The following is a 57,197-nucleotide window of genomic DNA, read 5'->3' as shown; positions in this document are numbered from 1 at the left end:
GGCCGAGCTCGAACCACGAGTACCCGGCGGCGGCCAGCTCGTCCAGGAAGCGGGTGTAGGGCACCTGGTGCTCGTCCTCGGGGAACCACACGCCCCACGAGTCGGGCGCCGAGCCGAGGCAGAGGTTGCCCGCGACGACGCGGGGGCTCGCGCCGGGGCCGGCGGAGGTGGACGCCGTAGTCATGGCCCTGGGTCCTTTCACGGTGGGGCTGGGGGTGGCGCGGTCAGGAGGAGGTGGGGAAGTGGAAGGCGGCCTCCACGGAGCGGTGCACATGCGGCCACCGGGTGGTGACGACCTTGGCGCGGGTGTAGAAGCGCACGCCCGCGGGCCCGTGGATGGGGCTGTCCCCGATGAGGGAGTCCTTCCAGCCGCCGAAGGAGTAGTAGGACATCGGCACCGGGATGGGCACGTTGACGCCGATCATGCCGACCCGCACCCCGCGCTGGAACCGCCGGGCCGACTCCCCGTCGGCGGTGAACACCGCGGTGCCGTTGCCGTACGGGTTGGCGTTGATCAGCGCGATCGCGTCGTCCAGGGTGTCCACGCGGACCACGGACAGCACCGGGCCGAAGATCTCCTCCCGGTAGGCGTCCATCGCGGGGGTGACGCGGTCCAGGACGGTGGGACCGACGAAGAAGCCGTCCTCGTGGCCGGCCACCTTCAGGTCCCGGCCGTCCACGACCACCGCGGCGCCCTGCTCGGCGCCCTTGGCGACGGCGCCGGCCACCCGCTTCCGCGCGGCCTCGGTGACGACGGGCCCCATCTCGCTCGCCGGGTCGTCGCCGGGGCCGACCCGCACCTCGCGGGCCTTGCGCTCCAGCACCGGCACCAGCGCGTCCGCGGCGTCCCCGACCGCCACGGCCACGGAGACGGCCATGCACCGCTGCCCGGCCGAGCCGAACGCGGCCGCGGTCAACTGGCTCGCGGCGAACTCCAGGTCGGCGTCGGGCAGCACCACCGCGTGGTTCTTGGCGCCGCCCAGCGCCTGCACCCGCTTGCCGGACTCCGAGGCGCGCCGGTGCACATACCTGGCGATCGGGGTGGAGCCGACGAAGGACACCGCGGCGACGCCGGGGTGGTCGAGGATCGCGTCCACCGCCGCCTTGTCGCCGTGGACCACGTTGAACACGCCGTCGGGCAGCCCCGCGTCGGCGTACAGCGACGCCACGAGGTTCGACACCGAAGGGTCGCGCTCGCTGGGCTTGAGCACGAAGGTGTTGCCGGTGGCGATCGCGATCGGGTGCATCCACAGCGGCACCATGATCGGGAAGTTGAACGGGGTGATGCCCGCGCACACCCCGAGGGGCTGCCGGAAGTCGTGCACGTCCACGTCCCGCGACACCTGGTCGGAGAAGCCGCCCTTGAGCGCGTCGGCGATGCCGCAGGCGTACTCCACGACCTCCCGGCCGCGCACGATCTCGCCGCGGGCGTCGTCGACGACCTTGCCGTGCTCGGCGGAGATCAGCCGCGCCAGCTCGTCCTCGTGCTTCACCAGCAGCTCGCGCAGCGCGAACATCACCCGGGTCCGCCGGCTCAGCGAGGAGTCCTGCCAGGTCTCGAAGGCGTTCGCGGCGGCGGTGACGGCGGCGTCCACCTCGGCGGGGCCGCCGAGCAGCACCCTGGCCCGCTCGGCGCCGGTGGCCGGGTTCCACACCGGCGCGGACCGCGTGGATCCGCCCGCGGTGGCCTGCCCGTTGATCCAGTGCTCGATGGTCCTCACGTCGCCTCCTCGGCGGGTCACAGGTAGTGGCGCTGGGCCTGCTTGGCCGCGCGGTAGTCGGCGTACGCCTTGCGGGTGCTCTCCAGCTCCGCCTCCTGGCCGACGGGCACGTCCCACCAGGCGCTGGAGGGCGGCCCCGGGGCGAGCGGGTCGGTCTCCACATGGATGACGGTGGTGCGGGCGGCCTTCCTGGCCCGCGCGACGGCGTCCCGGAATCCGGCCACGCCGTCCGCCCTGATCACCTCGGCGCCCAGGCTGGCGGCGTTCGCGGCCAGGTCCACCGGCAGCACCTCGCCGTCCAGGTCGCCGCTGGCCGGGTCGCGGAAGCGGTAGCTGGTGCCGAACCGCTGGGAGCCCAGCGACTCCGACAGCGCGCCGATGGAGGCGAAGCCGTGGTTCTGCACCACGATCACCACCACCTTGACGCCCTCGGCGACCATGGTGACCAGCTCCTGCGACATCATCAGGTACGAGCCGTCGCCGACCAGCACGAACACCTCGCGCCCCGGGTCGGCGAGCTTGGCGCCGAGCCCGGCGGCGACCTCGTAGCCCATGCAGGAGTAGGCGTACTCCACGTGGTAGGACTTCGGGTCGCGGGCCCGCCACAGCTTCTGGAGGTCGCCCGGCATGCTCCCGGCCGCGTTGATCACCACATCCCCTTCGCCGGTGAGCTCGTTCAGGGCGCCGAGGATCTCGGTCTGGGCGGGCAGCGGGCCGTGGCCCAGGTGGTAGCAGGCGTCGGTGACGCGCCGCCACTCCCCGGCCAGTCGCCGGGCGCGGGCCGTCCACGGCTCGGGGGCCCGCCAGCCGGCCAGCGCCCCGGTGAGGGCGGTCAGGCCCGAGCGGGCGTCGGCGACCAGCTCCACGGCGGCGTGCTTGGCGGCGTCCAGCCGGGCCACGTTGAGGTTGACGAACACCACCTCCGGGTCGCCGAACACGGTGTGGCTCGCGGTGGTGAAGTCGCTGTAGCGGGTGCCGACGCCCAGCACCACGTCCGCCTCGGCCGCCAGCGCGTTCGCGGCGGCGGTGCCGGTGGAGCCGAGGCCGCCGACCGCGCACGGGTGGTCCCACGGCACCGCGCCCTTGCCCGCGTGGGTGTCGGCGACGGGGATCCCGGTCGCCTCGGCGAACGCCCGCAGCTCGGCCACGGCCCGCGCGTACACGGCGCCGCCGCCCGCGACGACCAGCGGCCTGCGGGCCCCGCGCAGCGCGGCGGCGGCCCGCTCCAGCGCGGCCGGGTCGGCGGCGGGCCGCGGGATGTGCCAGACCCGCTCGCGGAAGAACGCCGCCGGCCAGTCGTACGCCTCCGCCTGGACGTCCTGCGGCATGCACAGCGTCACCGCGCCGGTCTCCGCCGGGTCGGTCAGCACCCGCATCGCGGCCATCGCCGCGGGGACGAGCTGCTCGGGCCTGCTGATCCGGTCGAACCACTTCGAGACCGGCCGGAACGCGTCGTTGACCGTCACATCGCCCGCCCGGGTGTCCTCCAGTTGCTGGAGCACCGGGTCGGGGAAGCGGGTGGCGAACATGTCGCTGGGCAGCAGCAGCACCGGCAGCCGGTTGGTGGTGGCCAGCGCCGCGCCCGTGATCATGTTGGTGGACCCGGGCCCGGTGGAGGCGGTGCAGGCGTACGTGGCCAGCCGGTCCCGCATCCTCGCGAACGCGACGGCGGTGTGCACCATGCCCTGCTCGTTGCGGGCCAGGTGGTACGGCAGGTCGGCCTCGCCGGTGCGGGCGGCCTGGAGCAGCGCCTGCCCGAGCCCGGCCACGTTGCCGTGCCCGAAGATGCCGAACACGCCGGGGATCAGCCGCTGCCGCTCCCCGTCCCGTTCGCTCCACTGGTTCGCGAGGAACCGCACCAGTGCCTGCGCCGTGGTCAGGCGCACCGTCCCGGACGACACCTCAACCACCGTCCTTTCCGCTCGCTGCGGGCCCGCGGCGGGCAGCCTTCCCGAACGGGAGCCGGGGGTCGGCCGGCCGACCGTCCCAGGTCCCGCGCACCCAGGCGTGCGCCGGGTCGTCGCAGATCAGCCAGGCCCGCTCCGGGCCCGGTCCGGCCATCACGTTCAGGTAGTACAGGTCGTAGCCCGGCGCGGCGACGGACGGGCCGTGCCAGCCGTGCGGAATCAGCACCACATCACCCGTGCGGACCTCGGCGAGCAGGTCCACCGGGCGGTCCTCGGTTCCGTACACCCGCTGGTAGCCCAGGCCGGGGCCGTGCGGCCCGTCCGCCACCTCGAAGTAGTAGATCTCCTCCAGCTCGCTCTCGCCCTCCCGCGCCTCGTCGTGCTTGTGCGGCGGGTAGGAGGACCAGTTGCCGCCCGGGGTGAGCACCTCGCACACGATCAGCCGGTCCGCCTCGAAGGTGTCCGGCAGGCAGTAGTTGTTGACCTGCCGCGAGCAGGCGCCCGCGCCGCGCAGCTCCACCGGCACGCCCTCGACCGGCCCGTAGCGGGCGGGCAGGCGGCGGGAGCAGCGCGCGGACGGCAGGGCGAACCGGCCGCCGCGCTCGCTGCGCAGCACCGCCTCGGCGTCCCGCGGCAGGTAGGCGAAGTCGGTGGGGGCGCAGAAGACGCCGTCCCGGCCGGCCAGGGCGAACCGCTCGCCGTCCACCTCGACGGTGCAGTCGCCGGCGAGGGGCAGCACCAGCGTCTCGGCGTCCCCGGTGGCCACGGCGCGGGACTCCCCCGCGGCCAGGTGCAGCACGGACAGGCCCGAGTGGCCCCAGCCGGCGGACTCCGGGGTGATCAGCACGGGGAACGGCCCGTCGGCGGTGCTGCCCGCCGGCAGGTGCAGGTCGCGGTCGAAGGTGGTCACAGCAGGCTCACCGCCCGGTCGACGGCCCCGGCGACGTCGCCGTCGGCGGGGTACAGCAGGGAGCGGCCCACCACCAGGCCGCAGACGGTCGGCAGGGCCAGCGCCCTGCCCCAGGCGGCGAACGCGGCGTCCGCGTCGTGCACCTCGCCGCCGAGCAGCAGCACCGGCAGGGTCGAGGAGGCCAGCACCCGTTCCATGTCCTCCACCACGGGCAGCTTCAGCCAGGTGTAGGCGGAGGTGCGGCCCAGGCCCGAGGCGATGGTGATGGAGCGGATCACCGCGTCCGGGCTGAGGTCGTTGCGCAGCCTGCCGTCCTCCCAGCGGGACAGGAACGGCTCGACCAGCGCGATCAGGCCGCGCTCGGCGAGCTCGTTCACCGCGCGCGCCGAGCTCTCCAGCACCGACGGGGTGGCGGGGTCGTCCAGCACGACGCGGGTGAGCATCTTGCCGCCGTCGAAGCGCATGGCGGCCACGGTCCGGGCGTCGTAGCCGGTGAACCGGTCGTCGGCCTCGAACACCGAACCGGCGATCCCGGCCCGGTTCATCGAGCCGAACACGGCCTTGCCGTCCAGCACGCCGAGCAGCAGCAGGTCCTCCAGGATGTCGGCGGTGGCCAGCACCCCCGTCACCCCCGGCCGCTCCAGCGCCGCGCACAGCCGGTCCAGCAGCTCGCCGCGGTCGGCCATGGCGGTCGGGTCGCCGCCGACGGCGTTGGCGCCGCGGGCCGGGTGGTCCGCGGCGACGATCATGGCCCGGCCGGCCTCGCCGAGCACCGAGGGGGCGGGGCGCCGCCGGGCGGCGGCCTCGGCCACGGCCCCAGGTCGGTGCGCCCGGGTCCGCACTATCCGCGCCACCCGCTCCGCCGCCGCCGGGCCCGTCGTGCGCTCAGGCATCGGCCACCTCGCCTAGCGCCGCGCGGACCTGCGCCTCCGTCGGCATGGCGTCCGAGCAGGCCAGTTGCCCGGCCACACAGGCGCCCGCCGCGTTCGCGAACTCGATCACCCGCCGCAGCTCCCAGCCCGCCAGCAGCCCGTGGCACAGCGCCCCGCCGAACGCGTCGCCCGCGCCGAGCCCGTTGACCACCTCCACCGGCACCGGCGGCACCTGGACCGCCCCGGAGTCGTCCACGGCCAGGACGCCCTTCGGCCCCTGCTTGACCACGGCCAGCGACACCCCGCGCTCCCGCAGCGCCGCCGCGGCCTCGCGCGGCTCGCGCACCCCGACGGCGGTGCGGCACTCGTCCAGGTTGCCCGCCGCGACCGTCGCGTACGGCAGCGCCCGGCCCACCCACTCGCGGGCCTCCTCGCGGGAGCGCCAGAACATCGGCCGGTAGTCCAGGTCGAGCACGGTGATCCCCCGCCCGCCGCGGGCCCGGAGCGCGGCCAGCGTCGCCGAGCGGCTCGGCTCGTCGCACAGGCCGGTGCCGGTCACCCACAGGATCCGCGCGGAGCGCACCGCGTCCAGGTCCAGCTCCTCGGGGCGGATCTCCAGGTCGGGGGCCTTGGGCTGCCGGTAGAAGTAGAGGGGGAAGTGGTCCGGCGGGAAGATCTCGCAGAAGGTGACCGGGGTGGGCAGCCCCTGCGCCACCCCGACGTACCGGTCGCTGACCCCGTACCCGGTGAGCGCCTTGCGCACGAAGCGGCCGAACGGGTCGTCCCCGGTCTTGGTGACGACCGCCGCGGAGCGCCCGTACCGGGCCGCGGCCACCGCCACGTTGGTGGGGCTGCCCCCGAGGTACTTGCCGAAGGAGGTGACGTCCTCCAGGCCGACGCCGGTCTGGAGCGGGTAGACGTCCACGCCCACCCTGCCCATGGCCAGCACGTCCAGCGGGGCGCTCCCCGCCGCCTGCGGGGCGCCGCCCTGGGGCGGCGGCTGCTCGTCACGCACCGGTGGTACCTCCAATGCCCCGGATCGGGGCGGCGGGGCGGCTCGTCGGAGAGCTTGCGCGCTCTACTGTCGCGCTCTAGTCCCGAGTACTATGTTTCCGGTCACAGGCAGTGTCAAGGGGCCCGGAGCAAACGCGGCCCGGATTCGGCGGGCCCGCGGCGGGCGCGGATCCGGCGGGCCCGGATCCGGTGACACCTGGCGGACGGAGAGCAGGTAGCGCCTCGTGCAGGACGACGACCCCCCGGGCCGGCCCGCGGGCGGCCCCCGCCCCGCCCCCGGCCGGCGCCCCACCATGGCCGACGTCGCCGCGAGGGTCGGCGTGTCCCGCGCGCTGGTCTCCCTCGTCTTCCGCAACCAGCCCGGCGCGGGCCGGGAGACCCGCGAACGGGTGCTCCGGGCCGCGGAGGAGCTCGGCTACCGCCCCGACAACGCCGCGCGGCTGCTCGCCCGCGGGCGCAGCCGCACCCTCGGCGTGATGATGAACGTCCACCAGCCCTTCCACGCGGACGTGGTGGAGGTCGTCTACCAGGAGGCGGAACGGCACGGCTACGACGTGCTGCTCTCCGCCAGCGCCCCCGGACGCGACGAGCGCAAGGCCGTGGACGCCCTGCTCGGCCACCGCTGCGAAGCCCTGATCCTGCTCGGCTCCGCCGCCGACTCCGCGCACCTGGACGACCTCGGCCGCCGCAGCGTCGTGGTCGTGGTCGGGCGGCGGGTCCCCGGGGCGCACGTGGACAGCGTGCACAGCGCCGACACCAAGGGCATACGCCAGGCCGTCGACCACCTGGTCGAACTCGGCCACCGCCGCGTCGCCCACATCGACGGCGGCACCGGCCCCGGCTCCGCCGACCGCCGCCGCGCCTACCGCGCGGCCATGCGCCGCCACGGCCTCACCGACCGGATCCACGTCATCCCCGGCGCGCACAGCGAGGAGGCGGGCATGGCGGCCGGGCAGCGGCTGCTGGACGGCGCCGAGCTGCCGACGGCGGTCCTCGCCGCGAACGACCGGTGCGCGCTGGGCCTGATGCACACCCTGGGCCGGGCGGGCGTCGACATCCCCCGCGACCTGTCCGTGGTCGGCTACGACGACAGCCACCTGTCGCACCTGTCCCACATCAACCTGACCACGGTCCGGCAGGACACCGCCCGGATCGCGCAGGCCGCCGTGAACGCGGCCATCACCCGCCTGGAGGACCCCACCACCGCCCCCGGCGAAACGGTGCTTGACCCGGCGCTGGTGATCCGGGGGACGACGGGGAAGCCACGGGACTGAGGACATCCCGGGCGGGCCGGGGCGGGGTGCTTCCGGGAGGGCGCGCCCCCGGGAACCGGCGGCCCGGGGCCGCGGGAGAGCCGTGGAACCGGGGCGGGCGCGTGGGGCGGGGGTCCGTGTCGCGGGTTCGCCGGGGCGGGGACCGGGCTGAGACGGCGGTCAGATCGGGGGCGGGGTGGCGCGGGTCTCGGATGGAGTGCCAGGCCGCCGGGGGCCGGGATTCGTCGGTATGTACAGGGCGGTTGCCCGATGGTCCGGGGTGGAGGGGCGGGGGCTTCCCGGTCGCGCGACGACAGGCGGAAAGGTGCGATCCGTAGGTATATGCCGTGTTTGACACCCCGCTCCGCGCGACACCGCGCCACCTGTAGGGGGTACACGGGGGGTTCGTCTCAGCGGGATCTCAGCGGCTTGGGCGGGCCCGTCCCGGCACCCCGCCCGGTCGGCGGGAGGCGGTGCGGGGAGGGTGCCGGAGCCGGCCGGCGGGGGTGGCCAGGCGCAGGTGGGGGCCGGGGCGGGGCGGTTCGGCGGGAGGGCGCTCCGCACGGGGGACCGTGCGCGCCACGGGGCCCGCCGCGGAGGTTTCCCGCCATCGAAGTCGCCCGCCTCGAGCCGCGAGGGCCTTCTTCCTGTCTTTTCGCTGAACCCGCCGTCGAGGACCCGTCAAGGTCCCCTTGGAACGGTCGCCTGCGCCGCGGGCCGCTCGGACGAGGGGCCGGTCCCGGCTGACCGAACGATGTCCACAAGACGGAGGACGGACGTGCGAATGAATGGGGTCAGCGGATCCGAGCCGTCGCGGCACCGTCAGGTCTGCGTGGTCGGGATGGGGCCGCGCGGGCTGTCGATCCTGGAGCGGATCTGCGCGAACGCGCGTCACGGAAGGCGGGTCACCCCCGTCACCGTGCACGTGGTGGACCCTCACCCCCCGGGAGCGGGTCAGGTGTGGCGGGTGGACCAGTCGCGTCGTCTGCTGATGAACACGGTGGCCGGTCAGGTCTCGGTGTTCACGGACGCGAGCGTCGAGATGGACGGGCCCCTGGAGCCGGGCCCGAGCCTGCACCGGTGGGCCGCAGACGCGGCGCGCGGGGGCGCGGGCCTGGACGAGGAGCTGGCCCGGGAGGCGCGCGGGCTCGGCCCGGACGACTACCCCACCCGGGCGCTGTGCGGCGCCTACTACCGGTGGGCCTTCACCCGCGTGGTGGAGCGGGCCCCGGAGGGCGTCTCCGTCGTCGTGCACCGGCGCCGGGCGACCGCGCTGCGCGACAGCGCCGGGCACGGCACCCGGCAGGTCGTCGAGCTGGACGGCGGCACCGTGCTCGACGGGCTGGACGCGGTGGTGCTCGCCCAGGGCCATCTGCCGCTGCGGCCGTCGCCCGAGGAGGCCCGGTGGTCGGCCTTCGCCGCTGAGCACGGGCTGACGTACGTGCCGCCCGCCAACCCCGCCGACCTGGACCTGTCCGCGCTGCCGCCGGGCGAGCCGGTGGTGCTGCGGGGCCTGGGCCTGAACTTCTTCGACCACATGGCGCTGCTGACCGAGGGCCGCGGCGGCCGGTACACGCGGCGCGGCGGGCGACTGGTGTACGAGCCGTCGTCCCGGGAGCCGGTGCTGTACGCCGGTTCGCGCAGCGGCGTCCCGTACCACGCGCGCGGCGAGAACGAGAAGGGCGCGTACGGGCGGCACGAGCCCGCGCTGCTCACCGCCGAGACGGCCGAAAAGCTGCGGGCCAGGGCGGCGGCCGACGGGGTGGGCCTCGACTTCGGCGAGACGCTGTGGCCGCTGATCGCCACCGAGGTGGAGATCGTGTACTACAGCCGGCTGATGGCCGCGCGGGGCCGGGCCGCGGAGGTCCACCGGTTCGGCGTGGACTACGCGGCGAGCATGCCGGAAAGCGCCGGGCGCGCCGCGCTGCTGCGGCGCCACGGCATCGGCCCGGGCGAGCGCTGGGACTGGTCCGCGGTGTCCCGCCCCTTCCGGGACCTGGAGTTCGGCGGCGCCGAGGAGTTCCGCGACTGGATGCTGGAGTACCTGCGCGGCGACGTCGCCGAGGCCCGCAGGGGCAACCTGACCAGCCCGCTGAAGTCCGCGCTCGACGTGCTGCGCGACCTGCGCAACGAGATCCGGCTGGCCATCGACCACGGCGGCGTGGCGGGCGACTCCCACGAGCGGGACGTGGACGGCTGGTACACGCCGCTGAACGCGCTGCTGTCCATCGGCCCGCCGGCCCGGCGGGTGGAGGAGATGACCGCGCTCATCGAGGCGGGCGTGCTGCACCTGATCGGCCCCGAGCTGCGGGTGACGGCCTGCGCCGAGGACGGGCGGTTCGTGGCGCACTCCCCGCGGGTGCCCGGGTCCGCGGTGCGCACCCGGGCCGTGGTGGAGGCCCGCCTGCCCGCGGTCGATCTGCGCGCCACCGCGGACCCGCTGCTGAGCGGGCTGCTCGCCGCCGGCCAGTGCCGGCCGTTCCGGATCGCCGGTGTGGACGGCGGGTACGAGACGGGGGGCCTGGACGTCACCGAGCGCCCCTACCGCGTGGTGGACGCCCAGGGCCGCCCCCACCCGCGGCGCTTCGCGGTCGGGGTGCCCACCGAGGGGGTGCACTGGGTGACGGCCGCCGGCATCCGGCCCGGCGTCGGCTCGGTGACGCTGACCGACACCGACGCGGTGGCCCGCGCGGTACTCTCCCTGGTCCGGGAGGCGGCGGTCGACGTGCCGCCGCCGGGCGCGCCGGCCCGCGCACCGCACCGGCCGGCGCTCGGAGAGGAGATGAGCGCGTGACCGCGCACGGCACCGAGCCCTTCCCCGAGGGCGCCGCCCCCGGCGCGCCGGACGGCGACATCGGACTGCTCTCCCCCGTGTGGGCGGGCACCCCGGTGGAGTCGCTGGTCGGCGACCGGGCGTGGCTGGCCGCCATGCTGGAGGCCGAGGCTGCGCTGAGCCGGGCGCAGGCCCGCCTGGGCACGGTGCCCGAGGCGGCCGCCCGGGTGATCACCGAGACCGCCGCGGACGGGCGGCTCGACCCGCTGGCCCTGGCCCGCCAGGCGCCCGAGGCGGCCAACCCGGTGGTGGGCCTGGTCAACGCGTTCACCGCCGCCGTGGCCGAGCGCGACCCGGAGGCGGCCGAGTACGTGCACCGGGGCTCCACCAGCCAGGACATCCTGGACACCGCGACGATGCTGGTCGCCCGGCGGGCCCTGGGGGCGGTCGCCGCCGACCTGGACCGCACGGCCGGGGCGCTCGCCGCCCTGGCCGCCGAGCACCGCGACACCCTGATGGCGGGCCGGACGCTGGCGCTGCACGCCGTCCCGACGACGTTCGGCCTGAAGGCGGCGGGCTGGCGGCAGTCGGTCCTGGACGCCGCCGCCCGGGTGGAGCGGGCCCGCTCGGCGCTGCCGGTCCAGCTCGGCGGCGCCGCCGGGACCCTCGCCGGGTACCTGGAGCACTCCGGGGGCGCCGACCCGGCCGCTTACACCGCGGCCCTGACCCGCGCCTTCGCCGACGAGCTGGGGCTGGCCGCCCCGCCGCTGCCCTGGCACGTGCTGCGCACCCCGGTGGTGGACGTCGCCGTCGCGGGCGCCTTCACCACCGGGGCGCTCGGCAAGATCGCGGTCGATGTGCTGGCGCTGACCCGCACCGAGGCCGGCGAGCTGCACGAGCCGGCGCCCGCGGGGCGCGGCGTGTCCTCGGCGATGCCGCAGAAGCGGAACCCGGTGCTGTCCACCGCGATCCGGTCCGCGGCGTTGCAGACCCCGCAGCTCGCGGCGACGGTGCTCGGTTGCCTGCCGAGCGAGGACGAGCGCTCCGCCGGGGCCTGGCACGCCGAGTGGCAGCCGCTGCGCGACATCCTGCGGCTGACGGGCGGCGCGGCCTGCCGCGCGGCGGAGCTGGCCGGCGGTCTCACGGTGTCCGCCGAGCGCATGCGGGCGAACGCGGGCCTCACCGGCGGGCGGATCGCCGCCGAGCGGGTGGCCGCCCGGCTCACCCCGATCGTGGGCAAGGTCGCGGCGAAGGACCTGCTCGCCGCGGCGTCCCGGCTGGCCGCCGAGGCCGGGGAGCCGCTGGGCGCCGCGCTGCGCCGCGACCCCCTGGTGCACAAGGCGCTGACCGAGGAGCAGCTCGACGAGCTGCTGGACCCGGTCGGCTACACGGGGGCGGCGGGCGCGCTGGTGGACCGGGCCCTGGCCCTGCCGGGGGCGGCGGAGGCCGCGGAAGTCGCGGAGGGCTCGTCCGGCAGGGACGGGTAGTCGCTGTACCCCTCGGGGCCGTGGGTGTAGAGGTACGCGTCCCTGACCGGGGCCAGCGGCGCCCCGGTGGCGATACGCCGGGGCAGGTCGGGGTTGGCGATGAAGGCGCGGCCGAAGGAGACCAGGTCGGCGCGGCCGGAGCGCAGCACCTCCGCGGCCTGCTCCGGGGTGGTCGGCTCGCGGTTCTCGCCCACGTTGGCGATCAGGGTGCCCGGCCACAGCGGGCGCAGGTCCGCCAGCGCCGGGTAGTGCGGGCTCCCCTCCGTCAGGTGCAGGTAGGCCAGGCCGAGCGGGGCCAGGGCCCGGAGCAGGGCGCGGTACACCGGGCCCGGGTCCGCCTCGGCCATGCCGGACTGCGGGTTGCCGGGGGACAGCCGCAGCGCGGTCCGCTCCGGGCCGACCGCGTCGGCCACCGCCCGCACCACCTGGAGGGGGAAGCGGATCCGCCCGGCGGTGGAGCCGCCGTACTCGTCGGTGCGGAGGTTGGTGTTGTCGGCGAGGAACTGGTGGATGAGGTAGCTGTTCGCGCCGTGCAGCTCCACCCCGTCGAACCCGGCGCGCACCGCGTTGCGGGCGGCGGTGGTGTAGTCGTCCACGGCGACGGCGATGTCCCGGCGCGTCATGGCCCGCGGCGGCACGGCCTCCCGCTTGCCGTCGCGGGTGTGCACCGGGTACGGCACGGGCACCGCGGACGGGCCGATGGGCTGCCCGCCGTCGATCCTGGCCAGCGGGTGGGTGGCCCGCCCGGCGTGCATGAGCTGGGCGAAGATCCGCCCGCCCGCGGCGTGCACGGCGGCGGTGACGGCCCGCCACCCGGCGACGTGCGCCTCGGTGGCCAGGCCCGGCATGCGCCACCCGCCCTGGCCGCGGTGGCTGGGCCAGATGCCCTCGGTGACGATCAGGCCGGCGCCGGCGCGCTGGGCGTAGTAGTCGGCGACGAACGGCTGCGGCACCCCGTCCTCGTCGGCGCGGAACCGGGTGACCGGCGCCATGACGACGCGGTTGGGCAGGGCGAGCACGGCGGAGGAGTAGGGGCGGAGCAGCGGCTCCGGCCGCTGCCGACTGGGCTTCGTGGGCTCGGTCATGGCGGTTACCGTAGAACCTCACATTGACGTGAAGTTCAAGTGCGGCGGCGTCCTCGCGCGGGCGCGGCCGTGCGGGCGAGCCTTCAGGAGTGCGGCATGCGCATCGGGGAACTCTCGGCCAGGACCGGCGTCAGCGAACGCTCCCTGCGCTACTACGAGGAGCAGGGCCTGCTCGCCTCCGACCGCACCCCCGGCGGCCACCGCCAGTACCCGGCGGAGGCCGTGGACCGGGTGATCTGCATCCAGGAGCTGTTCGCGGCCGGGCTGTGCAGCAGCAAGATCGCCGAGCTGCTGCCGTGCCTGCGCACCCAGGGCGGCAGGTCCACCGCCTCCCCCGACCTGGTCCGCAACCTGGAGGTGGAGCGGGCCCGCATCGACCGCACCATCAGCGACCTGGTGCGCTCCCGCGAGGTGCTGGACGAGGTGATCGAGGAGGCGCACTCGCTGGTGCGGATGGCGCGGGAGCAGCGGCGGGAGGAGCGGGAGGCGGCGGTGGGGGACGGCGGTGCGGGGAGCGGCGGGCCGTGACGCCCGCCCGCCGCGGCGCCGCCCGCGCGTCCGCCGCGGCTGCCGTCAGGTGTCAGGCCCGCGGCCGGTACACGTACGGGGTGGTGGTGCCCAGCGCCGTGAAGCCCAGGCGCAGCAGGATCGGGCGGCTGTCGTCGGAGGCGTCCACCTGGAGGAAGCGGTAGCCGCGCTCCACCGCGATCCGGGCGCGGTGGGCGACCAGCGCCCGGTAGATGCCCCGCCCCCGCCACTCCGCCGCGGTGCCGCCGCCCCACAGGCCGGCGAAGTCCGTGCCGGGGTACAGCTCCATCCGTGCCGCGCTCACCGGTTCGTCGCCCGCCATCGCCACGACCGCCACCACGTCCCGCGGGGCGTGGGTGAGCTGCGCGAGCAGTTGCCGCCCGATGCGGGAGCTGTCGGTGCCGAACGCCAGCTCATGGGCGCGGACCACCAGCTCCACGCCCTGCGGGTCGTCCACCGGGCGCAGCCGGACGCCCTCGGGCAGCTCGTACCCGGGCGCCAGCTCCGCCGCCTCCGCGACCAGCAGCGTCTCCGTCTCCTCCGGCTCGAACCCGGCCGCCGCCAGCCGCTCCCCCAGGTCCCGCGGCCGGTCGTGGCCGTACAGCTTCCACTCGAACTCCCGGCCGACGCCGGTGAAGTACCGGACCTGCTCGGCGATGGCCGCGTCCGCCCCGGCCGCGTCCAGGTCCGACCACAGGACGCCGCTCCACCCGTAGTCCCCCGCCCCGACCTGCCGCACCACGCTCCCGACCCGCTCCACCCGGGAGCCGGGGACGTCCGGGCGGGCGTCCGCCCTGAGCTGGCGGTCGAAGCGGGCCAGTACCGCGTCCGTGTTCATCGGGCCACCTCAGCACCGGGCCCGCGATCCGGCAATCGAATTCCCGGCGGGTGGTCGAGCGCCCGTGCGAGAATCCGCCGTTCCCGCCCCTGCGAAAGGAGCCCGCCATGACCGTCGAGCGCATCGACCCGCCCATGATCGCGGACGAGCGCGAGATGCTGCGCGCCTATCTCGACTACCACCGCGCCACCCTCGCGTGGAAGTGCGAGGGCCTCACCGACGAGCAGTTGCGGCGCCGCTCCATGCCGCCGTCCACGCTGACCCTGCTGGGCCTGGTGCGGCACATGGCGGAGGTGGAGCGGAACTGGTTCCGGCGGGTGATCGGCGGCGAGGACGTGCCGCTGCTGTGGTCGCCCGAGGGCGACTACCAGGCGGCGTACGACGCGAGCGGCGCCACCCGGTCGGAGGCGTTCACGGCGTGGCAGGAGGAGGTGGAGCACGCCCGGCGCATCGAGCGGGCCGCGGAGTCCCTGGACGTGGTCGCCCACAACGCGCGGTGGGGGCGGGACGTGTCGCTGCGGCTGGTGATGCTGCACATGATCCACGAGTACGCCCGGCACAACGGGCACGCGGACTTCCTCCGGGAGGGGATCGACGGAGTGGTCGGGGCCTGAGCCCGCCCGGCCGCCGTCCACCGCTCCGGCGCGCCACCGCCCCGTCACGCCGTCACGCCGTCACGCCGTCTTGACCGCGCCGCCGTCCACCAGGTGGTCGGTGCCGGTGGTGCTGGCCGCGAGGGGGGAGGCCAGGTAGGCGACGAGGCTCGCGACCTCGGCGGGGGCGACGAGGCGGCCGGTCAGCATGCCCGTGGCGGCGGGCAGGCCCGCGAGCAGCCGGTCGTGGGGGACGCCGAGGGTGCGGGCGAGGGCGGCGCCGTAGCCGTCGGGGCTCTCCAACAGGGCGGTGCGGACGGGGCCGGGCGAGACGGTGTTGACGCGCACGCCGCGGGGGCCGAACTCCTCGGCGAGGGCCTTGCCGAGGGCGGTGAGGGCGGCCTTGGCGGTGGTGTAGGTGACGGGGCCGCCGTGGGGCACCCGGGCGGTGATCGAGGAGACGTTGACGATCGCGCCGCGGGCGTCGAGGAGGCGGGGCAGCGCGGCGCGGGTGGTGCGGACCGCGGCCATCAGGTTGAGGTCGAACGCGTGCTGCCACTGCTCGTCGGTGAAGGTGAGGAAGCCGCCGGTCTGGTCCGCCCCGCCGTCGCCGCCGCCGACGTTGTTGACGAGCAGGTCGAGCGCGGCGAAGTCGCCGGGCAGCTCGGCGACGAGGCGGGCGGGGCCTTCGGGGGTGGACAGGTCCACCGGGACGGCGAGGGCGCCGGTGGCCTTCAGCTCGGGGGTGACGGTGCGGGCGGCGGCGGCCACACGCATGCCCTCCGCGACCAGGGCGGTGACGGTGGCCAGGCCGATGCCGCGGCTCGCGCCGGTGACGAGGGCGGTCTTGCCGGAGAGGTGCAGGTCCATGACGGATCCGTTCACTCGGAGAGGTGGGTCTTCGGTGATGCGGTGAGCATAGGAGTTGCAACATTGATGTTGCAACTGTCCGGCGAGCGGTGACCTGCTTGTAGCATTCCGGTGTGATGAGAGAAGGAAGCCCGCAGCGGCCCCTGCGGGCGGACGCGGAGCGGACCGTGCGGGCGATCCTGACGGCGGCCGAGCGGGTGCTCGGCGCCAACCCGGCGGCGACGATGGAGCAGGTCGCGGAGGCGGCCGGGGTGGCGCGGACGACCGTGCACCGCCGGTTCGCCACCCGGGAGGCGCTGGTGGCCGCGCTCACGGAGTGGGCGACCCGGCAGTTCCACGAGGCGGTGGTGAGCGCCGACTCCGACACCGCGCCACCGCTGGTGGTCCTGCACCGGGTGACCGCCAACGTGCTGCGGGTCAAGATCGGCTGGGGCTTCGCGATGAGCCGGACCGCGCCGGAGGACTCGCACGCGGCGCGGGTGCACGCCGATGTGCTCGAACGCTGCGAGCGCATGTTCCTGCGGGCCAGGGACGCCGGGGTGCTGCGGGCGGAGGTGGATCCGCGGTGGGCGCGGCGGGTGTACTACGCGCTGATCCACGAGGTGGCGCAGGAGCGGGCCGAGCGGGGCGACGAGGACGTGGACGCCCTGGCGACGCTCGTGGTGGACACGCTGCTGCGCGGGGTGGGGCGCTGAGGGTCCGCCCGGACACGCGCCGAGGGCTCCGGCCGCCGGAACGCCGAAGTCCGCTCGACCGGGAGTGCCCGCCCGCCGTGAGCCCCGCTCAAGAAACGGAACGGGCCCCGGCGGCCGTCTTGACTGGGCCAATCGGCATCCATTTACCTGACCGCATGAGCGAAAAATACAAATTCTTCCAGGACGCTTACGGCGAGAATTCCGACTTCGGCCGGATGCGCCCGCCGTGGGACATCGACGGACCGCAGCCGGTATTCGTCGAACTGGAACAGGCCGGAGCCATCGGCTCAGAGGTGCTCGACGCCGGATTCGGGCCCGGCGGCGTCAGCCTGTACCTCGCCTCGCGGGGATATGCGGTCACCGGTGTGGACCAGGCGCCGCAGGCCGTGGAAAAGGCGGCCGCCATGGCGGCGGAACGCGGTCTCGACGTCACGTTCGCGCTCGGCGACCTGCTCGACCTGTCCGACTACCGGGGGCGTTTCGACACGGTGGTCGAGTGCGGGGTCTTCCACGGGCTGACGGCCGACGAGCAGGCGCGGTACGCCGCTTCGCTGCACGGGGCGACCCGGCCGCGAGCGGTGGCGCACCTGTTCAACCTCAGCGAGCAGGGGCAGGCCGCCGCCATGGCCAGGTGCGCGGAGTTAGGCGCGCCGCCGCAGGCGCTGAAGGGGTTCCACCCGGTCACCCGCGAGCAACTGCGCACGGCGTTCGGCACGGGCTGGACCGAGGAGTCCATCACCGGCAGGCCCATGCGGCTGCACTTCCCCGGTGACGAGGCACCGGTGGAACTGCACGCCTGGCTGGCGACCTTCCGGCGCGTCTAGGGCGGCGGCGCACCCGATGCGGCGGCGCCGGTCCGGTGGGAGGGCCCCCGGACCGGCGCCGCGTCATGTCGTCGGCGCTACCCGAAGGTTCACCAGGTGACCGGCAGCGCCCGCAGGATCCGCATGATCGTGTTCGGGGTGATCTCCAGCTCGTCCACGGGGACGGTCATCCGCAGCCCGGGGAAGCGCTCCGCGAGCAGGCGCAGTCCCTCCTGGAGCTGGAGCCGCGCCATCGGCGCCCCGGGGCAGAAGTGGATGCCCGCGCCGAACCCCAGGTGGGGGTTGTCGGCGCGAGTGAAGTCGATCGTGTCCGGGTCGTCGAACACGGCGGGGTCGCGGTTCGCCGCGTCCATCGCCGGGATGACGACCTCGCCCGCCCTGACCAGCACGCCGCCCAGCTCCACGTCCTCCTTGACGACCCTGGGGAAGCCGCTGCCGATGTCGGTGCGGCGCACCACCCGCAGCAGTTCCTCCACGGTGGCGGGCACCTCCTCGGGGTGCTCGCCCAGGCGGCGCCACTGCTCCGGCCGCTGCGTCGTCAGGATGACGATGGACCAGCCGAGGACCGTGGTGGTGGCCTCGTGCCCGGCGACGAGCAGCAGCACGCACAGCGCCAGCATCTCCTCGTCGGTGAGCCGGTCGCGTTCGTCCCTGGCCTCGATCAGCGCGCTGACCACGTCGTCCGCGGGGGCCTCGCGCTTCATCGCGATCAGCTCGCCGATGAAGGCGATCAGGCTCCGGTAGCCCGCGGCGGCGGTCTCGGGGGCGCTGCTGCCGGACAGCGCCTGCGTGGACCACTCCACGAACTGCTCCAGGTACCGCTCCGGCACGCCCAGCATCTCGCTGATGACCAGCGCGGGCAGCGGCTGCATGAACCGGGTGACCAGGTCGACCGGGCCCTGCTCCCCCGCCATGGTCTCCCGTTCCATGGCGTCCAGCAGGCTCTGCGCGATCTCGATCACACGGGGCCGCAGGCTCTCCACGCGCCGCGCGGTGAAGGCGTGCGCGGCCAGGGACCGCAGCCGGGTGTGGTCCGGCGGGTCGAGGCCGATCAGGGAGGTGTTGACCACCGTGGCGGGCGTGAGCTTGCGGTTCTCCTGCTCCGCGGCCAGCGCGCGGCTGAAGCGGGGATCGACGAGGACCTTGCGCACCTGTGCGTGTCCGGTGGCGAGCCACGCCTCCTGCCCATGCGGTAATCGCACGCGGCTGACCGGGCACTTGGCGCGCTCCTCGGCGTATTGTGCGGGGAATTCCAGATGGCTCGGCGCGGTGAAGGGAAACGGAATCGCCGGTTCTCGTCCGTCCATGCAGTCCGCCTTCGGTCGATGGGGCAGTGGTTTTCGCGCGGCTCCCGATCGAGGTGCCGTCGAGTCTTTTATTTCAACGAGCGCTAGAGCGGTGATCGCCGACCACTGGACCGCGCCGGAAGCGGTATCCCCGCACCGGCGGGAAGTGCGCGGGGGCAGGGTGCGGAACGGGCGTGCCGCGCTTTCCCGGGCGGCATTTCCCGGGCCCCGGTCCGGCCGAATATCGAATTTGTGTGCGAGGGGTGCGCTCGTCCGGGCGCCGGGTCAGGCCGCCTGGCGGCGCCCCTGGGCCAGGAACCGCCGCAGCCTGTTGTACGGCCAGGCGTTGATCACGTCGTCCGGGGTGAGCCAGCCGCGCTGGGCGGTGCCCACGCCGAAGCGGAGGTGGGCGAGGTGGACCACGGCGTGGGCGTCGCTGTTCACGGCGAACCGCACACCGTGCCGCCTGGCCCGCAGGATGTGCTCGTCGCCGAGGTCGAGGCGGTCGGGGTGGGCGTTGACCTCCAGGGCGGTGCCGGTGCGGGCGCAGGCGGCGAACACCTCGTCCAGGTCGGCGTCCAGGCCGGGACGGCGGCCGATCAGCCGGGTGGTGGGGTGGCCGATGACGTTGACGTACGGGTTCTCGCAGGCCCGCACCAGACGGCGGGTCTGTTCCGCGCGCGGCAGGGTGAAGTGCGAGTGCACCGAGGCGACGCACAGGTCGAAGCCCTCGAGGAACTCGGCGGGCCAGTCCACGCCGCCCTCGGGGTCGATGTTCAGCTCGGTGCCGTGCAGCAGCCGCATTCCCCGTCCGCCCCCGCCGGGGCCGGTGAACGTGCCGTCCAGGCGCCGGACCAGCTCCCGCTGGGCGAGCATCCGCTCGTCGGTCATGCGCTGCATGTACAGGTTCGGGGCGTGGTCGGTGACCGCGTAGTACGCGTAGCCGCGGGCAGCGGCGGCCGCGGCCATCTCCTCCAGCGGGGCGAGGCCGTCGGTGAGGTCGGTGTGGGTGTGCAGGTCGCCGCGGATGTCGGCCTCGGTGACCAGGCGGGGCAGCCCGCCGCGCAGCCCGGCCTCGACCTCGCCGCGGTCCTCGCGCAGCGTCGGCGGGATCCACGGCAGGCCCAGGCGGGCGTAGACGTCCTCCTCGGTCTCGGAGACGATCCGCTCCCCCGTCCCGGCGTCGAACAGCCCGTACTCGGACAGCTTCAGGCCCTGGCGCACGGCCAGCTCGCGGGTGCGGATGTTGTGCGCCTTGGAGCCGGTGAAGTACTGGAGCCCGGCCCCCCAGGAGTCCGGCGGCAGCACCCGCAGGTCGGCGGCCAGGCCCTTGGTGGTGCGGATGGAGGTCTTGGTCTCGCCGCGGGCGACGACCTCCGCGGTGTACGGCAGACCGGTGAAGGCCCGCATCACCGGCTCGGACTCCTCGGCGGCGACGAGGATGTCGATGTCGCCGATGGTCTCGCGCACCCGGCGCAGCGAGCCGGCGTAGGCGCAGCGGGAGCAGCCGGCGAGGCGGGACAGCTCGGCGACGACGTCCTCGGCGAGGTCGGTGGCGACGTCGAGCAGCACCCGGTCGCCCGCGGCCTGCATCAGCTCCACGCCGTGCAGGATCCGCTCCTCGGTCCTCGGGCCGAAGCCCTTCAGGTCGCGCAGCCGCTCGGCGTGGATGGCGTCCACCAGTTCCTCCACGGAGGAGATGCGCAGCTCCTGGTAGAGGACCATGGCCTTCTTCGGGCCGAGGGTGGGGATGGCGGTGAGCTGCCGCACGCCCGCGGGGATGCGCGCCCGCAGCTCCTCCACGGCGGAGACGCCGCCGGTGCGGAAGTACTCCGCGATCTTCTCGGCTATGGACCGGCCCACGTTGGGGATCTCGGTGAGGCCCTGGAGGTCGAGCTCCGCGACCTCGGCGTGGTGGCCGCCGACGGCCCGCGCGGCCTTCTCGTAGGCGCGCGCCTTGAACGCGTCGCCTCCGGTGATCGAGATCAGGTCGGCGTACTCCTGGAGCAGCGCGGCGACCTCGTCGTTGGAACGGGCCACGAGATCCAGGGTGGCACGCTCCGGCGGGTCCGGCGACTCGCGGGAGAGGCGGCTCGGCGCGACCGGGGGGACGGCAGGGGGCGGGCGGGGTGTGCGCGGGCGCACCGGCCGGAACGGGCCTCGGCCGGTGCGCCCGGGTCGGGGGGCGGGCCGCTCAGCAGGTGAGGTTGCCGCCCGGGGTCACCCCGAGGAGCTGGGTGAACCGCTGGTAGGCGCTGACCCGGCTCTGCACCTGGGCCGGGTTGCGGCCGTCGCACTCCATGGCGCCGTTGATGCTGCGGATCGTCTCACCGAAGCCGCGGCCGTTGACCATGGCGTCGTGCGGGGTCATGGTGCCGGGGCCGGTCTGGGTGTTCCAGTACCACAGGGCGGTCTTCCAGGAGACGGCCGCGTCGTTCTGGACCAGCCACGGGTTGTTCAGCAGATCGATGCCCAGGGCGTCGCCCGCGGCCTTGTAGTTGAAGTTCCAACTGAGCTGGATGGGGCCGCGGCCGTAGTAGGCGGCCTGCCCGGCGGGGCAGCCGTAGGGCCGGCCGGAGTCGCAGTAGTGCGGGTAGTTGGCGGTGTTCTGCTCCACGACGTGGACCAGCCCGCCGGTCTCGTGGTTGACGTTGGCCAGGAAGGCGGCGGCCTCCTGCTTCCTGACCGTGTCGCTGCCGGTGCCCGCGAAGCCGGGGTAGGCGCCGAGCGCGGCGACCAGGCCCTGGTACGTGTAGAAGGGGTTCCGGTTCGGGAACATCTGCCGGAACTGCGCCTCGGAGACGGGGAAGGCGCCCGGGCCGGGCGGGGGCGTGGTGCCGCCGTCGCAGGCGTAGGGCTCCCAGTACCAGGTGCTGATCACGGGGTCGTAGCCCGGGTTGTCGTGCTCGGCGAGGTACAGCCTGCCGTCGGTGTACCGGACGACGCTGCCCGCGGCGTACCACTTCCCGGCCACCCAGTTCGGGTGGTCGCAGGACGGGGCGGGGCCGGGGCTGGAGGTGCCGCAGGCGCCCTGGTCCTTCCAGACGGCGGCGGCGCCGGGGGTCTCGTTCTGGGTCCACCACTGGGCGGACCAGTTGCGGCCGCCGTGGGAGACGACCGTGCCGCCGGTGTAGGCCGTGGCGGGGTTCCAGGAGGCGGCGCAGGCGGCGGCCGCCGCCTGAGACATGGGCATGACAATAAGCAGCGCGCATCCGAGCGCGAACGCGGCGAGGAACGCCGTCAGGCGCCGTGCCGCGGTGTGCGGGAGACGAGTCACCAAGGGCTCCTTGGAGGCATGGGGGGCCGCGCGAGAAGGGCTGCCCTTCCGCGGGCGGGTGAACTCCGGATCCACTGAAGCGGATTGGTCTGTACCGCGTCAAGGTATAGACCAATGCGTGTCGGGGGCGGTGGAGGTGAGGGGCGGTCGGGGACCGCGGACGGGACGGGCGCGGGCGCCGGGCGGGCACGGCGGCCGGGGACGGCGCGCGCCGGGCGGACGGGGGGCGGCGGGCAGGCGGGGGCGGCGGGCATGCGGCTTCCGGGCGGGGCGGGGCGCGGCGGGTGGGCGGGCGCGGTGGGTCCGCCTCAGCCGTCGGCGTCCCCCTCGTCGTCGTCCCCGTCCAGCGCCGCCAGGTCCGACAGGGTGACCGGGGCGGCGAACGGGCGGGCCGACAGGGCGCGCAGGTCCTCCGCCGAGGGCGCGCGCCCGCTCAGGGACGCGGTGAGGCACGCCGTGGCGAACCCGCAGATCCGCCCCTGGCACCAGCCCATGCCGGGGCGGGCCAGCAGCTTCATGGTGCGCGGGTCGTCCGCGCCGAGCAGGTCGTGGGCGTCGCGCAGCTCGCCGTGGGTGACCTCCTCGCAGCGGCACACCACCGTGTCCGGGCGCAGCCACCGCGTCCACCCCGCGGGCACCGGGTGGGCCCCGTGCACGGCGGCGGCGAACGCCCGGCCCCGCCGCACCGCCGCCCGCAGTTGCCGCACCCGCGCCGCCCGCACCGGCAGCCCCCGGTCCCCGGCCGCCGCCAGCGCGGCCAGCTTCCCCTCCGCCACGGCGAGCTCCGCCCCGCCGACCCCGGTGGCCTCCCCCGCCACGTACACCCCGGGCACCGAGGCCCGCTGCATCCCGTCCACCGCGACCACCGGCGAGCCGTCCGCGTCCACCCGGGTGGCGGCGCCCGTCATCAACGGCAGCTCGAGCGACGGGGTGAACCCCCAGCCCAGCGCCACCAGGTCGGCCGCCACCTCGGCGGAGGCCCCGGTGGGGCGGCCGTGCCGGTCGAGGGCACCGATCCGCACCGCCCGCACCCGGTCCTCGCCCAGCACCTCGGTGACGGCGGTCCTGGTCCGGTACGGAACCCGGTGCCGGGCCAGCGCCGCCGCGTACCCCGCGGCCTCGGCCGCCTTCCCGGGCAGGCGCGCCACCGCGGGCAGCCGGCGCAGCCAGCCCCGCACCGCGTTGGCCTCGCACACCGCGACCACCCGCGCGCCGGCGGCGGCCAGCCCCGCGGCCACGGGCAGCAGGAACGGGCCGGTGCCCGCGACGACCACGCGCCGGCCCGCCACGGTGCGGTGGCCCTTGAGCAGCGCCTGGGCCCCGCCGGCCGTCATCACCCCGGGCAGCTCCCAGTTGGGCACGGGCAACTGCCGGTCGTGGGCGCCGGGGCAGAGGACCAGGGCGCGGGCCGCCACCCGGTCCTGGGCCTGCACGGGGGCGCCGTCGTGGGGGGCGTTCAGCCGCAGGGTGAACGGCGCCCGCTCGCCGTCCGCCGCGCGGGGCGGGGTGAGCAGCCACACCTGGTGCCCCGGCAGGTAGTGGACGCGGCCCAGGGCGCGCTGCCGGTGCAGGCGGTCGCGCAGCAGGGCGAACGCGGCGGGCACGGCGTCCGGCCGGCCGGGGCCGGTCTCGTCGTAGTGCCGCCAGTACTGGCCGCCGGGCTGCGCGGCGGCGTCCACCAGCACCACGTCGAGCCCGGCCTCGGCCGCGGTGACGGCGGCGGCCAGGCCCGCGGGCCCGGCGCCCACCACGGCGGCGTCATGGACGTGCCGCATCGCTGTCCTCCGGGGCGTCGTCCGGGCCGGTGGTGGTCAGCCGCATGCCGTCGCGCGCGGGCACCAGGCAGGCGCGCTGGCCGGGGCGGCCGTCCACGGTGATCAGGCAGTCGAAGCACACGCCGATGCCGCAGAACAGGCCGCGCGGGCGGCCCAGGCGGCGGGTGGTGCGCCAGGAGGTGATCCCGGCCGCGGCGAGCGCGGCGCCCACGCTCTGCCCCGGCTCGGCCCGGACCTCGGCGCCGTCCAGCGTCATGCGGTACGCGCCGTCGCGCGGGCCGGTCACCGGGCAGCCTCCGCCCCGGCGAACCGCTGCGGGGCGAACGGCGCCAGATCGACCTCCGGGCGGGCCCCCGTCAGGGCCCGCGCCAGCAACTGCCCGGTGCCCGCCGCCAGGCCCACCCCGGCGCCCTCGTGGCCGCAGGCGTGCCACAGCCCGGGCGCCCGCGGGTCGGGGCCGATGACGGGCAGGTGGTCGGGGCAGTACGGCCGGAACCCGGCGTAGGCGCGCATCACCCGCACCCGGGCCAGCGCGGGGAACAGGCCCACCGCCTCCCTGGCCAGGGCGGCGACCGCGGCCGGGGACAGGCGGCGGTCGAAGCCGACCCGCTCCCGGGACGACCCGATGAGCACGGTGCCGCTCGCCGTTCCCTCCACCACGGGCGAGGTCACCAGATCGGCGCCGGAGCCGGCGACGGCGTCCACGTACTCGGCGGCGTACACCTTGTGCCGCACGGTCCCGCGCGGCAGCGGCTCGGTGACCAGCACGAACCCGCGGCGGGGCTGCACCGGCAGGCTCACCCCGGCCAGCGCCGCCACCTGCCCGGCCCAGGTCCCGGCCGCGTTGAGCACCGCGGGCGCGGCGACGGCGCCGCCGGGGGTGCGCACGCCGGTCACCCGGTCCCCGTCCCGCAGCAGGCCGGTGACCGGGGTGCGGGTGCGCACCGCCGCGCCCAGCTCGCGGGCGAGCCGCAGCAGGTGGGCGGTGGCGAGCATCGGCTGCACCTGCGCGTCCTGCGGGTACAGCACGCCGCCGCGCAGGCGCGGGGACAGCAGCGGCTCCACCTCGCGCAGTCGGCCGCGGGGGACCTCCCGCACCCGCACCCCGCGCTCCTCCTGCCGCCCGGCCAGCGCCCCCAGCGCGGCGAGCCCCGCCCCGGTGGCGGCGACGACCAGGCCGCCCTTGGGCTCGTACTCCCACAGCCCCGCGTGGCGGGCGAGCTCCTCCCGCCACACCCGCAGCGAGTGCAGGGCCAGCTCCAGCTCGGGGCCCGGCTCCTTGTCGGAGACCAGCAGGTTGCCCTCCCCCGCGCCCGAGGTGCCGCCCGCGACGGTGCCCCGCTCGACCACCACCACCCGCAGCCCCGCCAGCGCCGCGAAGTACGCGCAGGCCGCGCCGACCACGCCGGCGCCGACGACCACCAGGTCGGCGCCGTCCGGGCGGGCCGGGGGGCCGGGCACCGGGCTACCCCCCGCCGTGCGCCGCCCACAGGCCGCGCACATGCCCTATGTGACGCCGCGTCATCTCCTCGGCGCCCTCGGCGTCCCGGTCCCGCACCAGGTCGAGCAGCAGGTGGTGCTCGGCCGCGGACTCCCGCAGCCGCCCGCTCGCCACCAGCGGGGCGAGCCCCGGCAGCCGGGTCTGGGCGCGCAGCCGGGAGACCACGTCCACCAGGCGCCGGTTGCCCGCGTAGCCGAGCAGGGTGAGGTGGAACACCCGGTCCGCCTCCACGTACCCGATCAGGTCGCCGTCCTCCGCCGCCGCCACGATGTCCTGCGCCAGCTCCCGCAGCCGCGGCAGGTCGGCGTCGGGCACCAGCGGCACCGCGGCGCGCACCGTCGGCGGCTCCAGCAGCAGCCGCACCGCCGCCAGCTCGTCCAGGTCCCGCTCGGAGACCTCCGTGACCCGGAACCCCTTGTTCGGCAGGGAGACCACCAGGCCCTCCCCGACCAGGTCGAGCATGGCCTCGCGCACCGGGGTCGGCGAGACGTCGAACCGGGCGCCGAGCACCGGCGCCGAGTACACCACGCCGGGCTCCAGCTCCCCGGAGACGATGCCCGCGCGCAGGGCGTTCCTGACCTTGTCGCGCAGGTTCTGCCGCCGCGCCAGGGGCCGCACGCTGCCCGCCTCCCCGCTCACAGCAGGAATCCCGCGGGGAACGGGTCCGCCGGGTCCAGGTGGAACTGCGCCGTCCCCGTCACCCAGGCCCGCCCGGTGACCGCGGGCACCACGGCGGGCAGCCCCGCCACGGTGGCCGTCCGAAGGATCCGGCCGGTGAACGACGTGCCGATGAACGACTCGTTGACGAAGTCCTCGCCGACGGCGAGTTCGCCGCGGGCGTGCAACTGCGCCATGCGGGCGCTGGTGCCGGTGCCGCACGGCGAACGGTCGAACCAGCCGGGGTGGATGGCCATGGCGTGCCGGGAGTGCCGCGCGGTGGAGCCGGGCGCGGCCAGGTACACGTGGTGGCAGCCGGAGATGTCGGGGCGGTCCGGGTGCACGGGCCGCTGCCGCTCGTTGACCGCCGCCATGACGCGCAGCCCGGCGGTCAGCAGCTCGTCCTTGGCCGCTCGGTCGAACGGCAGCCCCAGCTCGGCCAGTTCCACGATCGCGTAGAAGTTGCCGCCGAACGCCAGGTCGTAGCGCACCTCGCCGAGCCCCTCGACCGTCACCACCCGGTCCAGGCCGACCACGAACGACTCCACGTTGCGGATGGTCACCGCCTCGGCCGCCCCGTCCCGCACCGCGACCTCGGCGGTGACCAGGCCCGCCGGGGTGTCCAGGCGCACCGTCGTCACCGGCTCGGTGACCGGCACCATCCCGGTCTCCACCAGCACCGTCGCCACCCCGATGGTGCCGTGCCCGCACATCGGCAGCACCCCGGAGACCTCGATGAACAGCACTCCCGCGTCGGCGTCCGGCCGGGTCGGCGGCTGGAGTATCGCGCCGCTCATGGCGGCGTGGCCGCGCGGCTCGTACATCAGCCAGGTCCGCAGCTCGTCGCAGTGCTCCATGAACCACCGCCGCCGCTCGGCCATGGACGCCCCCGGCAGCGTGCCCACCCCGCCGACCACCACCCGGGTCGGCATGCCCTCGGTGTGCGACTCCACCGTGTGCAGCACCCGGCGCGACCTCACCGGTACCCCTTGGCGAGCAGCGCCTCGGTGTCCCGGGTGACCCGCGCGGCGTCCTCCGGGGCGAGCGGGGACCGCGGCGGGCGGCACGGCCCGCCGTGGCGGCCCGCCAGGTCCATCGTCAGCTTGATCGCCTGCACGAACTCCGTCCTGGAGTCCCACCGCAGCAGCGGGTGCAGCTCGCGGTACAGCGGCAGCGCCCGCCGCAGGTCCTCCGCGTCCCCGGACGTCACCAGGCGGTACAGCTCGACGGTGGTGGCGGGCAGCGCGTTCGGGTAGCCGGCGATCCACCCGACGGCGCCCGCGAGCCCCAGTTCGAGCAGCACGTCGTCGGCGCCCACGAGCAGGTCGAGCCCCGGCGCGGCCTCCGCGATCTCGTACGCCCTGCGCACGTCCCCGCTGAACTCCTTCACCGCGGCGATCAGCCCCTCGCCGTGCAGCTCGGCCAGCAGGTCGGGCGTCAGGTCCACCCGGGTGTCGTGGGGGTTGTTGTACGCGACGACGGGCAGCCCGGCCCTGGCCACCTCCCGGAAGTGCGCCACCACCGTCCCCCGGTCGGCCCGGTACGCGTTGGGCGGCAGCAGCAGCACCGCCCGCGCCCCCGCCTCCGCGGCCTGCTCGGCCCACCGGCGGCTCTGCGCGGCCCCGTACGCGGACACCCCCGGCATCACCCCGAACCCGTCCGGCGCCGCCTCCACCGCGGTGCGCACGACCAGCGCCCGCTCCTCGTCGGTGAGCGACTGGTACTCCCCCAGCGACCCGTTCGGGCACACCCCGTCGCACCCGGCCGCCGCGAGGAACCGCACGTGCTCGGCGTACCGCTCGTGGTCGACGGAGAGGTCACCACCAAGCGGCAGCGCGGTGGCGACGTACACCCCGCGCCAGGGCCGGGCGGAGTCGGGAGCGGCCATGGGGTCCTCCTCGGCGGGGGAGGGGGCGGGTGGCGGTGGAACCAGGAGGAACACAAGTGCGTACGCCATACGGCCGTATGGACGCAGGGTCACCGTAGCAGTGCAATGTCACATGGCATAGAGCCCGCGAGGGCGCCGCGCGGAGTGCTCCGCGCGGCGCCCCGGGGCCCGGCGAGGTGTCAGCCGATCGCCACGTGGTCGTTCGGCGAGTCCACCGCGGCCGACACCGAGATCCCCGCGTACGACCAGCGCCAGTAGCCCGAGGCGTTCGCCGTGGTCGTGGTCCTCAGGTTGCCCTGGCTGTCGGTGTACACCGTCTTGACCGTGGTGTACGTGCTCGTGCCCGCCTTGCGGAACTGGAGCTTCACCGGCTGCTTGCCGTAGCCGCGCCACGTGAAGTCGGCCCAGTCCGCCCGGGTCAGCCTGCCGGTGGCGGTGAGGGTGCCGCCCTTCTTCACCGGCTCGGGGGAGGCGTTGACGGTCAGCGCGGTCTGGCGCTTGAAGGCGAAGGTGGCGGCCTTGGACTTGTACAGGGTGCCGCCGTCCTTGCCGTTGACCAGCACCGCGGCGTACCAGGTGCCGGCGGCGGAGTTGTCGCCCAGGTCCGCCCGCACGTCCACCGGCTCGCTGTAGGTGCAGGTGGACGTGGTGCCGGAGGCGGTGCAGCTCATCGCCGTGCCGCCGGTGGAGACGTCGGAGCGGGTGGGGGCGGAGTCGTACTGGGTCTCCAGCACCTTCGGCCACGGCAGGACCTTGACGCCCTTGACGCCGGAGTCGTCACCGGCCGTGACCTTCACGGTCCAGGTCTTGGTGCCGCTGGTGCCGAAGACCAGGGTGCTGGCCGACGCCTTGCTGACGGTGGGCGCGATCGCGGTGTCCGCGACGGCGGAGGGGGCGAGGAGGCCGCCGATGGCGAGAGCGCCCACGAAGGCGAAGGCGAGACGTATGCGCATGTCTTTCCGCATTTCACTCAACCCTCCGGAGAGGGTCCTAATGGAGGAGGTGAATGATACGTGGATCATTCACCCCCTCCACCGGGGGCGGTCAGACCGCCCGGCGCAGCCACTGTTGGTTGGTGCCCGACCCGCAGGTGTACTGGATCAGGCGCGTCCCGTCGGTCGTGGCGGCGCTGGTGACGTCCAGGCACTTGCCGCTGTGCCGGGCCACCAGCCGGTAGTGGCCGCTCCCCATGTCCTGGAACTGCCACTGCTGGTTGGTGCCGGAGCCGCAGGCGTACTGGAGGACGTTCGCGTTGTCGGCGGTGGAGCCGCTGCTGACGTCCAGGCACTTGCCGCTGTGCTGGGCGATGACGCGGTGGTAGCCGCCGCCCGCGTCTTGGAGGCGCCACTGCTGGTTGAGGTCGCCGTCGCAGGAGAACTGCACGACGGCGGCGCTGTTGGCGGCGGAGTTGTCCGAGACGTCGGCGCACTTGCCGCTGTGCCGGGCGGCCAGCGTGTAGTGGGGACCGCCGCCGACGCCGGTGACGGTGCCGGCCGCGGTGTCGATGGAGGTCTGCGGGTACCAGGGCAGGACCATGGTGCGCGCGGTCGGGAAGGACAGCGGCAGCCACACGTACTGGGAGCCCTGGACGTTGCTGCCCATGGAGTTGCCCCACCGGTCGCCGAGGTAGAGGTAGGAGGTGCCGGAGGTGCCCTGCACGGGCAGGACGTAGGCGGTCTGGGAGCGGTAGGTGGTGGCGTCGCCGACGTCGGCCATGGCGGACCACGGCCCGGCCACGCTGGTGGCGGTGGCGTACTGCTGCTGATTGGGGTTCCAGCCGGTGGCGCCGGAGGTCAGCATGAAGTAGACGCCGTCGCGCTTGAACAGGGCCGGCGCCTCGCGGTGGCCGCTGGGCCAGGGGTTGGCGACGAGCGCCTCGGCCTTCAGGTAGTCGGCGCTGAGCCGGTAGATGTGCAGGTCGTAGTTCTCCCTGGCGGCGGAGACCATGTAGCCGGTGCCGTCGTCGTCGCGGAAGACGGTGATGTCGCGGGACATGTGGCCCAGCGGCCGGAAGCTGCCCCGCCAGGTGTAGTCGCCGTCCACGGTGGAGGAGGTGGCGACGGCGGCGCGGGCCTCGCTGTAGTCGCTGCCGTTCTCCTTGTGCATCCACATCACGTACTGGCCGGTGGCCGAGTTGTACATGACCTTGGGCCGCTCGATGTTGGCCTTGGCGAGCTCGGAGTGGGTGGCCTGGGTGAGCACGTGGCGCCGGAACTCCCACGTCTTCAGGTCGGTGGAGCGGTAGGCGGAGACGTAGCGGAAGGTGTTGTCGGCGTTGCGGTTCTCGCCGAACCAGTAGTAGTACGCGCCGACCTTGATCACGCCGCCGCCGTGGGCGTGCACCACGGCGCCGGTCGTGTCGGTGAACTGGGTTCCGCTGGTGACGGTGACGGGCGCGGCGTGCGCCGGGCTCGCGGCGGCGATCAGCGGCGCGAGGAGCCCGGCGAGGGCCGCGAGGAGGAACAGACGGGCACGGCGGATCATCTTCGGTCCCTTCCGGTGGGTCCGTGCGGGCGGTCCCGGGGGTTCACGCCCACGGTCCGGCGGCGGTGAAGGAGCTGTCGGCGCGGAAGGTGGCGCTGTCCTGGTAGGGGTCCACGCGCAACTGGTAGTCGTAGTGCCGCAGGTAGCGGCCGGGGTAGTTGTACGACTCCAGCCGGACTGAGCCGGCGGCCGTGCCGGGGCGGGCGCAGTAGGTGGCGTCCTTGGCGAACACCGCGCTGCCGTCGCTCGCGTCGAAGCGGACACGGAAGTCCCAGTGGCGCAGGTAGCGGCCCGCCGAGTCGCGCAGGGAGTAGCAGTTGGCGTCCGCGAGGCCGGGGACGACGGTGAAGGTGGCGCTCTGCTTGACGGCGGCGGTGCTGCCGGAGGTGACCGGGTCCAGCCAGCCCAGGCCGTCGGAGCGCACCACGGCGTAGCGGCCGGGGTAGTTGGCCGACTGGAGGGAACGTTTGGTGTTCACCGGCAGGGTGGCGCCGCCGGACACGGTCTCCTTCAGCACCGTCAGGTGCCGGACGAAGCCGGTCAGGCCCGGCAGCTCGGTGGGCGCGGACCAGGTGGCGAAGCCGTCGTAGGAGTCGCTGTACCAGTACTTCCCGGCCGAGTAGGCGTCGTAGTAGATCCGCCAGCCGCCGTTGTCGAGCGGCACCAGCGCCGGGCCCTCGACGTAGGAGCCGAAGCCGGCCCAGTTGCCCGTCCTGCGGAAGGTGTAGGGGCCGGTGAGGCTGGTGGCGGTGGCGTACTCGATGTACTTGGTCGTCTCGTTCTTGGTGAACGCGTGGTAGGTGGAGCCGATCTTGACGATGAAGGTGTCGATGTAGTTCGGGCTGATGCCAGACAGGAGGACGGGGGCGCTCCAGGAGCTGAGCGAGGCGTTGGTGGCGGTGAGCTTGTAGGGCCGGAAGGTGTACTCGCCGCCCGCGGTGGTCGACGCCGACACGATGATGTTGACGCTGCCGTCGGTATCCACGAACCACTCGGGCGCCCAGGTGCGGGCCAGGCCGCTGATGGGGACGGTGTGCTCCCGCAGGAACGTCCAGTTGACCCGGTCGGTGGAGCGGGCGAAGCCGATGGTGGTGCTCAGCGCGGACCAGGTGCGGGTGGTGTAGGTCAGGTAGTAGTACCCGTCGGTGTGCCGGAAGACGCTGGGGTCGCGGATCATCCCGGAGGGCGGGGTGTAGGCCGGGCCCTTGAGCAGGGTGAACCCGGTCGCGTCCGGCGACTCGTACACATACATGTTCGACTCGCTGGAGTTGGTGAACGCGGTCATCGTGTACCGCGTGGCCTGGCCGGGCGGCGGGGCGGCGGCGGAGGCGGGGGGCTGGAGGGCGGCCAGGCCCAGCAGGGCCAGGACGGCGGCGAGGAGACAGGCGATCTGGCCGGTCAGCGGTCTGCGCTGGTGCGATGCGGTCAAGGCGGCGGCTCCTGAGGTGTCTGCGTGTCCGCTCCCCTCCGACCCCCCGTGTTCGAAAATGTCGGACACCATCCGTCGGATCGGTCAGAAGATAGGTGAGCGACATGTACCGGTCAATGGTTTGCGCACAGATCCGCACAGTTCCGCCCGTCCGCGCACACCACGGTGCCCCCGGGCGGGCCGGGGGCACCGTGGCAGTGCGTCAGTCGGATGTGTCGGACGGGTGCGTGGGACGGACGCGTGGGGCGGCGCGTCAGGTCGCGGTCAGCGCCTCCGTCGGTGCCAGGCGCGCGGCCCGCACCGCCGGGTAGAACCCGGCGAGACCGCCGATGACCAGCGTCGCGCCGACGCCTCCGGCCATCGCCCACAGCGGCACCAGCGCCGGCCAGCCCTGGTACCCGGCGTACCCGGCGGTCACCGCGATGCCGAGCGCCACACCCCCGAGGCCGCCCAGCGCGGACAGCAGCAGCGACTCGCACAGGAACTGCAACCGGATCTGCCCGCGGGTGGCGCCCAGCGCCCGGCGCAGCCCGATCTCGGAGCGCCGCTCCAGCACCGAGATCACCATGGTGTTGGCCACCCCGACCCCGCCGACCAGCAGCGCCACCGCGCCCAGCCCGAGCAGCAGCCCGCCCAGCGCGTCGTCGGTGGCCTCCTTCGCCTCCAGCGCGTCCGAGGGGCGGGACACCTCCACCTCGTTGGGGTGCTCCGGGTTGACGGTGGCGCCGAGCACCTCCTGCACCCCGGTGACCGCGGACTGCTCCGCCCGGGTGAACAGCGTCGTGGCGTGCCCGTCGAACGCCAGCTCCCGCTCGGCCGCGGGCCAGCCCACGAGCGCGGCGGAGTCCAGCTCCGGCACCAGCTCGCTCGGCGCGAGGATCCCGACGACGGTGAACCAGCGTCCGCCCAGCCACACCCGCGCCTCGGGCCCGGCCTGGTACACCCCCAGGTGGGCGGCGGCCCGCGCGCCGAGGACCACGGCCGGGTACCGGGCGTTCGCCTCGTTCAGCCAGCCGCCCGCGGCGAGCTCCACCCCCACCGTCGCCGGCAGGTCGGTGCGGGCCGCGTACACCCCGATGCCGCCGGTCTCCTGCTCCGGCACCAGGTCGTTGCGGTACACCCGGGCGTCGGTCCTGCCGATCGCGGAGACCGACTCCACCTCCGCCACGGACGCCGCCATCTCCACCGCGGTCCGCGGCAGCCGGGCCTGCTCGCCGCCGAACGACTGCCCGGGCGCGGCCGTGAGCAGGTTCGTCCCCAGCGCGTCCAGCCGGCGGTTCAGCTCCTCCTGGCTGGAGGTGGAGATGCCCACCACGCCGATCATGGCGGCGATGCCGATGGCGATGCCCAGCGCCGACAGGAACACCCGCATCGGCCGGGAGCGCAGCCCGTGGCCGCCGACCCGCACCACGTCCGCCGGGCCGAGCCGGGCCGGCCTCGGCCGGGGCGGGGCCGCGGCGCTCATCCGGCCACCGCCCCGCGGCGGGCGGGCGCGGCCGAGTCGTGCGCGATCCGGCCGTCCCGCACCCGCACCTCGCGGGGCAGCGACGCCGCGATCTCCCGGTCATGGGTGATCACCACGACCGTGGTGCCCGCCCGGTGCAGCTCCCGCAGCAGCTCCATCACCACCGCGCCGGAGCGGGAGTCCAGCGCGCCGGTCGGCTCGTCCGCGAGCAGCAGCGGCGGGTCGCCCAGCACCGCGCGGGCGATGGCGACGCGCTGCTTCTCGCCGCCGGACAACCGGTGCGGCTCGTTCCCCATCCGGTGCCCGAGGCCGACGCGGCGCAGCGCCCGCTCGGCGAGGGCGCGCCGCTCCGCGCGCGGGACGCCGCTGTAGAGCAGCCCGTCCGCGACGCTGTCCAGCGCGGGGACGCCCGGGGCGAGGTGGAAGGACTGGAAGACGAACCCGATGGTGCGGGCGCGCAGCGCGGACAGCTCCCGGTCGGTGAGGCCGGGCACGGCGTGGCCGTCCACCCGCACCTCGCCCGCGGTCGGGCGGGACAGGGTGCCCATGATGTTCAGCAGCGTGGACTTGCCGGATCCCGAGGGCCCGACGACGGCCAGCAGCTCGCCGCGCCGCACCACCAGGTCCACGCCCGCGAGCGCGGCCACGTCCCCGTACACCTTGGTCACCCCGGTCAGCTCCACGACGGGCGGCGTCACCGCGGCACCCCCACGCGCAGCCCCTCGGTGACGCCGCCGCCGGAGACCTCCACCATGCCGTCGGCGAACACGCCCACCTCGACCGGCCGGTACTCCACGCCGCCTTCGGTGACGGCCTGCACGGCGTAGCCGCCGCCCCTGCGCGCCACCAGTGCGTTCACCGGCACGGCCAGGACGTCCTCGCGGCGCTCCGCGGTCAGCGTCACCTCGACCGGGGCGGCCTGGTAGCGGCCGAGCCCCTTGCCGTCCTTCGCCGTCAGCTCGACGGGGATGGTGGTCTCCCCCGCGCCGCCCGCGCCGTCCTTCGGCGCGGCCGTCACCGCGCTGCCGACCTCGCTCACCACCGCCTGCGCGGTGGTGCCGTCCGGCAGCTCCACGGTGGCCTTCCCGCCCTTGTCCACCAGGTGCTCGTACCGGGTGGGCAGGTCCACGGTGACGACGGGCTCGACGCCCGTCCAGGTCAGCAGCTCCCCGCCGGGCGCGGCGCCGGGCACCGCCTTCACCTCGGCGACCCGCCGCGCGCCGGGCGCCACCACGGCCTGGTCCGGCTCCACCCGCCCGGTCTCCTCCCGGCCCAGGTCCTCCTGCCAGGCCCGCACCGCGTCGGCGGTGGCGGAGGTGAAGCTGTCGTCCACGGTGAACCCGGTGTGGCCGAGCGCCGCGAGGTTCTCCTCCAGCATCTCGACGTCGCCGCCGGACACGCCCGCCTCCAGGGTGCGGTACAGCGGCGCCGCCCCGTACAGCAGCGGCACCTTCTCCTCGTCCACGCGGTACACCGGCTCGCCGCGCTCGATCTCCGCCCCGGCGGCGGGCAGCCGTGTGAGCACCCCGCCCGGCGCGGGGGCCTGCCGGTCCTGCCCCGCCCCGGCGGCCGCGCCCGCGGACGGGGCGAGCAGCGCGGTGGGAGCCCCGTACCCGAGGGTGCCCGCCACGGTCTCGCCGCGGGTCAGCGTGGTGCGCTCCACCGGGACGGTCCGCGCGGGGCCGATCCGCCCGGCGTCCGCCGCCGCGCCGCCGTCGCCGCCGAGCACCCCCGTCGCCGCGACCCCCGCGGCGCCGGCGACCAGCAGGGTGGCCAGCACGGCGAGCGAGGTGCGCAGCCCGCGCCGGCCACGGGCGCGACCCGGCGCCGCCGCGGGACCGGCCGTGTCGGGGCGGTCCCGGCCGTCCGGCCGCGCGCCCTCCTCCCCGGCGCCGTCCGGCCGCTGACCCGCGGCACCGGTGACGGCCCCTCCGGTGCGGTGCGCCGCCGTCATCCGGCCCCACCGCCCTTCAGCATGACCCCGCCGCCGGGCCACTTGTCCTGGCAGGCGTCCATGGCCTTCTGGAACCTGTCGTCCTCGGGCCCGATGCCCAGCGCGCCCAGGTCGATCTCCATGGAGCCGCCGTTGACCTGCGGATCGGTGAACTCGGGGACGCCGTTCTCCCGGATGCACTCCGACCACTCGGCGACCTTCGCGGAGTCCAGGGAGCCACCCGGGCCGCCCCCGCCCTGCGGCGCCAGGTCCCGGCACGCGTCCTGCGCGTCGGCGAACGCCTGCGACTTCGGGTCGATGCCGCTGCCCGGGCCGAGCTTCAGCCGGCCGCCCTCGTCCGGGTCGGGGAACTGCGGCACGCCGTTCTCGCGCATGCACCGGGCGTACGCCAGGGAGCGGCTCGCGGGGCCACTGGCGGACGGGCCGCCGGCGTCGGCCCCGTCCGACGGGGAGTCGTCGTCCGAGCACCCCGTCAGCAGCGCCCCGGCGAGCAGCAGCGGGGCGAGGGCGGGAAGGATGCGCGCCATCGCGCGTCTGGTGGTGGTTGCCATGCCGCCAAGGAGTACCGACCGGCCGGTTACACGGCGGGAACGCGCGCTGTTATGCCGGTGTAACCCCCGCTGCCGCATGCTTGGCGCATGCGCCTACTGATCGTCGAGGACCACTGGGAGCTCGCCGAGACCGTGGCCACGGGTCTGCGGCAGGACGGCATGGCCGTCGACACCGCCCACGACGGGCTGCGGGCCCTGGAGATGACGGCGGTGCACGACTACGACGTGGTCGTCCTCGACCGCGACCTGCCGCTGCTGCACGGCGACGAGGTGTGCCGGGCCCTGGTGGGCCGCGGCGGACGGCCGCGCGTGCTGATGCTCACCGCGTCCGCGACCCTGGAGGACCGGGTGGACGGGCTCGACCTCGGCGCCGACGACTACCTGGCCAAGCCGTTCGCGTTCGCCGAGCTGATCGCCAGGATCCGGGCGCTGGGCCGGCGCGCCCAGCCCGCCGTGCCGCCCGTGCTCGTCCACGGCGACCTGACGCTGGACACCACCCGCCGCGTCGCCCGCCGCGCCGGCCGCAGGCTCGACCTGTCCCCGAAGGAGCTCGCCGTCCTCGAACTGCTGCTGTCCGCGCGCGGCGGGGTGCTCTCCGCCGAGCAGTTGCTGGAGCGGGCCTGGGACCACGCCGCCGACCCGTTCACCAACACCGTGAAGGTGACGGTCAGCAGGCTGCGCCGCAAGCTGGGCGACCCGCCGGTGATCGAGACGGTGCCCCATGCCGGCTACCGCATCTGACGCCCCGTCCGCACCGCGGGCCCGCCGCAGGCGCCGGCTGAGGTGGACCGCCCGGCTGCGGCTGACCCTGCTGTACGGGGCGCTGTTCCTGCTGTCCGGGGCGGTGCTGCTCACCCTCACCTATCTGCTGGTCGCCTCCCGCGGCCACATGAAGGTGCTGATCGCCAACGGCGGCGGCCAAGTGCCGCTGGACCCCGACCTGATGCGCGAGGCGGCGAACGCCCAGGCCGCGCGGCAGCGCCGGGCCACCCTGCGGGAGCTGCTCACCCAGTCCGCGGTCGCCCTCGCCTCGATGTCCGCGGTGTCGGTGGCGCTCGGCTGGCTGATGGCCGGGCGGGTGCTGCGCCCGGTGCGGACGATGGCCGAGCGGGCCCGCCGCATCTCCGAGCGCAACCTGCACGAACGCCTCGCCCTCACCGGCCCCGACGACGAGCTGAAGGACCTCGCCGACACCTTCGACGACCTGCTCGGCCGCCTGCACACCGCCTTCGACGCGCAGCGCCGCTTCGTCGCCAACGCCTCGCACGAGCTGCGCACCCCGCTCACCCTGCAACGGGCCACCATCGAGGTGGCGCTGTCCAACCCCGCCGCCGACGCGGCCGCGCTGCGCGCCGTGTGCGAGCGCGTGCTGGCCGCGGGCGAGCACCAGGAGCGGCTGATCGACGCCCTGCTGACCCTCGCCCGCGGCCGGCGCGGCCTCCAGCGGCGCGACCCGGTGGACCTGGCGGCCGCGGTCGGCGAGGCCCTGCGCACCGTCCCCGGGGACGGGCCGCGCCTGGACGCGTCGCTGCGCCCGGCCCGCGCCCTGGGCGACCGGCGGCTGGTGGAGCGGCTGGTGACGAACCTGGTGGACAACGCGGTCCGGCACAACGTGCCCGGCGGCTGGCTGCGGGTGGCCACCGGCGAGGAGGACGGCGCCCCGTTCCTGCGCGTCGCCAACAGCGGCCCGGTGATCCCCGCCGACCGCGTGCCCGCGCTCCTCGAACCGTTCCAGCGGCTGACCGCCCGCACCGGCGCCCCCGAGGGCCACGGCCTGGGCCTGTCCATCGTCGCCGCCGTCGCCGAGGCCCACGACGCGGAGCTGACCCTCGTCCCGGTGCCGGAGGGCGGCCTGAGCGCGACGGTGCGGTTCCGGGCGACGGCCTGACGGGCGGGCGGCGGGGCCTCGGGCCCCGGCCCGGCGGCCCGTCTCAGGGCGCGGGCGGGGCCGGCCGGACCAGCCCTGACTGGTAGGCGATCACCACCAACTGCGCCCGGTCCCTGGCGCCCAGCTTGGTCATGGCGCGGTGGATGTGGGTGCGCACGGTCAGCGGGCTGACGACGAGCTCGTCGGCGATCTCGCCGTTGGACCTGCCCTCCGCGGCCAGCGCCATCACCTCGCGCTCCCGCGCGGTCAGGTCGGCCAGGCGCTCCGGCGGGACCAGCCCGGCGCCGGGCGCGGGCGCGGCGAGGAAACGGGTGATCAGGGCGCGGGTGGCCGCGGGCGAGAGCAGCGCGTCCCCGGAGGCCACGGTGCGGATGCCGGCGAGGAGGTCGTCCACGGTGACGTCCTTGCCGAGGAAGCCGCTCGCGCCGGCGCGCAGCGCCTGGGCGACGTACTCGTCGGTCTCGAACGTGGTGAGGATCAGGACGCGGGTGGCGGACAGCTCCGGGTCGGCGCACACCGCCGCAGTGGCGCTCAGGCCGTCCGTGCCGGGCATGCGGATGTCCATCACCACCACGTCCGGGCGGTGGGCGCGGGTGAGCGCCACCGCCTCCCCGCCGTCGGCGGCCTCGCCGACCACCTCCATGTCGGCGCAGGAGTCGATCAGGATCCGGAAGGTGGCCCGCAGCAGGGCCTGGTCGTCGGCGAGCAGCACACGGACGGTCATGGGATTGGCTCCTCCTGCGGCGGGCGGGGGTGCAGCGGCAGCGCGGTGGTGACCTCGAAACCGCCCCCGGGGCGGTGCCCCGCGCTGAGGTCGCCGCCGACGGAGTGGGCGCGTTCGCGCATGCCGATGAGGCCGAAGCCGCCGCACCGGTCGGGGCCCGCGGGCCCGGTGGCGTGGCCGTCGTCGCTGACCGTGATGGTCAGGCGGTCGCGGGTGTAGGCCAGCCGCAGGTGCGCCGCGCTCGCGGCGGCGTGCTTGGTGACGTTGGTCAGCGCCTCCTGCACGATCCGGTACGCGGTCAGGTCCACCCCCGGCGACAGCGGGCGCGGCTCCCCCTCGGTGGCGACGGTGACCCTCAGCCCGGCGGAGGCGCACGCCGCGACCAGTTCGGGGAGCCGGTCCAGGCCGGGGGCCGGCTCCAGGGGGGCCTCCGGGTCGTCGGACTGGCGCAGCAGGCCCACGGTCGCCTTCAGCTCGCGCAGCGCCGACGAGGTGGTGCCGGCCAGGTCGGCGAGGATCCGCCGGGTCTCCTCGGGCCTGGTGCCCGCCAGGTGGGCGGCGGTGCCGGCCTGCGCGTTGGCCAGGGCCAGGTGGTGGGCGACCACGTCGTGCAGCTCGCGGGCGATCCGCATGCGCTCCTCGGCGACCCGGTGGCGGGCCTCCTCCTCGCGGGTGCGCTCGGCGTGCTCGGCCCTGGCCTGCACCGCCTCCAGGTAGGCGCCCCGCAGCCGGGACGCGGTGCCCGCGGCGACCGGCAGCAGCAGCCAGAAGACGGGGCCGACCGTCCTGAGCACCAGCGGGTGCTCGCCGGGCCCCGCGACCACCGCGGTGGTCACCAGCAGGGCGGTGGCGGCGACGGCGTGGACGCGGGTGGTCCCGCGCTCGGTGAGCGCGGCCAGCCAGTACAGCGCTGCCATGACCGGCGCCAGCAGCAGCGGGGTCAACAGGTAGCCGAGCGCGCACACGGCCGAGGTGCACAGCGCCGCCACGGCCACCGCGGCCCGCGGGTGGGTGCGGCAGCCCAGCAGGGCGGCGCAGGCCACACCCGCGAGCAGCGCGACGGGCCAGATGCGGCTCGGCTCGTCGTAGCCGGGCAGGGTGAGCGCGCTGCCGAGGACCGCGAAGCCGTACACCGCGAGGACCACCGCCACATGGGCGGCACGGCGGTGGCGGCCCGTGTGTCGCTCCAGGATGGACGTCATCGAGGTCTCCGGGTCGGTGGGGCTGCGTCTGTCCATGGTGGACGACGGGGGCGCGGACCTGCGCGGACGGGGCGGGAGGGAGGCGGTGCGCCGCCCGGGCGGCGCACCGCGGGTGCGGGGTGGGGCCGCGGGGCGCTGCGGCGCCCGGCGGCCCTCCCGGCGGCTAGCGGCGCGCCGGCACCGGCTCGGCGTCCGGGGCCTCGGGGGCGTCCGACGGGGCGGGGGCGGCGGAGGCCCGGTGACCCAGCGCCTCCCCCTCGATGTCCACCCGGGGCAGCAGCCGGTCCAGCGGGCGCGGCAGCCACCAGGCCCGGTCGCCGAGCAGGGCCAGGACGGCGGGCACGATCGCCATGCGGACCACGAACGCGTCGAACAGGACCGCGGCGGCCAGGCCGAACCCGATCATCTTGATCATGGAGTCGCTCTCGCCGACGAACCCGGCGAACACGGCCGTCATGATCAGCGCGGCGGCGACCACCACGCGGGCGCTGTACCGGAACCCGCTCACCACGGCCTGCCCCGGCCGGTCGCCGTGGACGTACGCCTCCCGCATCCGCGAGACCAGGAACACCTCGTAGTCCATGGCGAGGCCGAACACGATGCCCACCAGGAAGATCGGCATCAGGCTCATGATCGGCCCGGTCTGCTCCACGCCCAGCAGCTCCGCGCCGTGGCCCCACTGGAACACCGTGACGACCGCGCCGAGGGCCGCCAGCACCGACAGCAGGAAGCCGAGCGCCGCCTTGACCGGGACCAGCACCGACCGGAACACCACCAGCAGGAGCAGGAACGCCAGCCCGACCACGACCGCGAGGTAGGGGACCAGCGCCGACTGCACCTTCTGCGCGATGTCGATGTTCATCGCGGTGGTGCCGGTGACCTCGTAGGTCGCCCCCGCGGCGGTCTCGACCGCCGCGCGCTCGCCGCGGATGCTCTCGACGAGGTCCTTGGTCCGCTCGTCGGTGGGCGCGGTGGCCGGGGTGGCGGAGAACATCGCGGTGTCCCCCTCCGGGTTGAACCGGGGCGCCGACACCGACACCACCCCGTCCGTGCCCGCGATCTCCTTGGAGACGGCGGCCACCGCCGTCTCCGGGTCGTCCGCGCCCCTGGCGTCCACCACGATCGTCAGCGGCCCGTTGAACCCGGGGCCGAAGCCCTCGGCGAGCGCGTCGTAGGCGCGGCGCTCGGTGGTGGAGGTGGACTTGGCCTCGTCACCCGGCATGCCCAGTTGCAGGTCGGTCACCGGAAGCGCGATCACCCCCAGTCCCACGACACCGAGGAGCAGCACCGGCAGCGGACGGCGCAGCACGAACCCGGCCCACCGCGAACCCCCGTTGCTCTCCCCGCCGGCCCCCTTCGCCCGGCCCTTCCTGGCGGCCCTGGACAGCACGGCCTCGGGCCAGAAGCCGAGCAGCGCGGGGACCAGGGTCAGCGAGATCAGCACGCCGACGACGACGGCCCCGGCCGCGGACAGGCCCATCTTGGTCAGCATCGGGATGCCCACCACGGAAAGGCCGGCCAGCGCGATGATCACCGTCAGCCCGGCGAAGACGACCGCGGAGCCGGCGGTGCCGACCGCGAGCCCCGCGGCCTCCTCGGGCAGGCGTCCCTTGGCCCGCTCCTCTCGGTAGCGGGAGACGACGAACAGGGCGTAGTCGATGCCGACCGCCAGGCCGAGCATGGTGGCCAGCGTGCCGGTCGTCGCGGACAGGCCGAAGGTGCTGCCCAGGGCGATGATCGAGGCCATGGAGACGCCGACGCCCAGAACCGCGGTCAGCAGCGGCAGCCCGGCGGCGGCCAGCGACCCGAAGGTGATCAGCAGCACCACGGCGGCGATCACTATCCCGATCGCCTCGGCCGCGCCGCCCGCCGAGGTCTCGCTCGCCATCGCGTCCCCGCCGACCTCCACGGTCAGACCCGCGTCCCGCGCCCGCTCGACGGCGTCCCGGAGCGTGTCCTTGGCGGCGTCCGAGAGGTCGTCGGCGGCGACCCGGTAGGTGACGGACGCGTACGCCGTCGAGCCGTCCTCGCTCACCCCCTTCCCCTGAAAGGGACTCACCGCGGCGGCCACCTGCGGCCCGCGGGCCACCTCGTCCACCGCCTCCTCGACGGCCGCCCGGTTCCCGCCCGCGGTGACCTCCTGCCCGTCCGGCGCGGCGAACACGATCCGCGCGCTCGCCCCGTCGGCCGCCGAGCCGGGGAAGCGCTCCTCCATCAGGTCGAACGCCTTCTGCGCCTCGATCCCCGGCATGGAGAACCCGTCGTCGGGCGCCGCGGGCGCCTTGGCGGCACCGAAGCCCACCGCCGCCAGGACGGCCATCCACACCAGGACGACGTACCACCGCCGCCGAAACGCCAGACGGCCCAGTCGACTCAGAACTTCAGCCACAGCAGGGTTCTCCACATCCACACTCGGGAACCCAGCCAGCCTCCCCCGCCGCACCCCCTCCCGTCGTCGTCCCCCTGCCGACAACCCCCTCTACTCAGAACGCAGTACCCACCCCCTCCCCCTCCTCCCCCGGACGGACCGCCCCCTCATCCCCACGGGCGGCCGGACATGAAAAAGACCCAGGTCAGTACTGCTCTGACCTGGGCCCCGGTGGAGCCGCCTGTGGGAATCGAACCCACGACCTACGCATTACGAGTGCGTCGCTCTGGCCGACTGAGCTAAGGCGGCGTGCTGCCGACAGCGCTCAGCGTGGCATCGGCAACGGCGCCCAGTCTACACAGTTTCCGGGGGCGCCCCGCCCGCCCCCGGAGGGCTACGAGCAGCGCTTGTTGCCGGCCGGGGGGCGGCCCTGGAGGAGGTAGGTGTTGACGGTGGTGTCGACGCATTCGTTGCCGCGGGCGTAGGCGGTGTGGCCGTCGCCCTCGTAGGTCAGCAGGACGCCGGAGTCGAGCTGGGAGGCCAGGGAGCGGGCCCAGGTGTAGGGGGTGGCGGGGTCGCGGGTGGTGCCGATGACCAGGATGGGGGCGGCGCCCTCGGCCTCGATGCGGGTGGGGGTGCCCTGGGGCTTCACCGGCCAGTCGCCGCAGATGAGGGTGGCCCAGGCCATGGACGCGCCGAAGTTGGCGGACGCCTTGCGGAAGGCGGGCAGGGCCTTGCGGACGTCGGCGGGGGTGCGGGCGGCGGGCGGGAGGTCCAGGCAGTTCACGGCGGCGTTGGCGTACATGATGTTGCCGTAGACGCCCTCCTGGCGCTCGTAGTAGACGTCGGACATGCGCAGCAGGTCGGAGCCGTCGCCGTCGAGGGCGGAGCGCAGGGCCTCGCGGAGCAGGGGCCAGTAGCTCTCGTCGTACATGGCGAGCAGGACGGCGGTGGTGCCCAGGGCCTCGTTCAGGGTGCGGGAGCCGTCGCGGGTGCGCAGCGGCTTGCGGTCGAGGCGGGCGAGGAACGCGTCCAGGCGGCGGCCGGCGTCGTCGGCGGAGTCGGTGCCGAGCGGGCAGCCGCGGTGCGAGACGCAGTCCTCGGCGAAGGCGCGGAACGCGGTCTGGAAGCCGCCGGCCTGGGCGCGGGCGGCCTCCTTCGCGTCCACGGACGGGTCCATCGCGCCGTCGAGCACCAGGCGGCCGACGCGGCCGGGGAACAGGCCGGCGTAGGTGGCGCCGATCATCGTCCCGTAGGACAGGCCGGTGTAGGTGAGCTTGTCGTCGCCGAGGACGGCGCGCAGCACGTCCATGTCCCGGGCCGCCTCGACGGTGCCCATGTGCGGCAGCAGGCGCGCGGCCGAGCGCTCGCAGCCGCGGGCGAAGCGGCGGTCGGCGGCGACCAGGCGGTCGATCTCGCGCTGGTCGTCGGGGGTGGTGTCGACCCTGGTGAACGCGTCCATGTCGGCGTCGGACAGACAGGTGACCGGCACGCTTCCCCCCACGCCGCGCGGATCGAACGCGACCAGGTCGTAGGCGTCCCTGACCGGGGCCGGGTAGCCGACCGCCGCCTGCTGCTGGAGGTAGTCGACGGCGGAGGCGCCGGGGCCGCCGGGGTTGACCAGGAGGGAGCCGAGGCGGGCGCCCTGGTCGCGGGCGCGCTTGCGGGCGACGGCGAGCTTGATGTCGCCGCCCTCGGCGGGCTTGGCGTAGTCGAGCGGGACGCGGAGGGTGGCGCACTCGAAGCCGGAGGTGCGGCAGGGCTTCCAGGCCAGGGTCTGCCGGTAGTAGGGGCGCAGGGCGGCGGGGGTGGCCGCGGGCAGGGGGCGCAGGGTGCGGGTGGTGGAGGTGCCGGGGGAGCCGGAGGGGCTGCGGTTCTCGACCGAGGAGCCCGAGGACGAGGAGGCGGTGAAGGAGCAACTGGACAGCAGCAGCGCGGCCACCGCCGTCGTCGCGGTCACGGCGGCGCGGAGCGGGTGCGTGGTGGGCATGGGCTTCCTCGCGTTCGGCGGCACGGTGGATCGGGAGCTCGGGGGCGGAGCACGGGCGGGCGCGGGGGCACGACACGTTCGGCCGCATGACGGAGGGTAGCGGGGTCGTCGCTGTGCGCCTCGGATGTCGCGCGTCTCCGCGCGTCCGCCTCAGCCCGCGCGGAGCGCGAGCGTCATGGCCTCCACCGCCAGCAGCGGCGCCACATTGCGGTCCAGGGCGCGGCGGCAGTCCAGGACGGCCTCGACGCGGCGCAGCGTGTTCTCCGGCGCGGAGGCGGCGGCTATGCGCTCGATGTCGGGCCTGAGCTCCTCGTTGGCCAGGGCCGTCGCGGCGCCGAGCTGGACGGCGAGGACGTCGCGGTAGTAGCCGGCGAGGTCGATCAGGGCGCGGTCCAGGGTGTCGCGCTGGGTGCGGGTGGCGCGGCGCTTCTGCCGGTCCTGGAGGTCCTTGAGCACGCCCGCGGTGCCGCGGGGCAGCCGGCCGCCGGTGCCGGAGGCGGCGCCGAGCGCGGCGCGCAGCTCCTCGGTCTCCTTGGCGTCGGTCTCCTCCGCGACCTGCTTGGCGTCCTCGGCGGCCGCGTCCACCAGGCGCTGCGCGGCCTTCAGGCAGCCGCCCACGTCGCCGACCTGGAGCGGTATCGCCAGCACCTCGGCGCGCCTGGCCCGCGCCTGCTCGTCGGTGGCCAGGCGGCGGGCCCGGCCGATGTGGCCCTGCGCGGCGCGGGCCGCGAACGCCGCCATGCCGGGCTCGACGCCGTCGCGGCGCACCAGCGCGTCCGCGACCGCGTCGATGGGCGGGGTGCGCAGCACCAGGTGGCGGCAGCGGGAGCGGATGGTGGGCAGCACGTCCTCCAGGGAGGGCGCGCACAGCAGCCAGACGGTGCGGGGGGCGGGCTCCTCGACGGCCTTGAGCAGCACGTTGCCCGCGCCCTCGGTGAGCCGGTCGGCGTCCTCCAGGACGATGACCTGCCACCGGCCGCCCGCGGGCGACAGGGAGGAGCGGCGCACCAGGTCACGGGTGTCCTTCACACCGATGGACAGCAGGTCGGTGCGGACGATCTCCACGTCCGCGTGCGTGCCCACCAGCGTGGTGTGGCAGCCGTCGCAGAAGCCGCAGCCGGGGGCGCCGCCGAGGGCCCGGTCGGGGCTGACGCACTGGAGCGCGGCGGCGAAGGCGCGGGCCGCCGTGGACCGGCCCGAGCCGGGCGGGCCGGTGAACAGCCAGGCGTGGGTCATCGACGACTGCCCGGGGCGGGCCTCACCGCCGCCCGACGCCAGCGCGTCCGCGTCCCTGGCCGCCGCGGTGAGCTGCTCCACCACGCGGTGCTGCCCGATCAGGTCGTCCCAGACGGCCATGGGCGCCCCTACCCGCGCCCGCGGCGGCCCCGGCGGCCGGGGCGACCGTCGTGGTGGCCGTCGTGGTGGGCGTCGCCCGCGGGGCCCTCGGGTGCGCCGGGGTGCTCCTCGTCGCCGTAGGCGTCGTCCTCGTGGGGGCCGAGGAGTTCGTCGGCGAGGCTGGGCAGGTCGTCCAGCGGGGTCTCCTCCGCCCAGTACGGGCGCTGGCGGCGGCGCGGGTGGTCCTCGCCGTGCTGCCCGGCGGGGTCCTGCTGACCGGGGTCCTGCTGCCGGGGGTCCTGCTGACCGGCGCCGTGCGGGTCCACCTGGGGCAGCTCGCGGGTGCGCTCGTTCTCCGCGGGGCCCGGCTCGGGGCGCCACAGCCACGGCGGGACGCGGTCGGCCGGGTCACCCTCGGCCGCGGACCCGGGGTGCGGGGCGCGGGCGCGGGGCAGCGGCCTGGTCTCGTCCTCCGGGGCGGGGGCGGCCGGGGGCGGGGTGCGCCGGGCGGAGCCGCCGCCGCGGGCCGGGGGGATCTGCGGGAGCACGGCGGTGCGCGCCTGGCTCGGGTCCTCGGGATCGGCGGGCGGGGTGCCGGAGGGCCGGGAGTCCGAGGGCTGGGAGTCCGAGGGCTGGGAGTCGGAGGGCTGGGAGTCGGGGGACGGGACGACGGGCGGGAGGACCTTCGTCTCCTCCGCCGGGTCCACGGCCGGGCGGGGGGTCTCCAGGGTGCGGGTGGCCTCCTCGTCCCCGGGGGCGTCCGGCTCGTCCCGCGGCGCGGGCGCGGGCAGCGGGGTCTCGATCGTCTCCGCGGCGTCCGCCGGATCCCCGGCGGGCGGGGCGACGACGGGCGTCTCGACGGTGGCGGCCTCGGCCTCCTCCTCGGCGCGGCGCCTGGCCTCCTCGGCGCGACGGCGCGCCTCCTCCTCGCGGCGGCGGACCTCCTCCGCCCGGAGCCTGGCCGCCTCCTCGCGGGCCCTGGCCTCCTCCTCGCGGAGCCGCGCCGCCTCGGCCTCCTCCGCTTCGCGGCGGGCCCTGGCCTCCTCCTCGGCCCTGCGGCGCTCCTCCTCGGCGCGCAGCAGCGCCTCCTCGGCCCGGCGCTGCTTCTCCAGGCGGCGCTCCTCCGCCTCGCGACGCAGCCGCTCCTCCTCCTCGGCCTGCCGCCTGGCGCGCTCCTCGGCCTCCCGGCGGGCCTGCTCCTCCGCCTCCCGGCGGCGGGCCTCCTCCTCGGCGCGGCGACGGGCCTCGGCGGCGAGCCTGCGGGCCTCCTCGGCCTGCCGCTCCTCCTCGCGGCGGCGGGCCTCCTCGGCCTCTATCCGCTTGCGCTCCTCCTCCTCGGCGCGCAGCCGGGCGAGCTGCTCCTGGCGCTCGCGCTCCAGCCGCTCCTCCTCGGCCTTGCGCCTGGCCTCCTCCTCGGCGCGGCGGCGGGCCTCCTCGGCGGCACGGCGCTCGGCCTCGGCGCGGGCCTGGATCTCCTTCTCGGACAGCGGCAGCTCACGGTCCAGGCGGTGCCGGATCGCGGTGGCCACGGCCTGCGGCTCCTGCCCCGCGTCCACCACGAGGTAGCGCGCGGGGTCGGCGGCGGCGAGCGCGAGGAAGCCGTCGCGCACCCGCTGGTGGAACTCGGCGGGCTCGGACTCCAGCCGGTCCGGGGCCTCGGTGAACCGCTCGCGGGCGGTGTCGGGCGCCACGTCGAGCAGCACGGTCAGGTGCGGCACCAGGCCTCCGGTGGCCCAGCGGGAGATGCGGGCGACCTCGGTGGGCGACAGGTTGCGGCCGGCGCCCTGGTAGGCGATGGAGGAGTCGCTGTACCTGTCGGTGATCACCACGGCGCCGCGGGCCAACGCCGGCCGGACCACGCTCTCCACGTGCTCGGTGCGGTCGGCCGCGTACAGCAGGGCCTCGGTGCGGTGGGACAGGCCCGTGCCGGAGACGTCGAGCAGGATCGAGCGCAGCCGCTTGCCGAGCGCGGTGGCGCCGGGCTCGCGGGTGACGACCACCTCGTGGCCCTTGTTGCGGATCCACTCGGCGAGCAGCTCCACCTGGGTGGACTTGCCCGCGCCGTCGCCGCCCTCCAGCGCGATGAAGAACCCGGTCGGCGCGGTGCGCTGCCGCGGGTCGGCGCCGCCGCGCAGGGCGTCGCGCAGGTCCCGGCCGAGGGGGGCGCCGTGCCGGTCGTCGATGCGGCCGAGCGCCAGCGCGGCCACGGGCAGCAGCAGGGCCCCGGCCAGCATCAGGGTGAACGAGGCGCCGCCGTGGTCGAAGGTGAACGCGCCCTCCTCGACCCGGTGCGGGCCGATCGCCGCGGCGAGCAGCGGCCCGCCGACGGCGGCGGAGGCCACGAACAGGCGCACCACGGCGTGCAGGTGCTCGGTGACGCGGCCGCGCCCGGCCTCCTCCGTCTCCTGGTCGAGCAGGGCGTGGCCGGTGTTCGCCACCACGCCGAGGCTGTAGCCGGCGAGCAGGGTGAGCAGCAGCACCGTGGTCAGGTCGGGGACGAGCCCGGCGAGCAGCAGGGCCACCCCGGCGAGCGCCACGGCGAGGGCGAACAGCCTGCGCCGGGAGAACCCGGGCAGCACCTTGGGGGCCGTGCGCACCCCGGCGACCGCGCCGCCGGTCAGCGCCAGGACCAGCAGGCCGTAGGCGATCGGGCCGCCGCCGAGGTCGTGGGCGTGCAGCACGGCGAGGGCGACGGCGCAGGCGACGGCGGCGCAGGTGGCGGCGGTGCTCAGCACGAGGGCGGGCACCGAGCCGGTGCGGCCCTTGCCGCCGGGGAGGTCCTTGGGCAGGCGCAGGCCCTCCAGCGGGGAGCGCGGGCGCGGTCCTGCCGCGTCCGGCAGCTCCAGCGGGTACAGCACGGCGGCGGACGCGGCGAAGAGCGCGGCGGCCCCGTAGCAGGCCAGCGCCACCTGGTGGGTGTGGAACCAGTCGACGCCGACCGCGAGCAGGTTGCTGAGCAGGGTGACGGCGATCAGCGCCGCGGCGGCGAGGGGCAGGGCGCCGTAGCCGGTGCGCACGTCGAGGCGGTGCAGCGCGTCGAGGTGCTCGGCGGGGGGGTGGACCGTGACGGGCCGGGGCCCGGAGGGCTTGGGCTTGCCCTGGCCGGGTGCGGCGGGGCCGTCGCCGGGGGTGGCCGGGGCGTCGGCGTCGGTGATCTTGCGGAGGCGGACCGTGGCGTCCGGTTCCGGGGCCCGTCCGGCGGGGGCGGGCGGGGTCGCGGACGGCGGGGTCGCGGGCGGCGGGGGCACGGTCACCCGCACCGTCTCGCCGGGGCGCTCGGCGAGGGCGGCGATGGCGGCGCGCGCGGCGAGCGGCTCGGGGGCGGTCGCGGGCAGCAGGGCCGGGGCGGCGGTGTTCTTGGCCACCGTCCACACCCGCTCGGCGACGCCGACGAGGAACGCGGTGACCAGCAGCCACACCACGGCCGACGATTCCGTCCAGTCGATCCACAGCGGCGCGGGGACCAGCGCCAGCAGGCGCAGCGCGTCACAGCCGATCATGGTCCAGCGCCGGTCGAGGGTGCCGCCGGGGGCGACCAGCGCGGCGACGGGGCCCAGCAGCAGCGCGCCGGTGAGCAGCGTGGCGAGCAGCCGCGCGCCGAGCACCGCGGCGACCGCGACCGCCACCCCCCGGTAGCCGCCGCCGAACGCCTCCGACTGCCAGGCGGCCTGCACCGCGAGCACGGTGAGGACGAGCACGGCGAGCCGGTCCGCCGTGCCGCCCATGAGCTGCGCCGTCCACAGCCTGCGCAGCCGTGGGATGCGCAGCAGGGCCCCCACCGCCCGCTCGCGGGAGTCGGCGGCGAGCGCCCCGGCCCCCGTGGCCGGTGCGCTGGTGCTTGCGGTTTCGCTGGTCGGCCTGGTCACGTCCCTCGTCACGTCCGTTGGCTGGTCGGCGCCCGTCATCCTGACAGCGTATCCGGCGCACTGGAATCCATGCCGAACGCCATCCGAACAGGTGAACGATGAGGGTTCGACGTTGACGCAGGGGCTCGAACGCGCTCCGGCCGGACGACGCGTGCGCCGTCCGGCCGGAGCGTTCCGATCGGGCAGTTCAAAGGGGTGCCGGGCCCCAGGGCCCCGGGCGGGCCGGGGCCGCCGGTCAGCGGCTGTCCACCCGCTCAGCCTCGACTTCCGGCACCACCATGTCGCCCCCCGCGCCCGGGCGGGTCGGGGCGGTGTCCGCGGAGGCGGAGGCGGCCCCGTTCGCGGCGGGCGCCTCCCCGGCGGCGGCCGTACCCTGCCCCGCCGTCGTCTTCCTGGCCGCGGTCTTCCCGGCCGTGGTCCTCTTCGCGGCGGTCGTCTTCGCGGCCGTCTTCTTCGTGGTCGTCTTCGCCGCCGTCTTCTTGGCGGCCGTGCCCTCCGACGGCTCCTCGGCGCCCTTGGCCGCCGTCTTCTTCGCGGTGGCCTTCTTGGTGGTGGCCTTGGCCGTCTTCTTCGCCGCCGTCTTCTTCACCGGACCCTTGGCCCGCTTCTCCGCGAGCAGCTCGAACCCGCGCTCCGGCGTGATCGCCTCGACGTCGTCGTCGCGCCGCAGCGTCGCGTTGGTCTCCCCGTCGGTGACGTACGGGCCGAAGCGCCCGTCCTTGACCACGACGGGACGCCCGCTCACCGGGTCGGTGCCCAGCTCCTTCAGCGGGGGCTTGGCCGCCGCCCGCCCGCGCTGCTTGGGCTGCGCGTACAGGGCGAGCGCCTCCTCCAGCGTCACCGAGAAGATCTGGTCCTCGGTCTGGAGCGAGCGGGAGTCCGTGCCCTTCTTCAGGTACGGCCCGTAGCGCCCGTTCTGCGCGGTGATCTCCTCGCCGGAGCCGGGCTCCACGCCGACCACGCGCGGCAGCGAGAACAGCCGCAGCGCGTCCTCCAGCGTCACCGTGTCCAGCGACATCGACTTGAACAGCGACGCGGTGCGGGGCTTGATCGCGCCCCGGCCCGTCTTCGGGGTGTCCTCGGGCAGCACCTCGGTGACGTACGGGCCGTACCGGCCGGCCTTCGCCACGATCTGCCGCCCCGTCTCCGGGTCGGCGCCCAGCGAGCGCTCGCCGCTCGGCCTGGCCAGCAGCTCCTCGGCGAGCTCGACGGTCAGCTCGTCCGGCGGCAGGTCCTCGGGCACGTCGGCGCGCTGGCCGTCCTTCTCCACGTACGGGCCGTAGCGGCCCACCCGCAGCACGATGTCGCCGCCGACCGGGAAGGACGACACCTCCCGCGCGTCGATCGCGCCGAGGTCGGTGACCAGCTCCTTCAGGCCGCCGAGGTGGTCGCCGTCGCCGTTGCCCGCGTCCGCCGCCGACACCTCGGCGGCCTCCGCCGCCTCGGGGCGCTCGCCGAAGTAGAAGCGGCGCAGCCACGGCACGGCGCGCGCCTCGCCCCGCGCGATGCGGTCGAGGTCGTCCTCCATGCGGGCGGTGAAGTCGTAGTCCACCAGGCGGCCGAAGTGCTTCTCCAGCAGTCCCACCACCGCGAACGACAGGAAGGAGGGCACCAGGGCCGTCCCCTTCTTGAAGACGTAGCCGCGGTCGAGGATGGTGCCGATGATCGACGCGTAGGTGGAGGGCCGGCCGATCTCCCGCTCCTCCAGCTCCTTGACCAGGCTGGCCTCGGTGTAGCGGGCCGGGGGCTTGGTCGAGTGGCCGTCGGCGCTGATCTCGTCCGCGGTCAGCGGGTCGCCCTCGGCCACCTGCGGCAGCCGCCGCTCGCGGTCGTCCAGCTCGGCGTCCGGGTCGTCACGGCCCTCGACGTACGCCTTGAGGAAGCCGTGGAAGGTGATGATCTTGCCGGAGGCGGAGAACTCGGCGTCCCGCCCGTCGGCGGAGCGCCCGCCGACCCGCACCGTCACCGACTGGCCCACCGCGTCCTTCATCTGGGAGGCGACGGTGCGCATCCAGATCAGCTCGTACAGGCGGAACTCGTCGCCGCTCAGCCGCGTCTCCGCGGGCGTGCGGAAGCGGTCCCCGGACGGGCGGATGGCCTCGTGCGCCTCCTGCGCGTTCTTCACCTTGCCGGTGTAGGTGCGCGGGGTGTCCGGCAGGTAGTCGGGGCCGTAGAGCTGGCGCACCTGGCTGCGCGCCGCGGCCACCGCCGTCTCCGACAGGGTGACCGAGTCGGTGCGCATGTAGGTGATGAAGCCGTTCTCGTACAGCTTCTGCGCCACCTGCATGGTGCGCTTCGCGCCGAAGCCCAGCTTGCGGGAGGCCTCCTGCTGGAGGGTGGTGGTGCGGAACGGCGCGTACGGGCTGCGGCGGTACGGCTTGGACTCCACGCCGCGCACGGCGAACGCGGTGTCCCGCAGCGCCGCGGCCAGGGCGCGGGCGGCCTGCTCGTCCAGGTGGAGCACCTGGCCGGGGGACTTGAGCTGCCCGTTGGAGCCGAAGTCGCGGCCCTGGGCGACCCGGCGCCCGTCCACCGCGACCAGCCGCGCGCCGAAGGTGCCCGGGTCCGTGGCGTCGCCGGGGCGGCCGGTGGAGAAGGCGGCCGTCAGGTCCCAGTACTCGGCGGCGGTGAACGCGATGCGCTCCCGCTCGCGCTCCACCACCAGGCGGGTCGCCACCGACTGCACCCGGCCCGCCGAGAGCCGTGGCATGACCTTCTTCCACAGGACCGGCGAGACCTCGTAGCCGTAGAGGCGGTCGAGGATGCGGCGGGTCTCCTGGGCGTCCACCAGGCGCTGGTTCAGGTCGCGGGGGTTGGCCACGGCCTGCTGGATCGCGTCCTTGGTGATCTCGTGGAAGACCATCCGGCGGACCGGCACCTTGGGCTTGAGCACCTCGCGCAGATGCCAGGCGATGGCCTCGCCCTCGCGGTCCTCGTCGGTGGCGAGGAAGAGCTCGTCGGCCTCGGCGAGCAGCCCCTTCAACTTCGTGACCTGGGCCTTCTTGTCGCTGTTGACGACATAGATCGGCTCGAAGTCCTGGTCCACGTTGACGCCGAGGCGCGCCCAGGGCTCGCCCTTGTACTTGGCGGGCACTTCGGCGGCCCCGTTGGGCAGGTCGCGGATGTGCCCGACACTGGCTTCGACCACGTAGCCCGGGCCCAGGTAGCCCTTGATCGTCTTCGCCTTGGCCGGCGACTCGACGATGACGAGTCGGCGGCCGTTGCGCGCGGTCTCGCTGGTCGGGGACAACTTCGCTCTTCTCTCCGGGTCGAAAAGGGTGACGTCGCGGAGTGTGACCGTAACCCAGCCCCCCGTGTCAAACGGGAAAAGCCAGCAACGCCACTCGAACGGTAACCCGACAACCGGTATTCATGCGCCACGGACCGCCGCCGATGTCCGTTTCGTCACCACAGCGGCAGGTCTCAGCCAAGATCGATTGCCCGGATTACCGGGTGGTTGGTCGTTGCCAGCGTTCGCCGGTGTCCCTTTTATTCCCGTGAGTGCGGGGGTGCAGTGCCGCCGGGTGCGACGGTGTCCCAGAACTGCGGTGCCACGGGGGTCCGACGTGGCCCGGAGCGGTCACATGAACCCCGAGGGGCTACACCGACAACAGGCACCACACGCCCGCCGCCACCGACGCCAGGCCCGTCGCGGTGTACAGCACCACGGCTCCGGCTCCCCCGCCGTGCACCACGGGCGCACGGGAGCGGGCGCGCGCCCCGGTCCACAGCAGCAGTGCCGCCCCGAACAGCGAGAACACCGTTCCGGCGAACACCGCGGGCCCGCTCTCCATCCGCCTCCCCTTCCCTGCGGGGACGTAAGGCTCGCCCGCCGCGGGGACGGGCGGGGCACGGCCGGGAGACCCGCGGGCGAACCCCGGGTGAAGGCCGGGTGCCGGGACCGGTCCGGGCAGCGGAGGGTGCTGGCAGGATGACGGGGACAGACGCGCCGGCGGAAGAGGGCCTGTCCTGCCCGCCTCCTCCGCCGTCCCCCCGACCCGGGGGACCTGCCGCCGGGGCCCGGACCGCCCCGTCCCGGCCGACGGCGGCGGCGCGGCGCTCCGGGGGCGCATCCGGCACGGAGGGTGACGACATGAGCGAGACGGGCGCCAGGGGCGTGCGTCCCGGAGAGGACGCGCCGCGCGGACGGCTGCGCACCCTGGCCGCGCACCCCGCGGCGACCCCCCTCGGACTGCTGGCCGCGGGCCTCGCCGGAGCCGCCCACCTGTACGGGACGAACCCGCACGAACCCGGCTCGCTGCTCCCCCGCTGCCCCTTCAACTGGGCCACCGGGCTGCTCTGCCCCGGCTGCGGCGGCACCCGGATGGCGTACGACCTGCTGCACGGGGACCTGGTCACGGCGTTCCACGACAACGCGGCGCTGCTGGCCGCCACCCCGGTGCTCGCGCTGCTGTACCTGCGCTGGCTGGGCGCGGGCCTGCGGGGGCGGCGCAACCCGCCGCGCCTGGGCGGGCGCGGCGCGGCGGCGGTGCTGGTGGCGGCCGTGGTGTGGGGCGTGGTGCGGAACGTGGTGTAGGGGACGCGGGGCCGGGCGGGCCGTCAGGGCGCGGGTTCGAGGAAGCCCTGCTCCACCAGCGTGCGGATCGCGTCGGGGGTGCGGGCGCGCAGCACCACCGGGTCCTCGTCGACGAGCTGCGCGATCGCGTCCAGGATCACGCCCGCGGGCAGCGTCCCGTCGCAGGCCCCGGCCAGGCCGGCGCAGACGGTGTCCACCGTGGTGGCGCGGCGCATGCCCCGGTTCTGCCGCAGCACCACGTGCTCGGGGTCCTCGGCGCCGGGCAGCCCGACCTGCTCCTGCACCACCTCCTCCGCGAGCCGCAGCCGGGTGCCGAGCAGCGCGGCGTCGTCGTGGTCGCGCAGGAAGTCCTGCCGGGCGAACCACCGCTCGACGTGCGCGCCGAGCGGCTGCTCCACGGAGTGCGGCCACTCCTCGGCACGGACCGAGGGGCGGGCGGAGCCGGTCCTGCGCAGGGTGATCCAGCCGAAGCCGATCCCCCTGACCCGCTGCTGTTCGAACTCTTCCAGCCATGCGTCGTAGCGCTTGGCGTAGTCGGCGGGGTCGCCCCGGTGGTCGCCGCTGTCGCGCAGCCACAGCTCGGCGTACTGGGCCGGGTCCTGCACCTCGCGCTGCACCACCCACGCGTCGCAGCCGGGCGGGACCCAGCCCGCGAGCCGGTCCCGCCAGTCCTCGCCCTCCACGTGCTGCCAGTTGGCGAGCAACTGGCAGTAGCCGCCGTCCGTCAGGTGCTCCGCGGCCCGGCCGACCAGGGTGCGGCACAGCTCGTCGCCCTGCATGCCGCCGTCCCGGTAGGTGAGGCGGGCGCCGGGCGAGACCACGAACGGGGGGTTGGAGACGATCAGGTCGTACCTGGCGCCGCCGACCGGCTCGTACAGGCTGCCGCGGAGGAGGTCCACGTTGTCCGCGCCGGACAGGGCCAGGGTCAGCCGGGCGAACGCCAGCGCTCGCGGGTTGACGTCGGTCGCGGTGACCCGGTCGGCGCGGCGGGAGGCGTGCAGGGCCTGGACGCCCGAGCCGGTCCCCAGGTCGAGGGCGGAGCCCACCCGGCGGGGGACGGTGATCCCGGCGAGCGTGGACGAGGCCCCGCCCACCCCGAGGACCAGGTCCGCCCCCGCGCCGCCGGCCGCCCCGGACGCGCCGCCGACGGAACAGCCCAGGTCGGAGACGATCCACCAGTCCTCGCCCGCCTCGCCCGCGTACGGGCGGACGTCCACCGTGGCGCGGACCAGGTCCTCGCCGCCGGGCCCGGCGTCCGCCTCCAGCCAACCGCCCTCCAGGCACTCCCGCACGGGCAGGGCCGTCGCGGCGTGCTTGTACGGGACGGCGGCGCGCAGCAGGAACAGCCGCACCAGCGCCTCGAGCGGGCTGTCGCCGCGGGTGGCGCGCAGGGCGGGCACGGTCTCGTTCCTGGACAGCGCCGCGTACGCGGTGGCGCCGAGCAGGTCCAGGCAGCCGTCGGCGGTGAAGGCGGCGGCGCGCAGGGCTTCGCGCATACGGGGGCAGGTGGCGGGGTTCGGGCTGGGGCCGGGCATGCCGTCATTGTCCAACGGGCGGCGGGGGACGGCGCCCGGAGGGCCGCCCCGGGCGCGGCGGACGGCTTCCGCGCCGCGCGCGCCCGCCGTGGACGGCGCGTCTCAGCCCGCCGTGGACGGCGCGTCCGCGGCGTCGGACGCCGACTCCGCCGGGCGGCAGCCGGGCTGCTCGGCCATGGCGCGGCCCAGCTCGCCGGACTGGAGCCTGGTCAGGCCGTCGCTGCTCCTGCGGCCCAGGGCCTCCCGCTCCTCACCGATGCCGGTCAGGCCGTCGGCGAAGTCCGCGCGGTCCTTGGTGTCGAGCTCGTCCACCTTCGTCTTCAGGTCCTGGTACGCCTTCGCGGTGTCCCGCAGGTCGCCCGAGGCGTCCTTGGCGAGCTTGTCCCCGTCGTCCACGGGCGGGGTGCCCGCCTTGTCCACGGCGTCGGCGAGCTGCTCGAAGGAGGCGGCCACGGTGCCCATGTCCTGCGACAGGCGCTTCTTGAGCTCGTCGGGCTTCTCGTCGTCCTTGACGACGCCGGTGTCCTCCAGCGCCCGGGTGGCGTTGTCCAGGGGGGTCTTCAGCGAGGCGCAGATGTCCTTGGCCCAGGCGTCGAGTTCCCCGGAGTTGTCGTCGCCCCCGCCCCCGCAGCCCGTGAGGGCGAACGCCGCCAGGACGGCTCCGGCCAGTGCGGTGGCCACCTTGTCGTTCACTGGTTCTGCCCCTTCCATGGCTCGTGCGCTCGGCAACATACACGCCGGTGCCGCGCGCCCGGCGGCTCCCGGGGGCGTTCGGTCGCCCTGTGTGACCATTCGCACCTCGCTGACCGGCAGGGCGGGCGCGAACGACGGCGGGCGGCGCGCGTGGTGTCACGCGTGCCGCCCGCCGGTGGGGCCCGCCCCTACGACACCACCGCGGGGTCGGCGGCGCGGGCCTCGCCGCCGCTGTCCGCCTCGCCCTCGCCGTCCATGCTGACGGGGCGGCGCTTGGACGCGTACACGGCCCCGACGATGACCGCGAACGCCGTCGCGGCGACGACGATCCGCACCGCGAGGTTCTCGTCGTCGCCGAAGCTGTAGGTGACGATCGCCGGCGCGATCAGCAGCGCCACCAGGTTCATCACCTTCAGCAGCGGGTTGATCGCCGGGCCCGCGGTGTCCTTGAACGGGTCGCCGACGGTGTCGCCGATCACCGTGGCCGCGTGCGCCTCGCTGCCCTTGCCGCCGTGGTGGCCGTCCTCGACCAGCTTCTTGGCGTTGTCCCAGGCGCCGCCGGAGTTGGCGAGGAACACCGCCATCAGGGTGCCGGCGCCGATCGACCCGGCCAGGAACGCCGCGAGCGGCCCGACGCCGAGGGTGAAGCCGACCGCGATCGGGGCCATCACGGCCAGCAGGCCGGGGGTGGCCAGCTCGCGCAGCGCGTCCCGGGTGCAGATGTCCACCACGCGCCCGTACTCGGGCCGCTCGGTGCCGTCCATGATCCCGGGCCTGGTGCGGAACTGGTTGCGCACCTCCAGCACCACCGCGCCCGCCGAGCGGGAGACGGCGTTGATGGCCAGGCCGGAGAAGAGGAACACCACGGCCGCGCCGAGCAGCAGCCCGACCAGGTTGTTCGGCTGGGCGATGTCGAGGTTCAGGCTGAGGTCGCTGGGACTGCCCACCGCGGCGATCTCGTCGTCCACGTCGCTGGTGTACGACCCGAACAGGGCGGTCGCCGCGAGCACCGCCGTGGCGATGGCGATGCCCTTGGTGATGGCCTTGGTGGTGTTGCCGACCGCGTCGAGCTCGGTGAGCACCTGGGCGCCCTCGCCGTGCACGTCGCCGGACATCTCCGCGATGCCCTGCGCGTTGTCCGACACCGGGCCGAAGGTGTCCATGGCGACGATGACGCCGACCGTGGTGAGCAGGCCGGTGCCGGCCAGCGCCACCGCGAACAGCGCGAGCGTCAGCGTGCTGCCGCCGAGCAGGAACGCCCCGTACACCGCCATGCCGATCAGCACCGCCGAGTAGACCGCGGACTCCAGGCCCACCGACACACCGGCCAGCACGACGGTGGCCGGGCCGGTCCGCGAGGTCTTGCCGATGTCGCGGACGGGGCGGCGGGTGGTCTCGGTGAAGTAGCCGGTGAGCTGCTGG

The 57,197-nt window shown here is 75.4% G+C and carries 46 protein-coding genes and 1 tRNA gene (2 of these 47 cut by a window edge); 10 read left to right on the top strand and 37 right to left on the bottom strand.

The genetic code is table 11. The annotated features are described in order from the left end of the window. The 6 genes in view from ACYVO2_RS01340 to iolC are tightly spaced (at most 40 nt apart) and all read right to left on the bottom strand, a layout consistent with a single transcriptional unit that may run on beyond the window. Nucleotides 1-184, bottom strand: the 5' portion of a protein-coding gene (locus tag ACYVO2_RS01340) for a TIM barrel protein (protein ID WP_461005621.1). Its footprint begins 839 nt before the window's first position; the window shows 184 of its 1,023 coding nt (coding positions 1-184); its start codon is at nt 182-184; the stop codon falls past the left edge of the window. 40 nt (nt 185-224) lie between these two features. Continuing rightward, entirely contained in the window at nt 225-1,721 is a 1,497-nt protein-coding gene (locus ACYVO2_RS01335; protein ID WP_461005620.1) for a CoA-acylating methylmalonate-semialdehyde dehydrogenase, read from the bottom strand. Between the two features lie 17 nt (nt 1,722-1,738). Beyond that, nucleotides 1,739-3,631: a 3D-(3,5/4)-trihydroxycyclohexane-1,2-dione acylhydrolase (decyclizing) gene (gene iolD / locus ACYVO2_RS01330; RefSeq protein ID WP_461005619.1), complete on the bottom strand. Its 1,893-nt coding sequence runs from the start codon at nt 3,629-3,631 to the stop codon at nt 1,739-1,741. Then, complete coding sequence (iolB, locus tag ACYVO2_RS01325; RefSeq protein WP_461005618.1) at nt 3,624-4,538, bottom strand: 5-deoxy-glucuronate isomerase; 915 nt, start codon at nt 4,536-4,538, stop codon at nt 3,624-3,626. Before iolB ends, iolD begins: the two co-directional genes overlap by 8 nt. Beyond that, nucleotides 4,535-5,431 (bottom strand): Cgl0159 family (beta/alpha)8-fold protein, encoded by an 897-nt coding sequence (locus ACYVO2_RS01320; RefSeq protein WP_461005617.1) that lies wholly within the window; start codon nt 5,429-5,431, stop codon nt 4,535-4,537. Before ACYVO2_RS01320 ends, iolB begins: the two co-directional genes overlap by 4 nt. Beyond that, nucleotides 5,424-6,350, bottom strand: coding sequence for a 5-dehydro-2-deoxygluconokinase (iolC, locus tag ACYVO2_RS01315; protein ID WP_461005763.1), 927 nt, complete (start codon nt 6,348-6,350; stop codon nt 5,424-5,426). Before iolC ends, ACYVO2_RS01320 begins: the two co-directional genes overlap by 8 nt. 367 nt (nt 6,351-6,717) lie before the next feature. On the opposite strand from iolC, the gene ACYVO2_RS01310 reads away from it, so the two are divergent. The 3 genes from ACYVO2_RS01310 to ACYVO2_RS01300 all read left to right on the top strand — a co-directional run bounded on the left by ACYVO2_RS01310 (nt 6,718) and on the right by ACYVO2_RS01300 (nt 11,937). Continuing rightward, nucleotides 6,718-7,698: a LacI family DNA-binding transcriptional regulator gene (locus ACYVO2_RS01310; protein WP_461005762.1), complete on the top strand. Its 981-nt coding sequence runs from the start codon at nt 6,718-6,720 to the stop codon at nt 7,696-7,698. 763 nt (nt 7,699-8,461) lie between these two features. Continuing rightward, nucleotides 8,462-10,471 carry an FAD/NAD(P)-binding protein gene (locus tag ACYVO2_RS01305; protein ID WP_461005761.1) on the top strand — a complete coding sequence of 670 codons (2,010 nt, stop codon included), beginning with the start codon at nt 8,462-8,464 and terminating at the stop codon, nt 10,469-10,471. Then, nucleotides 10,468-11,937 (top strand): nitrosuccinate lyase, encoded by a 1,470-nt coding sequence (locus tag ACYVO2_RS01300; RefSeq protein ID WP_461005616.1) that lies wholly within the window; start codon nt 10,468-10,470, stop codon nt 11,935-11,937. The genes ACYVO2_RS01305 and ACYVO2_RS01300 overlap by 4 nt, the downstream gene beginning before the upstream one ends. Here the strand turns inward: ACYVO2_RS01300 and ACYVO2_RS01295 are convergent. Then, on the bottom strand, nt 11,835-13,022 hold the full coding sequence (locus ACYVO2_RS01295) for an alkene reductase (protein WP_461005615.1): 1,188 nt from the start codon (nt 13,020-13,022) through the stop codon (nt 11,835-11,837). The genes ACYVO2_RS01300 and ACYVO2_RS01295 overlap by 103 nt on opposite strands. Before the next feature lie 96 nt (nt 13,023-13,118). Here ACYVO2_RS01295 and ACYVO2_RS01290 point away from each other — a divergent pair, with 96 nt between their 5' ends. Then, entirely contained in the window at nt 13,119-13,550 is a 432-nt protein-coding gene (locus ACYVO2_RS01290) for a MerR family transcriptional regulator (protein WP_461005614.1), read from the top strand. A gap of 52 nt (nt 13,551-13,602) precedes the next feature. Here ACYVO2_RS01290 and ACYVO2_RS01285 read toward each other — a convergent pair whose 3' ends face one another. Continuing rightward, nucleotides 13,603-14,388, bottom strand: coding sequence for a GNAT family N-acetyltransferase (locus ACYVO2_RS01285; RefSeq protein ID WP_461005613.1), 786 nt, complete (start codon nt 14,386-14,388; stop codon nt 13,603-13,605). 107 nt (nt 14,389-14,495) lie between these two features. On the opposite strand from ACYVO2_RS01285, the gene ACYVO2_RS01280 reads away from it, so the two are divergent. Then, nucleotides 14,496-15,002 carry a DinB family protein gene (locus ACYVO2_RS01280; protein ID WP_461005612.1) on the top strand — a complete coding sequence of 169 codons (507 nt, stop codon included), beginning with the start codon at nt 14,496-14,498 and terminating at the stop codon, nt 15,000-15,002. 60 nt (nt 15,003-15,062) lie between these two features. On the opposite strand, the gene ACYVO2_RS01275 is transcribed toward ACYVO2_RS01280, so the two are convergent. Beyond that, the gene (locus tag ACYVO2_RS01275) at nt 15,063-15,851 is read right to left on the bottom strand and encodes an SDR family NAD(P)-dependent oxidoreductase (RefSeq protein WP_461005611.1); all 789 of its coding nucleotides are present in this window, start codon (nt 15,849-15,851) and stop codon (nt 15,063-15,065) included. 116 nt (nt 15,852-15,967) lie between these two features. Between ACYVO2_RS01275 and ACYVO2_RS01270 the strand changes: the two genes are divergently transcribed. After that, nucleotides 15,968-16,546, top strand: coding sequence for a TetR/AcrR family transcriptional regulator (locus tag ACYVO2_RS01270; protein WP_461005760.1), 579 nt, complete (start codon nt 15,968-15,970; stop codon nt 16,544-16,546). A gap of 155 nt (nt 16,547-16,701) precedes the next feature. Next, the gene (locus ACYVO2_RS01265; protein WP_461005610.1) at nt 16,702-17,370 is read left to right on the top strand and encodes a class I SAM-dependent methyltransferase; all 669 of its coding nucleotides are present in this window, start codon (nt 16,702-16,704) and stop codon (nt 17,368-17,370) included. An 89-nt stretch (nt 17,371-17,459) separates the two neighbouring features. Here ACYVO2_RS01265 and ACYVO2_RS01260 read toward each other — a convergent pair whose 3' ends face one another. From ACYVO2_RS01260 to ACYVO2_RS01185, 16 genes are all read right to left on the bottom strand, one after another. Further along, a complete protein-coding gene (locus ACYVO2_RS01260; protein ID WP_461005609.1) occupies nt 17,460-18,572 on the bottom strand; it encodes a cytochrome P450 in 1,113 nt (370 codons plus the stop codon). Between the two features lie 369 nt (nt 18,573-18,941). Next, complete coding sequence (gene polX, locus ACYVO2_RS01255; protein WP_461005608.1) at nt 18,942-20,696, bottom strand: DNA polymerase/3'-5' exonuclease PolX; 1,755 nt, start codon at nt 20,694-20,696, stop codon at nt 18,942-18,944. A 154-nt stretch (nt 20,697-20,850) separates the two neighbouring features. Further along, nucleotides 20,851-21,933, bottom strand: a complete 1,083-nt coding sequence (locus tag ACYVO2_RS01250; protein WP_461005607.1) for a glycoside hydrolase family 19 protein — start codon at nt 21,931-21,933, stop codon at nt 20,851-20,853. Nucleotides 21,934-22,241: 308 nt separating this feature from the next. Then, nucleotides 22,242-23,708 (bottom strand): FAD/NAD(P)-dependent oxidoreductase, encoded by a 1,467-nt coding sequence (locus ACYVO2_RS01245; RefSeq protein ID WP_461005606.1) that lies wholly within the window; start codon nt 23,706-23,708, stop codon nt 22,242-22,244. Further along, a complete protein-coding gene (locus ACYVO2_RS01240; protein WP_461005759.1) occupies nt 23,692-23,964 on the bottom strand; it encodes a (2Fe-2S)-binding protein in 273 nt (90 codons plus the stop codon). The genes ACYVO2_RS01245 and ACYVO2_RS01240 overlap by 17 nt, the downstream gene beginning before the upstream one ends. A 26-nt stretch (nt 23,965-23,990) precedes the next feature. Further along, on the bottom strand, nt 23,991-25,169 hold the full coding sequence (locus ACYVO2_RS01235; RefSeq protein WP_461005605.1) for an NAD(P)/FAD-dependent oxidoreductase: 1,179 nt from the start codon (nt 25,167-25,169) through the stop codon (nt 23,991-23,993). Nucleotides 25,170-25,173: 4 nt separating this feature from the next. Beyond that, nucleotides 25,174-25,848 carry a GntR family transcriptional regulator gene (locus tag ACYVO2_RS01230; RefSeq protein ID WP_461005604.1) on the bottom strand — a complete coding sequence of 225 codons (675 nt, stop codon included), beginning with the start codon at nt 25,846-25,848 and terminating at the stop codon, nt 25,174-25,176. After that, nucleotides 25,845-26,846 carry a proline racemase family protein gene (locus ACYVO2_RS01225; protein ID WP_461005603.1) on the bottom strand — a complete coding sequence of 334 codons (1,002 nt, stop codon included), beginning with the start codon at nt 26,844-26,846 and terminating at the stop codon, nt 25,845-25,847. Before ACYVO2_RS01225 ends, ACYVO2_RS01230 begins: the two co-directional genes overlap by 4 nt. Beyond that, complete coding sequence (locus ACYVO2_RS01220; RefSeq protein ID WP_461005602.1) at nt 26,843-27,754, bottom strand: dihydrodipicolinate synthase family protein; 912 nt, start codon at nt 27,752-27,754, stop codon at nt 26,843-26,845. Before ACYVO2_RS01220 ends, ACYVO2_RS01225 begins: the two co-directional genes overlap by 4 nt. Nucleotides 27,755-27,933: 179 nt before the next feature. Continuing rightward, nucleotides 27,934-28,707, bottom strand: a complete 774-nt coding sequence (locus tag ACYVO2_RS01215) for a DUF5707 domain-containing protein (RefSeq protein WP_461005601.1) — start codon at nt 28,705-28,707, stop codon at nt 27,934-27,936. A gap of 91 nt (nt 28,708-28,798) precedes the next feature. Next, complete coding sequence (locus tag ACYVO2_RS01210; protein ID WP_461005600.1) at nt 28,799-30,238, bottom strand: RICIN domain-containing protein; 1,440 nt, start codon at nt 30,236-30,238, stop codon at nt 28,799-28,801. 43 nt (nt 30,239-30,281) lie between these two features. After that, complete coding sequence (locus ACYVO2_RS01205; RefSeq protein WP_461005599.1) at nt 30,282-31,667, bottom strand: glycoside hydrolase family 43 protein; 1,386 nt, start codon at nt 31,665-31,667, stop codon at nt 30,282-30,284. A gap of 253 nt (nt 31,668-31,920) precedes the next feature. Beyond that, complete coding sequence (locus ACYVO2_RS01200; protein ID WP_461005598.1) at nt 31,921-33,132, bottom strand: ABC transporter permease; 1,212 nt, start codon at nt 33,130-33,132, stop codon at nt 31,921-31,923. Then, nucleotides 33,129-33,830: an ABC transporter ATP-binding protein gene (locus ACYVO2_RS01195; protein WP_461005597.1), complete on the bottom strand. Its 702-nt coding sequence runs from the start codon at nt 33,828-33,830 to the stop codon at nt 33,129-33,131. Before ACYVO2_RS01195 ends, ACYVO2_RS01200 begins: the two co-directional genes overlap by 4 nt. Then, nucleotides 33,827-35,086 carry a peptidoglycan-binding protein gene (locus ACYVO2_RS01190; RefSeq protein WP_461005596.1) on the bottom strand — a complete coding sequence of 420 codons (1,260 nt, stop codon included), beginning with the start codon at nt 35,084-35,086 and terminating at the stop codon, nt 33,827-33,829. Before ACYVO2_RS01190 ends, ACYVO2_RS01195 begins: the two co-directional genes overlap by 4 nt. Then, entirely contained in the window at nt 35,083-35,637 is a 555-nt protein-coding gene (locus ACYVO2_RS01185; protein ID WP_461005595.1) for a hypothetical protein, read from the bottom strand. The genes ACYVO2_RS01190 and ACYVO2_RS01185 overlap by 4 nt, the downstream gene beginning before the upstream one ends. Before the next feature lie 87 nt (nt 35,638-35,724). Between ACYVO2_RS01185 and ACYVO2_RS01180 the strand changes: the two genes are divergently transcribed. Next, nucleotides 35,725-36,378 carry a response regulator transcription factor gene (locus tag ACYVO2_RS01180; protein ID WP_461005594.1) on the top strand — a complete coding sequence of 218 codons (654 nt, stop codon included), beginning with the start codon at nt 35,725-35,727 and terminating at the stop codon, nt 36,376-36,378. Next, nucleotides 36,359-37,525 carry a sensor histidine kinase gene (locus tag ACYVO2_RS01175; protein ID WP_461005593.1) on the top strand — a complete coding sequence of 389 codons (1,167 nt, stop codon included), beginning with the start codon at nt 36,359-36,361 and terminating at the stop codon, nt 37,523-37,525. Before ACYVO2_RS01180 ends, ACYVO2_RS01175 begins: the two co-directional genes overlap by 20 nt. A 43-nt stretch (nt 37,526-37,568) precedes the next feature. Here ACYVO2_RS01175 and ACYVO2_RS01170 read toward each other — a convergent pair whose 3' ends face one another. The 9 genes from ACYVO2_RS01170 to ACYVO2_RS01130 all read right to left on the bottom strand — a co-directional run bounded on the left by ACYVO2_RS01170 (nt 37,569) and on the right by ACYVO2_RS01130 (nt 52,804). After that, nucleotides 37,569-38,249, bottom strand: a complete 681-nt coding sequence (locus ACYVO2_RS01170; protein ID WP_461005592.1) for a response regulator transcription factor — start codon at nt 38,247-38,249, stop codon at nt 37,569-37,571. After that, nucleotides 38,246-39,487 carry a sensor histidine kinase gene (locus tag ACYVO2_RS01165; protein ID WP_461005591.1) on the bottom strand — a complete coding sequence of 414 codons (1,242 nt, stop codon included), beginning with the start codon at nt 39,485-39,487 and terminating at the stop codon, nt 38,246-38,248. Before ACYVO2_RS01165 ends, ACYVO2_RS01170 begins: the two co-directional genes overlap by 4 nt. A 127-nt stretch (nt 39,488-39,614) precedes the next feature. Next, on the bottom strand, nt 39,615-41,840 hold the full coding sequence (locus tag ACYVO2_RS01160) for an MMPL family transporter (RefSeq protein ID WP_461005590.1): 2,226 nt from the start codon (nt 41,838-41,840) through the stop codon (nt 39,615-39,617). A gap of 211 nt (nt 41,841-42,051) precedes the next feature. Beyond that, a tRNA-Thr gene (locus ACYVO2_RS01155) sits at nt 42,052-42,128 on the bottom strand. Between the two features lie 85 nt (nt 42,129-42,213). Then, a complete protein-coding gene (locus ACYVO2_RS01150) occupies nt 42,214-43,809 on the bottom strand; it encodes an alpha/beta hydrolase (RefSeq protein ID WP_461005589.1) in 1,596 nt (531 codons plus the stop codon). Nucleotides 43,810-43,959: 150 nt separating this feature from the next. After that, nucleotides 43,960-45,165, bottom strand: a complete 1,206-nt coding sequence (locus ACYVO2_RS01145) for a DNA polymerase III subunit delta' (RefSeq protein WP_461005588.1) — start codon at nt 45,163-45,165, stop codon at nt 43,960-43,962. An 8-nt stretch (nt 45,166-45,173) separates the two neighbouring features. Continuing rightward, the gene (tmk, locus tag ACYVO2_RS01140) at nt 45,174-49,049 is read right to left on the bottom strand and encodes a dTMP kinase (RefSeq protein WP_461005587.1); all 3,876 of its coding nucleotides are present in this window, start codon (nt 49,047-49,049) and stop codon (nt 45,174-45,176) included. A gap of 196 nt (nt 49,050-49,245) precedes the next feature. Then, nucleotides 49,246-52,260 (bottom strand): type I DNA topoisomerase, encoded by a 3,015-nt coding sequence (gene topA, locus ACYVO2_RS01135; protein ID WP_461005586.1) that lies wholly within the window; start codon nt 52,258-52,260, stop codon nt 49,246-49,248. A 349-nt stretch (nt 52,261-52,609) separates the two neighbouring features. Continuing rightward, a complete protein-coding gene (locus ACYVO2_RS01130; protein ID WP_461005585.1) occupies nt 52,610-52,804 on the bottom strand; it encodes a hypothetical protein in 195 nt (64 codons plus the stop codon). Nucleotides 52,805-53,103: 299 nt separating this feature from the next. On the opposite strand from ACYVO2_RS01130, the gene ACYVO2_RS01125 reads away from it, so the two are divergent. Next, nucleotides 53,104-53,547, top strand: a complete 444-nt coding sequence (locus ACYVO2_RS01125) for a DUF2752 domain-containing protein (RefSeq protein WP_461005584.1) — start codon at nt 53,104-53,106, stop codon at nt 53,545-53,547. A gap of 23 nt (nt 53,548-53,570) precedes the next feature. Here the strand turns inward: ACYVO2_RS01125 and ACYVO2_RS01120 are convergent, their stop codons facing one another. The 3 genes from ACYVO2_RS01120 to ACYVO2_RS01110 all read right to left on the bottom strand — a co-directional run. Next, nucleotides 53,571-55,082: a DUF7059 domain-containing protein gene (locus ACYVO2_RS01120; RefSeq protein WP_461005583.1), complete on the bottom strand. Its 1,512-nt coding sequence runs from the start codon at nt 55,080-55,082 to the stop codon at nt 53,571-53,573. A 102-nt stretch (nt 55,083-55,184) separates the two neighbouring features. After that, complete coding sequence (locus ACYVO2_RS01115) at nt 55,185-55,775, bottom strand: small secreted protein (RefSeq protein ID WP_461005582.1); 591 nt, start codon at nt 55,773-55,775, stop codon at nt 55,185-55,187. A gap of 188 nt (nt 55,776-55,963) precedes the next feature. After that, nucleotides 55,964-57,197, bottom strand: partial view of a sodium-translocating pyrophosphatase gene (locus tag ACYVO2_RS01110; protein WP_461005581.1) — the final stretch only. 1,271 nt of this gene lie beyond the right edge of the window; only the last 1,234 of its 2,505 coding nucleotides appear in the window; the start codon falls outside the window, past its right edge; the stop codon is at nt 55,964-55,966.

Source organism: Streptomyces capparidis, assembly GCF_054782095.1.
The sequence above is the reverse complement of the archived record's forward strand: the minus strand, read 5'-3'. Positions and strand labels throughout refer to the sequence as shown.

What these genes read in the sequence shown, in the direction of transcription:
- ACYVO2_RS01320 (WP_461005617.1), bottom strand. Translation starts at nt 5,431, where the DNA reads ATGCCTGAGCGCACGACGGGCCCGGCGGCGGCGGAGCGGGTGGCGCGG.
- iolC (WP_461005763.1), bottom strand. Translation starts at nt 6,350, where the DNA reads ATGGGCAGGGTGGGCGTGGACGTCTACCCGCTCCAGACCGGCGTCGGC.
- ACYVO2_RS01310 (WP_461005762.1), top strand. Translation starts at nt 6,718, where the DNA reads ATGGCCGACGTCGCCGCGAGGGTCGGCGTGTCCCGCGCGCTGGTCTCC.
- ACYVO2_RS01305 (WP_461005761.1), top strand. Translation starts at nt 8,462, where the DNA reads ATGAATGGGGTCAGCGGATCCGAGCCGTCGCGGCACCGTCAGGTCTGC.
- ACYVO2_RS01295 (WP_461005615.1), bottom strand. Translation starts at nt 13,022, where the DNA reads ATGACCGAGCCCACGAAGCCCAGTCGGCAGCGGCCGGAGCCGCTGCTC.
- ACYVO2_RS01290 (WP_461005614.1), top strand. Translation starts at nt 13,119, where the DNA reads ATGCGCATCGGGGAACTCTCGGCCAGGACCGGCGTCAGCGAACGCTCC.
- ACYVO2_RS01285 (WP_461005613.1), bottom strand. Translation starts at nt 14,388, where the DNA reads ATGAACACGGACGCGGTACTGGCCCGCTTCGACCGCCAGCTCAGGGCG.
- ACYVO2_RS01280 (WP_461005612.1), top strand. Translation starts at nt 14,496, where the DNA reads ATGACCGTCGAGCGCATCGACCCGCCCATGATCGCGGACGAGCGCGAG.
- ACYVO2_RS01275 (WP_461005611.1), bottom strand. Translation starts at nt 15,851, where the DNA reads ATGGACCTGCACCTCTCCGGCAAGACCGCCCTCGTCACCGGCGCGAGC.
- ACYVO2_RS01270 (WP_461005760.1), top strand. Translation starts at nt 15,968, where the DNA reads ATGAGAGAAGGAAGCCCGCAGCGGCCCCTGCGGGCGGACGCGGAGCGG.
- ACYVO2_RS01265 (WP_461005610.1), top strand. Translation starts at nt 16,702, where the DNA reads ATGAGCGAAAAATACAAATTCTTCCAGGACGCTTACGGCGAGAATTCC.
- ACYVO2_RS01245 (WP_461005606.1), bottom strand. Translation starts at nt 23,708, where the DNA reads ATGCGGCACGTCCATGACGCCGCCGTGGTGGGCGCCGGGCCCGCGGGC.
- ACYVO2_RS01240 (WP_461005759.1), bottom strand. Translation starts at nt 23,964, where the DNA reads ATGACGCTGGACGGCGCCGAGGTCCGGGCCGAGCCGGGGCAGAGCGTG.
- ACYVO2_RS01220 (WP_461005602.1), bottom strand. Translation starts at nt 27,754, where the DNA reads ATGGCCGCTCCCGACTCCGCCCGGCCCTGGCGCGGGGTGTACGTCGCC.
- ACYVO2_RS01215 (WP_461005601.1), bottom strand. Translation starts at nt 28,707, where the DNA reads ATGCGCATACGTCTCGCCTTCGCCTTCGTGGGCGCTCTCGCCATCGGC.
- ACYVO2_RS01210 (WP_461005600.1), bottom strand. Translation starts at nt 30,238, where the DNA reads ATGATCCGCCGTGCCCGTCTGTTCCTCCTCGCGGCCCTCGCCGGGCTC.
- ACYVO2_RS01200 (WP_461005598.1), bottom strand. Translation starts at nt 33,132, where the DNA reads ATGAGCGCCGCGGCCCCGCCCCGGCCGAGGCCGGCCCGGCTCGGCCCG.
- ACYVO2_RS01190 (WP_461005596.1), bottom strand. Translation starts at nt 35,086, where the DNA reads ATGACGGCGGCGCACCGCACCGGAGGGGCCGTCACCGGTGCCGCGGGT.
- ACYVO2_RS01185 (WP_461005595.1), bottom strand. Translation starts at nt 35,637, where the DNA reads ATGGCAACCACCACCAGACGCGCGATGGCGCGCATCCTTCCCGCCCTC.
- ACYVO2_RS01180 (WP_461005594.1), top strand. Translation starts at nt 35,725, where the DNA reads ATGCGCCTACTGATCGTCGAGGACCACTGGGAGCTCGCCGAGACCGTG.
- ACYVO2_RS01175 (WP_461005593.1), top strand. Translation starts at nt 36,359, where the DNA reads ATGCCGGCTACCGCATCTGACGCCCCGTCCGCACCGCGGGCCCGCCGC.
- ACYVO2_RS01170 (WP_461005592.1), bottom strand. Translation starts at nt 38,249, where the DNA reads ATGACCGTCCGTGTGCTGCTCGCCGACGACCAGGCCCTGCTGCGGGCC.
- ACYVO2_RS01165 (WP_461005591.1), bottom strand. Translation starts at nt 39,487, where the DNA reads ATGGACAGACGCAGCCCCACCGACCCGGAGACCTCGATGACGTCCATC.
- ACYVO2_RS01150 (WP_461005589.1), bottom strand. Translation starts at nt 43,809, where the DNA reads ATGCCCACCACGCACCCGCTCCGCGCCGCCGTGACCGCGACGACGGCG.
- ACYVO2_RS01145 (WP_461005588.1), bottom strand. Translation starts at nt 45,165, where the DNA reads ATGGCCGTCTGGGACGACCTGATCGGGCAGCACCGCGTGGTGGAGCAG.
- tmk (WP_461005587.1), bottom strand. Translation starts at nt 49,049, where the DNA reads ATGACGGGCGCCGACCAGCCAACGGACGTGACGAGGGACGTGACCAGG.
- ACYVO2_RS01130 (WP_461005585.1), bottom strand. Translation starts at nt 52,804, where the DNA reads ATGGAGAGCGGGCCCGCGGTGTTCGCCGGAACGGTGTTCTCGCTGTTC.
- ACYVO2_RS01125 (WP_461005584.1), top strand. Translation starts at nt 53,104, where the DNA reads ATGAGCGAGACGGGCGCCAGGGGCGTGCGTCCCGGAGAGGACGCGCCG.
- ACYVO2_RS01120 (WP_461005583.1), bottom strand. Translation starts at nt 55,082, where the DNA reads ATGCCCGGCCCCAGCCCGAACCCCGCCACCTGCCCCCGTATGCGCGAA.